The organism is Helicobacter sp. 11S02629-2 (genome assembly GCF_002272875.1).
Classification (GTDB): domain Bacteria; phylum Campylobacterota; class Campylobacteria; order Campylobacterales; family Helicobacteraceae; genus Helicobacter_I.
Window position 1 is genome coordinate 57,672 of the sequence record NZ_MLAN01000005.1, and the last position, 57,671, is coordinate 115,342.

Below are 57,671 nucleotides of genomic sequence, written 5' to 3' on the forward strand. Positions count from 1 at the left end.
TTTCCATAGCGTTTATGCAAGATTGTATACAAAGCCTTTGCATAAAGTCATCACTGTCAAAGTAGTGGATAAACTGCTTAGGTGGTAAGTCCTGACGTAAAAGCTGCGTTATGTCATTTAGACTAAATCTAAAAAAGCCTCTTTTATCATACTCAAAGTGTGAAAGCAAGCTATCATCTACTACTTTAGGAGTAAGGTTTAAAAGTCTATGTAAGTTTTGTTTTTTGAAAGCATCAAAAAGCCTAGCTCTCTTTTTTAGTTCATTTTTTGAAAAGCTTCCTATAAAGATAGGTTTCTCTCCAAAGACTTGGCTTTTAAAAGGAAAGATGGCATTTACAAAGTAGTTTTTGGCACTTGGATATAAGTAGCCTTGAAGCTTAGCGTACTTTAGGCTGTAAGGATAAGCACACATAGCTATTTGTTTTGGCTTAATGTAGTTAGATGTTAATAGGGCATTTTTTGTGCCTTTATTAGAATCTTCTTTTATAGATTCTAAAGCCTTTCTTAGAGGAGAGTTTTTAACTAGCTCAGTGCCAAGATTCCTAGCTGTGCTAAGGCCGCCATTAAGCTTTTCTACTATGAAGATTCGCCTATCTTTTTTAGCATACTCTAAGGCTATATCTAAACTTTTATCAGTAGAGCCATCAACAACTAAGATAATATCTAGCTTTTCATAGCTTTGATTAAGTACAGAATCTAGCGCAGTTTTAAGATACTTTTCTACATTATAAACTGGGATGATAATACTTACTAGCCCCTCTTCTCCTTCTAAATCCTTAGTATTATCTATCATATAGTTTATAAGTCTCCTTTGCTAAATGTCTTTAAAGCTAGCTCTAAGTCTTCTTTTGTATCTATACCTAGGCTTTTAGTTTCTACTATGGCAAGGACTATCTTTTTGCCATGATAAAGCACGCGTAACTGCTCTAGTTTTTCTATGTTTTCTAGGCTGCATTCTTTCATGCTTGCATACTCTTTTAAAACTTCTATATTTAAAAAGCCATATAGTCCTAGATGCCCTAGATAGCTAGCATCCAAAGTGTCATCTCTATTAAAAGGGATTATAGACCTTGAAAAATAAAGGGCACAGTTTTTATCATCTAGTACTACTTTTACAAGGTTAGGATTTTTAGCTTCAGTGCTTGTGATAGGCTTAGCAAGGCTTGCCATAAAGCTTGAAGTTTTAGTTATATCTATAAGTTTTTGTATATTTCTTACTTCTAAAAAAGGCTCATCAGCTTGCACATTTATAATGACTTCATCCTTTTGTAGACCTAACATAGTGCAAGCCTCAAGCACTCTTAAAGTCCCATTAGGATGTTTTGGGTCAGTCATAACCGCCCTTATATTATGTTTTAGTGCTAGCTCATACACTCCAAAGTCATCAACTGCTAAGACTACATCATCAACCTTACTTGCGTTTTTTGCCACCCTTATGCACATAGGAAGACCATATATATCACTTAAGATCTTATTAGGAAAGCGAGTTGATCTAAGTCTAGCTGGTATAACTATCATGGAATCTAGCCTTTAAGATTAGATTCTAAGTAAGCTTTAGCCTTGCTTAAGATCTCATCTACTAACTTAGAATCTAAACTCTTGCCTTCTTCTAGTTTTAGTCCAGCTTGCAAGAAGTCTTTGCGTCCACCCCCTTTAAGTCCTAGCGTGCTCATAGACTTAAGCCACATATTGCAGTCTAACTCTACTCCTTTGCTTCCTAGCACAAGACTTGCTTTATCATCACTTGCTTGAAGTAAGAATATGGCACATTTTACATTTGCATTTTTAAAGTTATCAATATGGGCTTTAAGATTCCCACTTGCTAGGCTTATAACACAAGGCACATTATTAATTAGCTCAGCCTTAAAGCTTGCTTCTTGGATACTACTATCAGCTTTAAGTGTTGATTTAAGCTTAGCGACAAGCCCTAATATATCTTTAGTTTTAAGTGTGTTTTCTAAGTTTTTAAGCCCTCTTATATGAGTGCTAGCATACTCATAAGCACTAAGCCCACAAACTGCTTCTATACGCCTAACGCCGCTACTAACACTACCTTCTTTGGTGATATAAAAGCTATTAATTTCAGCCGTGTTATTAACGTGTAGCCCCCCACAAAGCTCAATGCTTTCACTCCCAAAGCTTACAACCCTAACAGTATCTCCATATTTTTCATTAAAAAGTGCTTTTGCACCTTTAGCTATGGCATCTTCTTTTGAAAGGTGTTCAACCTTAGTGCTTAACGCACTTGCTATTAGGGCGTTAACTTTAGATTCTATTAGGTCTAGCGAGGTGCTATCTAGTGCTTTATGATAAGTAAAGTCAAACCTTAGCCTATCTTTTAGCACTAGTGAGCCAGCTTGGGCTATGCTACTTCCTAAGACTTCATGAAGCACTGCGTGAAGTAAGTGAGTGGCTGAGTGGTGCTTTTTTATCTCAAAGCGATCATTTGAGACTTCTATCTTTATAGTCTCATTTACATTTAAAGTATCCTTAGACAAGATGCTAGATATGATTAAGTCGTGATACTTTTTAGTATCAAGCACTTCTGCTACTAACTTTGTATCTTTATAAAGCTTGCCAGCTTCTCCAAGAGGTCCACCACCTTGAGGATACAGTGGGGTTTTAGCAAAAAGTACATAGCCTTTTTGGCCTTCTTTTAAAGTGCTAACTTCATTAAACTCACTATCTAGTAAAGATAGAATCTTAGATTCTAAGCTAGCATACTCATAGCCTACAAACTCATTTTTGCCAAACTTAGAAAGCAGGCTTTGTACAAGGTGCTTAAAGTTTTCATTTACCCCTTCATCGCCACTTCCTTTCCAAGACGCAGAACTCCTTGCCTTTTGTGTCTCCATGCAAGCTTCAAAGCTAGCTATATCAAGGCTTAAGATCGTATCTTTTAACATATCAAGTGTTAAATCTAGTGGGAATCCAAAAGTATCATAAAGCTTAAAAGCCACTTCCCCACTAAAGATCTTTTCTCCTTTAGCCTCACAAGCACTAAGCTCTTCTTTAAAAAGCTTCATGCCAGATTCTAAAGTATCTAAGAAGCGTAACTCTTCAAGCTTGCAAAGCTCTAAGATATTTTCTCTTTTTTCTTTTAAGTAAGAGTAGTGATAGCTTAACTCATCTATAACCTTATCAACCACTTTATAAAGAAAAGCCCCTTTTATGCCTAAAAGATAGCCATGTCTTAAAGCCCTTCTTAGAATCCTCCTTAAAACATAGCCCCTACCTTCTTTATCAAAAGTAACACCTTGTGCTAGAAGAAAGCAAACCGCACGTGCGTGATCAGCTATAACCCTATAGCTTGCCCCTGTTTCATACTTATAAGGCTTGTTGCATAGTTTTTCAACTTCTTTTATAAGAGGCGTAAAGATGCTTGAATCAAAGTTAGAAGTTTTACCTTCCATAACCGCTTGAACCCTTTCTAACCCCATCCCTGTATCTATACTTGGTTTTGGAAGTGGTGTAAGCTTGCCATCTTTACTTTTTTCAAACTGCATAAAGACTAGATTCCATATCTCTAAGAATCTATCTCCATCTCCACCAAAGTAGTCTTCACTGCCAGAAAAGTGCTCTTCTCCTTGATCGATAAATATCTCGCTACAAGGCCCACAAGGTCCAGTATCGCCCATCTGCCAGAAGTTATCTTTATCACCAAGGCGTTTTATATGACTAATGGGAACTATTTCTTTCCATAAGTTATAGGCTTCATCATCACTTTCATGCACTGTTATATAAAGCTTTTCTTTTGGTAGTTTTAACACTTCAGTTACAAACTCCCAAGCATACTTAATGGCATCTTTTTTAAAGTAGTCCCCAAAAGAAAAGTTCCCAAGCATCTCAAACATAGTGTGGTGTCTTGCTGTGTAGCCGACATTTTCTAAGTCATTATGCTTGCCACCTGCCCTAAGACATACTTGTGAAGAAGTAGCCCTTAGACCTTTTGGTGGAGGAAGTGTGCCAGTAAAGATGTCTTTAAACTGCACCATGCCCGCGTTTGTAAAAAGCAAAGTTGGGTCATTAGGCACTAAAGGCATACTGTCATAGATTTGATGTCCCTTGCTTTTAAAAAACTCTAAAAACGATCCTCTTATATCAAGTTTTTGTTCCATATCATTTTCCCTTACATTTGGCTTTTAAAATTCTTTTTTATTGTAAAACTTATTTGCTTTATTTTACTCATTTATTTTTTTTGAATTTAGAGATGATGCTATAAACTATGCCTATGATGATGACTACGGCTACTATGATAAGCATGATATTTTTTGCTTGAGACTTTATATCAAGCTGGGTTGCGTCTTTATTAGAGCCCATAAAAGCTCCTGCTATCTCATTTAAACTTTGTGCATCCCCTAGAGTGTTGCCTAGATAGTAGCCAAAGTAGCTAAGCACTGCTACCCATACTAAAGCACCTAGTAAGGTATAAAGGCAAAACTTCCAAAGCTTCATCTTTGCAAGTCCTGCAGGAAGTGAGATATAGTGTCTTATAAGTGGCAAAAGACGCCCTATAAAAGTGCTTATAGGTCCATGACGCATAAAAAAGCCTTCAGTTTTTAAAAGTGTGCTTTCTTTCATTAAAAAGTACTTGCCATATTTTAAGACTATAAGTCGCCCAAACTTTAAGGCTATATAGTAGTTTATAAGTGCACCTGCTAAAGACCCTAGCGTACCAGAAAGTATAACTAAGCTCATATCCATCTTGCCTTGATAGACTAGATAACCAGCAGGGATCATAACTACTTCGCTAGGAAGGGGGATGATGCTAGATTCTATAGCCATTAGGATAAAGATGCCAACGTAGCCTAAGGTGTCGATGGCGTCTATTATAAACTGAAGTATGCTAGCTATCATATGTGATTAGATCCTTTAAAAAGCTTTTTAACTTTAAGTATAACAAAAGCTAAAAGGTTGTGGTTGTTTTCGTTGCAAAGTGTTATGTTTGTAGACTATGTTAGTTTTTGTAGATTTTATAAAAAATAATTACTACTTTTTAGATTCCATATCTTTAGACTTTTTAAGTCTTATAAGTAAAGCAGCAACTATGCCAATGACTACAACAACTGCTAAGACTATATAGATAATCAGTCTTGCTTTGTGTTTGATGTCTGCTTGCATACTATCTTTAGTGTCCCCTACAAAAGCTCCTGCTATCTCATTTACATTATGTACGTTAGATAGGCTATGTCCAAGATAGTAGCCAAAGTAGCTAAGCACACACACCCATAAAAATGCCCCTATAAAAGTAAAAAAGCAAAACTTCCAAAGACTCATCTTTGCAAGTCCTGCAGGCAAAGATATATAGTGTCTTAGGACTGGAAAGAAGCGTGATACAAAGATACTAACTGAACCATACTTTGTAAAAAAGCCTTCAGTTTTTAAAAGTGTGCTTTCTTTTATAAGCACATATTTTCCATACTTTAAAACTATCAAGCGCCCAAATTTATAAGCTATAAAGTAGTTTATAAGTGCACCAAAAAGAGAGCCTAGTGCACCTACTATCAAAAGTATAGGCATAGACATTTCACCTTGATAGGCTAGATAACCAGCAGGGATCATAACTACTTCGCTAGGAAGAGGGATAAAACTAGATTCTATAGCCATTAATATAAAGATGCCAACGTAGCCTAAGTGGTCAATGATTTGAATGATGAAGTGCAGCACAGTGGCCATCATGGCTTTTAAACCTTAACTAAAATTTTAGGCGTTTTATAACGTAGTATAACTAAGCTATAATAAAAACTAATAACTTTGCTTTTTATATAAGATTACAAGCTTAAAAACTTAGTACTTAACTCACGCATTTTTCTTGCTTTTTTAGGCTGCTTTTTGTAGTCGCTATGACAAGAACTAAAAAGAATTAAATGGAGGTGATTATTATGGAATCTGTATTTGATGGTGTGATGAAATTTTATGAAGAAGACTACAACAAACACAAGAGTTTCTATGAAGGATTAAGAGAAAACAAGCCTCATATACTTTTTATCTCCTGCGTTGATGCAAGAGTAGATCCAAATCGCCTTGTGCAAGCAAAGCCCGGTGAGCTTTACGCAATAAGAAATCTTGGCAATATCATCCCGCCTTATGATGATCCAAATAACAGCGGTAGCATAGGAACTACTTCAGCCATAGAGTACGCAGTCTGCGTGCTAAATATAAAGACTATAATAATCTGCGGGCATAATAACTGTGGGGCGTGTCGATCTATATATAAAAGTGATGAAGAACTTGATAGCCTTCCTCATGTAAAAAAGTGGCTTGAGTTTATGCATCCAGTGCGTGATAAAGTCTTAGCGTTAAATCCAGATTCTACAACTAAAAGACAGTGGATAACTGAGCTTTTAAACGTGCAGTATCAAATGCAAAATCTTCTTACTTATCCTTTTATAAGTGAGCGTTTTGATAGAGGGGCGTTGCAACTTTTTGGATGGTATTACACAATTGATAGTGGAGAGATACTAAACTATAATCCTATAACTCGTGAGTTTAAACCTATAACTCCAACTAGTTTAGATATGTAATTTTTAAATAAGGATAGGCAAATGATACTAATGAGTGGACCTTGCGTCATAGAAAGCCTAGAGCAGTTAAAAAAGATAGCAGAAGGCCTAAGAAGCGTTGCAGAAAATGAAAATATAGACTTTTACTTTAAGGCAAGCTTTGATAAGGCTAATAGAACTAGCCTAGAGGCATATCGTGGCTTAGGTATGGATGAAGGCTTAAAAATGCTTGAAACCATCAAAAAAGACTTTGGCTATAAGCTAATAACTGACATCCATGAAAGAGAGCAAGCAAAGGCTTTGAGTGAGGTAGTAGACATCATACAAATACCTGCTTTTTTATGCCGTCAAACTGACTTAATAGTTGAAGTAGCAAAGACAGATTGCATCATTAATATCAAAAAGGGACAGTTTATGAACCCAACTGATATGAAATATAGCGTCTTAAAAGCTTTAAAAACACGTGATCCTAATATAAAAGAAGCTAGTTTTGAAGATAGTAAAAAACATAGAATCTGGCTTACTGAAAGAGGTAACTCTTTTGGCTATGGCGCACTAGTTGTTGATATGAGATCACTAGTTATAATGCGTGATTTTGCACCTGTTGTATTTGATGCTACTCATAGTGTGCAAGCCCCTGGTGCTTTAGGTGGCAAAAGTGGAGGAGATAGCAAGTTTGCACCAATCTTAGCGCGTGGAGCAGCAGCTGTTGGAGTAGATGGCTTTTTTATGGAAACTCACTATGACCCAGAGCATGCACTAAGTGATGGGCCAAATATGATAAAAACTAAGGATATGGAATCTATAATGCTAACTTTGATTAGAATCCAAAATCAGATTCCTCACGAGTTTAGAAGCAGACTATAAAACTAATAATAAAAAAGGAAATACATGTTAATAGAAGGAAAACTACGCCTTAAAGAAAGTGATAAGATAGCAGTTATAGCTTCAAGATTTAACTCACTAGTTACAGATAAGCTAATAGAAGGTGCAAAAGATAGCTTTATACGCCATGGTGGTAATGAGGCTAATCTTGATGTGATACTAGTTCCGGGGGCTTTTGAGCTGCCTTTTTTACTAGATAGAATCTTAAGCAGTGCTAACTATGATGGTGTTTGTGTTTTAGGGGCTATCATAAGAGGGGGCACTCCTCACTTTGACTATGTAAGCGCTGAAGCTACTAAAGGCGTGGCTAATGTCACTTTGAAGTATGGCGCAGCTGTAAGCTTTGGAATCTTAACTACTGATAACATAGACCAAGCCCTTGATCGAGCAGGCCTAAAAGCTGGTAATAAGGGCTTTGAAGCTATGAGTGCTTTAATTGAGCTACTAGATTTATATAGCAAACTGGATGTGTAGTAATGGCCACGCGCTTTGATGCAAGGATATGCGTAGTTCAACTGCTTTATGCACAGGATTTAGAAAGTCTAGACTTTGTAGACAGGGCTGATGACTACTTTACTACTCAAAAGATTAAAAACAAACAAAAAGACTTTGCCAGTGCTTTGCTAAAAGGCATACTTTCTTTTAAAGATGAGATAGATTTGCTTATTAGGCATTTTTTGAAAGACTGGGACTTAGATAGGCTTGGAGTTTTGGAAAAGGCTATCTTAAGACTTGGGATTTATGAAGTGCTTTTTACAGAGACTGATAACGCAGTAGCGATTAATGAATCCTTACAGCTTGTACGTGAGTTTTATAACGAAGAAAAAAAGACTATAAATTTAATAAATGGCATGTTAGATGCCATCTCTAAAACTAGCAAAGAAGACTTAGAAGACTTTAAGCTAAGTCAAAAAGAGCTACTTTTGCAAAAAGAAGAAGAGCAAAGATTAAAACTTGCTGCCTTAGAAAAAGAAGTAAATGCAAGAGAGAATATTAAAAAAGATAGGCTTAGACGCCGCCAAGATAGTAAGGGCACTAGAAGGGAAAGACCAAAAGAAGGTAGCTTTAAGGCTGGGGAGTTTAAAGATTTTAAAGACAAAAGACCTAGAAAAGAATCTTTTGGGGGCACTAAAGACTTTAAAAGAAAAGAGACAAGAGAAGAGTTTCAAAAAGAAGATTCTAAAAGAGGAAGCTTTAAAGATAAAGACTACAAAAAAAGAGACCTTAAAGATACTGGCTTTAAGAAGAACTTTAAAGACAAAAAAAGTTTTGGAGATAAAAACTATAAAGATAGAGATATAAAAGATAAAGATTCTAAAAATTTTAGAGATAAAAAAGATTTTAAGTTTGGCGATACAAGGGATAGTAGAGGTACAAGGGACTTTAAAAAAACATATAGAAGAGAGACCGATAAAAGAAAAGTAGAAGGAGAGAGGACAAGGGACTTTAAAGATAGTGCTTCTACAAGCTCTTCTAGAACTTTTAGGGCTAAAGGCTTTTCTAACCTTTCATCAACAACTACCATGTCTAATAAAGAATCTAAAAATACTCAAGAAAAACCAGTAAGTAAAAAGTCAAGGAGAGATAATGAAAACAAAACTGTGTATAGCCCTAGATCTACCGAGCAAAGAAGAAAACCTATCCCTAGCAAAAAGCCTTAAAACCCTTGGTAATATCACACTAAAAGTTGGCCTAAGAAGCTTTATAAGAGATGGCAAAGACTTTGTCTGTGAGCTTAAAAGCTTAGGCTTTAGTATATTTTTAGATCTAAAGCTTTATGATATACCTAATACTATGAATGATGCTTTGAAAGAGTGCATAAAGCTAGATGTTGACTTTTTAAGTGTGCACGCAAGTAGTGGGAGGGCAGCTTTAAGCTTGCTTACTAACACAGTTAAAGAACAAAAAAGTAATCTAAACTTAGTAGCCATAAGTGTCCTTACTAGCTTTGATGAAAAGACTTTTTTAGAAGTTTATAACACTGATATAAAGCAAGGCACAAGCAAGCTTGCAACCCTTGCAAAAGACTGTAACTTGCCAGCTATTGTATGCTCTCCTCATGAGATAGAGTTAGTTAAAGCAAAGACACCGGGACTTTTTATCATCACTCCGGGTATCAGACTAGAAGAGGCAAAAGATGATCAAAAAAGAGTGCTAACTCCCCTTGCTGCAAGAAGACTAGGCAGTGATATGATAGTAGTAGGCCGCCCAATCTATAAAGCTAGTAATCCACTAGAGGTAGCTTCTAAGATTCTAAAAGAGTTAAGTTTATAGGGGTTTAAAAGATATCACTTCTTAGATATCTGCTAGGTAGTTTTAAACACTTAAAGTAAGCAAGATATAAAAAGCTTTGGAATCTAAAAAAATATTTTCAAAGTTTTTAAAAGTAAAGTTTTATTTAACGTTATAATAGATCCATATACACCTCTATAAGGATCTAACATGGCACAGACTTTCAGTATAAAAGATACACACAAAAATCCATTAACTGTCGATGACCTACTTTTAGCCATGGATGACTTGCTAGTTTATAACATGGATGCTGAAGATGTTAATGACATCTTATTAGCCCCACTTGATGAAGTGGACTTTTTATCTCTTGGAGTTGAAGGGCTAAGTGGTAGAGGCTTTCATCTTTGCTATGAAGATGAAGCTTATAAGATCTCTTTTGCGACACCTTCTACTTTAGCAGACTGGAAGCTAGGCTTAGACTTTATGAAGCTTCTTGCTAAAAGACTAGATTCCAAGATAGAAAATGAAGAGGGTAATATCTATAATAGTGATAATATAAACTATAACTACTTAGAAGATATAAGTGCTGGCTTAAAGTCCTTAATGGAGCAGACAAGTAATGGCGATAACTGCATCATCCTTGGTATAAATCACCCCATGTCCTTTAATAAAGAGATGATGGATAGCATCTTTGCTGCAGATGATCCCTTAAAAGCATTTAGCCTTATGCTTACAGAAAATCAAAACATAGATGCCTATTTTGTTAATCAGCAGTTTTATAAAGCACAAGAAGACGGTAAAGAATCTAGTGATATGCTTGCCCTTTATACCTTAACGCAAGACTTGCCAACGATACTTCCTTTGAAGCCAGAAGTAGAGTTTGAGTATGAAGACACTATAGATAAAGACAAGATAGTTGGCTGGGAAGTGTGCTTAATAGCGATAAATGGGGATGAAGATGATATCGATAGCTTTGAAACACTTGGCTATGTAGACTATGATGACTTTATAGCAAGACTTCCAAAGTCAAAGTATAAGCTTATAGATGCAAGCTATATACTAGTTGATAGGTTAGATAGAGCAGACCTAGATGCCTTGTTAGATTAAGCCTAGTCTTTAAGCAAAAAAAGTAAGCAGTGTAAGATTTTATAAAAGCTTAGCTTTTTAGAACTATCACTGCTACTAGTATGATAACTATGCCTATATAGCCTATAAGCTTTAACCTTTGCTTTAAAAAAAATCCAGTAACCACACTTCCTATTATCCCTATAGAGCCCCATAAGACATAGGCAACTGATAGTTTTATACCCATGCTTAAAGCCGCACTTAAAAGTAAAAAGGAGATGATGACTAAGATAAGGGCTAAGATTCCAAGTTTGTAGCGCTTAAAGCCATTAGACTTAACTAAGATAGCATTTGCTAAAACCTCTATAAGACCTGATATGCAAAGGATGATAAAAGACATACTTACTCCTTAGTGCTTTTCGCCAACTATAACTAAGACTATGCCTATGAAGCCAAGTCCTACGCCTATGATTTCTTTTACACTCATATGTTCATGAAAGACAAAGATTGAGATTAAAAAGATAAGTATTAGCCCTGCTATCTCCCAGATACTATAAGCCACACTTAAGGCAATGTATTTTAAGCATAAGGCCAAAAAGACATAAGATATAAGTATCAAAACTATCATAGTAAGGTTTGCTAGGTAAGTATTTCCTATAGCTTTAAGTGAGTAAAGCGCTATAGCTTCAAAAACTATAGCTGGAAGTAAAAGCAAAAAGCCCTTTAGTTTAGTAAGCATTAAATCTTTCCTTGGGGTTGTATCAGGCAAAGATTCTAACTATTTGAAACTTACCGCTTGCTTACCTCTTATATTGCTATATTAAAACTCTACTTTGCGTCTTGCTTTTATAAAAAGTGGCATAGCAAGCAAGGCTATAACTATAACTACTAAAAAATATATAGCAAGACCACTATGCATACTTTTGTGAAAAGTGCTAGCTATGATTGGTGTTAGACCTCCAAAGATGGCATAGGCTATGTTATAAGATGACGAAAGCCCGCTAAATCTAACACTTGCAGGAAAGCACTGTGTGCCAATGATGGGTGTTAAGACTGTTATACCACTAAAAAGCGTAAGTATGATATATAAAGTCCAGATATTTGCTAGGGTATAGGTTGGTGCATAGATGGCATTTATAAAAAGATAAGAGCTTATAGCAAGACCGATACTAGCTATTATCATGCAAGTTATAGGTCCTATCTTATCGCTAAAATAGCCTATAACCACGCATCCTATACACATGCAAACAATCGCACTCATCTGCATATAAATAGTTATCTCTTTTTCTATCTTAAGGCTATCTTGCATGAAGTTAGGCACAAGTAAAAGCAAGATAATGACGCAAGCTGTTAGTAGCCAAGTCATTGCCATATTAACTACAAAGCCAAGTTTGTGGTTTTTAAAAACTGTTTTTAGAGGAAGGGCACTAAGTGACTTTTCTTTTTGCATCTCTTTAAAGATGGGAGTTTCATGTAAAAAGCGTCTTAGATATATAGATATAACTCCAAAAACTCCCCCTAGTATAAAAGGTATACGCCAAGCATAACTATGTATAGCCTCAGTGCTAAAAGCAGCATAGATGATAACTGTGACTATGCTTCCAAGTAAGATTCCACCTACTACTGAAGCAGTCACTAGCCCTAGGTTTGTGCCAGCATTATGCTTGCTGCTATGTTCTACTACAAAGACCCACGCCCCGGGTAGCTCACCACCTATAGCTATGCCTTGGAGGATTCTAATAAGGAGTAAGACTATAGGTGCAGCGTAGCCTATAAGATTAAAAGTAGGCATAAGACCTAGCACTAAAGTAGGTATGACCATAAGAAGGATTGAAAGCATAAAGACGTTTTTGCGTCCTTTTTTATCTCCAAAGTGTGCCATTATGATACCGCCTAGTGGCCTTGCAAAATAGCCTGCAGCAAAGGCACCATAGACATTTAAACTAGACCAGAAAGGACTTAAGTTAGCTGGAAAGAAAAGCTCTTGAAAGACTTTAGCAAAGAAGACAAAGATGATAAAGTCATAAAACTCTAGCATGCCACCTAGGGAAGAAAGGCTTAAGGTTTTTATATCTTGTCTTGTCATCTTTTTAGGCGATGTTAATTTTTGCATGATGTCAAAGAAACTCCGTTTTTGTTAGTAAAACGCCATCTTATCGTGATGGACTTGGAATCTATTCTACCTAAAAACTAGAGTTTGTTAATAAAAATTAGTATCTGCTTACGCATAAAGCTTTATCCATAAAGCTTACATCTAGAAAACATATCTTTATAAAAGTAGCTAGCAGTTTTAACAGAGGCTGCATTATCTGTAAAAAGTAGGGTTTCATAGCTTAGTTCAAAAGCGTTTTTACTCCAGTTAGCAGAGCCTAGGGCTAAAAGCTTATCATCTATAACTATAAGTTTTTGGTGCATGATCCCATAGTAGTTATGTCTTTTGTCTTTTAAGCCTTTAAGTGTACAGACATCTATGTGTCTATACTTTGCTAGGTCTCCTAGTGCAGAGTGCTCTCTTGGCTTACCATCTTCACTAAGATTCCCATTATCAAAGATTATATGCACTTTTACACCGCGTGATGCCGCGTCTTTTAAGGCATTAATAAGAGGTCTATAAGTAAAGCTATAAATTGCTATCTTTATATCTTTTCTTGCGTATCTTATACTTTGGACTAACTCTTTTAAAGCTTCTTTGTTTTGATAAGGAAGCATGTATAAGTTTTCATAGCTGTAAGTTTTGGATAGAGAAAAAAGTACAAAAACTATAAAAAAAGAAAGCAGTGTAAAAGATTTTTTAACTCTTGCTGTTTTGTGCACTTTCATAATCAAACTAACCTCAAAAAAGATAAATTTCTTGTATTATACATTTTAACATTCTAAAAGCTTGCCTTGAAATTCAAACAATCTAAAAACCATAAAAGAAGAGAGATGAAAGTATTACTTATTAACCAAAATCCTATAGTCGAAAAACTCATAAAACTAGCCTGTGATAAGTTAGGTGTAGAGTTAGAATCTATGCAGGAAGTGCCTAACTCTATACAAAGAGAATCTTACTTTTGTGCATTTATAGATGGTGAGAGCGTAGGGAGTGATACAACTAAGTTTTTAGCTTTGAAAGGGAACTTAAAGTCATGTCTGCTTTACTCAAAAGGGCATGGAGGAAAGTATGATAAAGATAGGTTTGAAAAAGACATACAAAAACCTTTTTTGCCAACAGAAGTTTTAAATATCATAGAGGCTTGGAAGCCTTTAGATGCAGAACAAATCAAAGAATTAGATAAAGATAAAAAAGATAGTGAGCCTAAAGTAGACTTGGTAAAAGAGGCTAGCACTTTGGCAAGTGAGCCTAGTTTAGATGACTTAAGTAGTGATGATTTATCTAGTGTCAGCTTGCCTGAAGATGGGGACTTAAGCAGTCTTGCAGAAGATGATAAAAAGCTTAGTAGCCTAGGTGATTTCGACTTAGATCTTGATAGCTTAGATAAAGATGATGCAAGTCATAAAGACTTAAAGGAACCTGCTTTAAAAGAAGGTGGCTTAAAAGATGAAAAAGACTTAGATTCTATAAGTGATGAAGTTAAAGATAAACCTCTAATAAAAGATGAAGCTAGCTTAGAGAAGCTAGATGATTTAAAAGATATGAGTGCTAGAAATGAAGACTTAAGTGAAGATATGAGCTTAGATTTACAAACTAGTCTTAGCTCTGCTTTAGGTCTAGATGAACCTAAAGATAATAAAGACTTAGAGCATAGTGACTTATCTTTTGATGACCTAAACTTTGATGATATATATAGTGCCAATCTTGATACTGCAAGTCCTAAAAGCGAGGCAAACTTACAAGATAGTATGTCTATAGCGCCAGCAAGTTTAGAGTTAGAAAATATAGAGCTAGAAAGCATAAAACCAGCACCTATAAACTTAGATACAAAGATAGCAGATATAGCTTCTACTAAAGAAGAAAAGCAATCAAGCAAAGACTATAAAGAAGAATCTAAAGCAGAGGCTAAAAAAGTAGAGGTCAAAGAAGAAGAAAACTTACAAAAAGATATACAAACTTTTAAAGATGAAGAAGCCATAAAAGAAGATGATAGGAGTAAGCAAGATGAGGTTTTAGAAGACCTAGAAGAAGATATAAGCGAAGCACTAGATACATTATCAAATCCAAAGAAAGAAGAGTTAATGAATAATATTTTAGATGATAAAAAAGCACCTTCCCAAAAACCAAAGATTTTAGACGCAGATACTTTAAATGAACTAAACGATATGTTAAAAAATGACAATCTACTAAGTGATGCAAGTAGGGATGTAGAGCCTAAAGCAACCCTAAGCAATAGTACTCAAAGCACTACTAGCCAAGATAAAAGTAAAGCTTTAAATACAAAAGAGGAAGAAGAAGACTTAGAATCTTTAGATGAGCTAGATCTAGCAGAAGCCCTTGGTGAAGCTTATGAAAGACATGAAGTTCCTAGTCAACCAGAGATAGTAACTAGTAGTGAAGCTAAAAAAGATATTAAAGATAAAGATTCCATAAAAGTGGAATCTAATAAAGAAGCCCTTGAAGTTCAAAGCCCTATTTTAGATGAAAATAAAGCAGATGAAGGCAAGGTAGATGAGATTAGGGGCGAAGCTAGTAAGACAGATAAGAAAGAAAATAAAGAGGACTTAGTGCCATCTTTTGAAGATGCTAAAGAGGCTGCAAATGATACTAAGGATGAAAAAAGTAGCAGTGAGCCTAGCTTTGAAGATGAAGACTTTGATACTAGTCTTGCAAGGCCAAGTGTGGAAGAGGGTATAGATAGTGAAGATAGTGATAAAAAAGATACTAGTGAGGTAGCTATGGATATAGAACATAAAGCAGCAAATCATGAAGAAGATATCAAGCAAGCACTTAAAGAAAGCAACAGTATAAAACTAGAAGAGCTTACAAGTGCAAACACAGATGTTTTAAGCAGCATACTAAGGACATTAAGATCTAGTGAGTTTAGATCAAGTCTTGGTCAAAGTGTGCAGTCTATAGAGTTAAAAGAAGACTTTAGTAATAATGAAGTAAATATTAATATTAAATTTCTTCCAAAGCCTTAAGATGCAAACTGATTATAAAATGCTTATCCTTTCTGGTCCTAGTGGGGCTGGAAAGTCTACACTTTGTAAGTATCTAGTAGAAAAGTTTCCTGATATCTATTTATCCATATCTAGTACTACTAGAGCTAAAAGAGAGGGTGAAACTGAGGGCAAAGAGTACTTTTTTATAAGTGAAGAAGAGTTTAAAAAAGGCGTAGAAAATAATGAATTTTTAGAATGGGCTAATGTTCATGGAAACTACTATGGCACTAGTCTTGTGAATATACAAAAGGCTATAGATAAAGGTAAGGTTATACTTTTTGAGATAGATGTACAAGGTTTTAATAATATAAAAAAGATTTATCCAAATGCATTTTCTGCCTTTATCACTACTAAAAATATACAAACTCTAAAATCTAGACTTGAGTTTAGACATAGTGAAAGTGATGCTATTATAGATATGAGGTTAAAAAATGCTATAAAAGAAATGCAAGAGGTTTCTAAGTTTAGCTATCTGATAGTGAATGAAGATATAGAGGAGTCTAAAAAGGCTTTATCTTGCATTATAACTAGCCTGTATTATGTTAATAGTGCTAATATTTCACTTAGCTTAACGCAAAACTGGCAAATCAACATAAAGGATGATTAATGGGCTTTTCAAGTATATGGCATTGGGTTATTGTTTTAGTAATAGTTGTTTTACTCTTTGGAGCAAAAAAGATTCCAGACTTAGCAAAAGGTATAGGTAGTGGTATAAAAAGCTTTAAAAAAGAGCTAGAAGATGATGATGAGAAAAAAGAAGAAAAGGCTGCTACAAAAGCACAGGTTATAGAGGCTAAAGAAGAGCCAGTAGAAGTTGTAGCAAGCACTACTAAAACAACAAAGACTAAAGCTTCAAAAGAGGCAAAAGATAGTTAATGTACTTTGAAGTCAAAAAGCATATCATTAAGCTTTTAGAAGATATCTTCAAGCAAGATGATATAGATATAAGTAGCTTACTTGTTTTAGAACAGCCTAAAGATTCTTCTCTTGGACATTTTGCAACTCCTATATGTTTTAGCTTAGCCAAGCTAAAAAGGGTTAATCCAAAAGCCCTAGCTTCTGAGCTAGCGGGTGCTTTGCAAGATTCTGATAAGGTAGTTTTCGCAAAAGTAGAAGCACTTAATGGCTACTTAAACTTCACTTTAAAGACTAAATATTTAGAATCTTTTTTAAACTCACCTCCAAAGATACCTTTAATGGAATCTAAAAAGATTTTATTAGAGTTTGTAAGTGCTAATCCAACAGGACCTCTTCATATAGGTCACGCAAGGGGAGCTATAGTAGGAAATGCAATAGCAAATATAGCTAAGCAGTTAAATCAAGACTTTTTTAAAGAGTACTATGTTAATGATGCAGGCACTCAGATAGAAAATCTAGCCAAGTCTATTTATGCTGGCATGTGCGAGCTTGAAGGAGTATCTTGTGATCTAAAAGAAGATAATCTTTATAAGGGTGAGTATATAACTGAGCTAGCTACTTTGGCATTAAAACACTTTAGTTTAGAATCTAAGGACTTGCTTTTTGAGCTAGGAAAGTTTGGAAAAGAGCTTATGCTTAAAGAGATAAAGGCTAACCTTAAGTCTTTAAACATAGAGTTTGATTCTTATATGAGTGAAAAAGAGCTTTTTAATAAGTGGGATGAAACTTTTAGCGCCTTACAAAAAGCAAAGGCTTTAAAAGAAGAAGAAGGCAGTATCTGGCTTTGTTCGTCTTTAAAAGGTGATGAAAAAGATAGGGTTTTAATAAGGTCTAATAAAGAGCCAACTTACATGGTAGGGGACATCATCTATCATAAAAATAAGTTTGATAGAGGCTTTGATGAGTGCATAAATATCTGGGGGGCAGACCATCATGGCTACCTTGCTAGGATAAAGGCAGCTTTAGAGTTTTTAGGCTTTGATAGCACCAAATTAAAGGTACTTTTTGTGCAGATGGTAAGTGTGCTAAAAGAAGGCAAACCTTATAAGATGAGTAAACGGGCAGGGAACTTTATCTTACTTCAAGATGTAGTAGATGAGATAGGGGCTGATAACTTAAAATTCATCTTTTTAAGTAAAAGTCTTGATACCCACTTGGAGTTTGATATAGCCGAGATCATAAGGACTAAAGAAGAAAGCCCGCTTTACTATATAAACTATGCCAACTCTAGGATACATACCTTGCTAGCAAGAAGCACTTTAAGCAAAGAGACAATTTGTGCTAGTGTTTTAGAGACGCAAAATGAAGCCTTAAAAAAAGACTATGACTTACTTTGTCTTACCTCACTTAACTTAAATCACATCTTGCTTCAGTGTTTTAATGATAACGCTCCTCATAAACTCTGCGACTATCTAAAAACGCTATCTAAGCAGTTTCATGCCTTTTATAACGCCTATAAGATCCTAGGCTCAAGTGAAGAAGCTAGCATCTTAAAGCTATTTTTAAATGTGTCTAACACACTTACAACTGGATTTAATCTATTAGGACTTGATATAAAAACTTCAATGTAGGAACTTAACCTATGATAAGTAGCACTACTAAAGGCATCTCCTTTATGCTTCTTTCATCGTTTTCTTTCGCACTCATGAGTGCGGCAGTTAAACTTTTAAGCGATGAAGTCTCTCCTATGGAGACTGTTTTTTGGCGCTCTTTTATCATGGTGCTTTTTACTATAGCTGTTATGTCTATACCAACTAAGAAAGATAAACCTAAGCAAGAGTTTAAAAAAGGTGGAAAGCTTATGCTAGCTTTTCGTGCCATCATAGGCGGGCTTGCCATGCTTGCAGGTTTTTATAATATTTATACCATCCCACTAGGCACAGCTATAGCTTTTCAGCAAAGCGTGCCTATTTATGTTGTATTTTTTAGTCTTGTATTTTTAAGGGAGTGTCTTGGTATAGGAGTGATTATTGCTACTATTATTGGCTTTATTGGCATAGTTTTAATTTCAGATCCAAAGTTTGGAGGTATACATCCACTAAACATCTTTGCAGGTGTGATAAGTGGGATGTTTTCAGCCCTTGGCTTTATGACTTTAGGCAAGCTTAAAGCCTACTTTAGAAGTCAGACTGTAGTTTTGGCATTTGGGGCTACTGCTACTTTGATAGGGCTTATAGGTATGTTTTTGCCATTAGGTAACTTTTCAGACTTTTTAAGACCAAGCTTAAAAGGTGCTGTTTTGATAATTTTCATGGGACTAACTGGTACCATAGCGCAGTTTTTATTAAACATGGCCTATAGAAGTGCGCCAGCTGGGATAGTAGGGCCAATTGACTACACTAGGATACTTTGGAGTTTGCTTTTTGGAATCTTACTAGGTGATGCTTTGCCAAACTCTTATACAAGCATAGGCATAGCTTTAATCATAATCTCAGGTCTCATGATAGCCATGCCATCTTTACTAAGAGACCTAAGGGCTATGAAGTTTAAAAAGGATATGAAATGAACATAAAAGACATAGTTGCAAACGTAAAAGATATAGCCATAGTTGGACTTAGTCCAGATGTAAGTAAGGATTCTAATATGGTGGGGCGTTTTTTGCAAAATAGAGGCTTTAATATCATCCCTATCTATCCTAAAAAGCAAGAGATCCTTGGAAAGATGTCTTATCCTAGCTTAAGTGAAGCACTTAATAGCGGAGAAAGCTTTCAAATAGTAGTAGTTTTTAGAAAAAGTGCGGCAGTGCTAGATATAGCTAAAGAAGTCTTAGACTTGCAAGATAAAAATAAGATAAAGTGCTTTTGGATGCAGCTAGGTATAAGTAATAAAGAGGCAAAGGCCTTGCTAGAAAAAGCAGGCATAGTGGTAGTAGAAGATAAGTGCATAAAGTTAGAGATGGAAGCTTTTGGCTTATAAAAACTTTCTTTCAAATAATCTTTGCATAGCAGTCTTAGCCACAAAGAAAGCCTTTAGTCTCTAAAAAAGCAAGTATGCGTTTTTATATTTATCCACCCAGTCTATCAAAACTAGATTCTACAAATTTATAGAATCTAAAAACTCCTCTAAGCTATAAATTAATATAAGGCTAGCTATCTTTTTGCGCCTTCTCTTCTAAGACCTTTAGCCTATCTTCTAATCTTTGGACTTTTTTCTCTAGTTTGTTGCTACTTAGAGAGCTAAGGATAGAAGTTATGAGGTTTAGTATTAAGCAGATGATTATTATTATAGCTAGTGCTAAGTTCAAGATGATCCTTTTAGTTGTGATAAGTAAGGTTCTAATTATAATCAAGTTTAAGATTTTAGGAAATTTTTAAGCTTTTAGTAATAAAACTTCTCTTTTGATTTTGCAAAAAAAAAAAAAAACGGTTAAGATAAGTTTAAAATTTTCTAAAAGGTGTTACTTGAAGGACGTTGGTTTTAAAGATTCTAGTTTTAGCCCGCTTATATCTGTAATAGTTCCAGTTTTTAGAGTAGAGCACTATTTAAGCGAGTGCTTGCTTAGCCTTTTAACTCAAAGCTATAAGAATCTTGAAGTTATAGTAGTTGATGATGGAAGCAATGATAACTGCATAGATATAGCTTTAAAGTTTGCTGAGATTGACAAAAGGGTCTTTGTCGTACAAAAGATAAATGGCGGTCAAAGCACAGCTAGAAATATGGGTATAGAGTTAGTCAAAAACTCTTTATTAAGAAACTATATAGATTCTATGAGTAAAGATTCTAGTAATCTAAAGCCAGATTTTGACTATAAAGGCTTTCACACTAGGGCTAATGCTACTCTTACAGTAGAAAACTACACTAAGCCTTATCCAAGGAAGCCAAAGTTCTCTCAAAGCACTTTAGAGCTTTTTTCTAAGCCACTGCTTTCCACTCTAGCTAGCAAGCTAAACTTAGATAAGGGTTTTGCTAGTTTATATGAAGACTATCCTAGTCTTTTAGTGCTTGATAGCGAAAACTATGATGCATCTTTAAGTGAAGAGCTAAAAAGTAAGATAACTATCATATCATCACAGCACGTAGTAATAGAAGAAGAAAGGATAGGAAGAAGACTTATATCAAAACTCCCTCCTAATCAGTTCGTACAGTTTGTAGACCCAGATGACTATATACACTTAGATATGTTAGAACATAGTGCAAGATTACTTCAAAGAGACACAAGGACTGAGTTTGTATGGAACTCTTGTAGGTATGAGTTTTATGGCGGTATAAAGCCTTCTAGTGGTATATATGACTATGAAGACTTTTACTTACATAAGTTTTTTAAGGATAATCAGCACTTTAACGTTGATGGTCGTGAAGTCTTATCAGTCTTTTTAGGTATAAATGACTTTGTAAGCATGCTAGTACTTGGACCCATTAGAACAGATCTTTTAAATAAGAGTAATCTCCGCTTTAGTGATGGACTAGAGTATGAAGACCAGCTTTTTAGCATGTGTATGATGATGGATGCAAGGAGTGTGGCTTTAAGTGAGTACTGCTGCTATGTGTATAGACTTAGACCTAACTCTACTGTGACTTACTCGGCTACTTCTTCAGAGCTTATGACCAAGATACCCCATCTTAGCTTTTTGAGCGCCCTTTATAAAAACTACTCTGATGTAAGATATTATAGGTATTACTACTCTATGGGACTTATAGCTATAGCAAGCATGCTTATACAAGCTAAGATTAAAGATTCTTTAGAGCCTTTAAGTAATGAGAACAAAGACTATAAAGATAGGCTTTTAGATACTAAGATTTTTAAGAGTGTTTACTACTATGCTAACATCATTATGCATCAAAGATATATAAAGATAACAAAAGATAAAGACCCTTTAGGGGTTTTAAGACTAGCTAAAATCTCACATGTTTATATCGGCTTAGATGCGGTAAAAGAAGGGCTTAAAAAAGTAAAGCCTAAAAGATCTATAGTGTTTAATAAAGTAGTCTTTTATACAAACTACCACTATCCTCATCTTTACTTTAAAATGCGCGTTGCAGCTAGAATTGCAAGGGATGCTTTAATGCTAAAAAGGATAGATGGCGGTATAAAAGACTATATACTTCATTATCTTCCTCCACTTGCACGCTTTCTTGTTAGGGTTAAAAGGCTAATCCGCCCTAAACCTAAGCTTACTACCAATAACGCACATGTATTTAACCCAACAGAGATAGATAAATCAGTACTAGAGATAGAACAAAGCCACTTACTAGACTTAGATACAGTCTTAGAGCATCTAAAAGATTCTAAGCCTCTAAAAAAACATGAAGATATTAAGAGGGTATGGAAAGTAAGGACTAATCAGCCAAGAACTACTTAAACATCTAGCCTTAATACTACTTCAGACACTCTTTATAAAGGGTGCTAATCCTTTCTATATAAACCAATCTAACACATAAAAGCTAAATCATAATCTTAACAAAGTGCTTACTTTTGAGCTAGTGGAATATATTTTTCACTGCTATAATTGACAAACACAATATGTAAATGTTAAAATGTGCAATCTAAAATTAAGGACACCATAGAATGACAATAGTAGGTTTTCCAAGAATCGGCGAAAATAGAGAGCTTAAAAAAGCCTTAGAATCTTACTGGGCTAGCAAAAGTACAAAAGAAGATTTATTAAGTGTTGCAAAAGAGTTAAGGGCTAAGCACTGGAGCTATCAAAACAACTTAGATTTTGTTAGTGTTAATGACTTTAGTTTATATGACAACATGTTAGACCTTGCTTATATGCTTGGAGCAGTTCCAGCACGCTTTAAGGGACTAGAAGGGCTAGAGCTTTACTTTGGTATGGCTAGAGGCACAAAGGATGCTACAGCTTGTGAGATGACTAAGTGGTTTAATACTAACTATCACTACGTGGTACCAGAGCTTAGCAGCAAAGATACTTATAAGGTAGATATCAGCAAGATAGCAGCTGAGTACAAAGAGGCCTTAAGCCTAGGCTATAAACCAAAGATAAGCTTAATAGGACTTTTTACTTTTATAGGACTTTCTAAGATTGAAGGTTGTGCTTGCGTTTATGAAAATGTCAAAAAAGCTTATATAGAGCTTGTAGGTGAGCTAGCAAAACTAGATTCTAAAGTAGTTATAGAGTTTAATGAGCCTATATTTGTAAAAGGTAAAAATGACCTTTATGTACATATCAAAGAAGTGTATGATGAGATAGCAGACCTTGGTGTAAAAGCTATAGTAACTACTTACTTTGAACATAGCACTGAAGCAACTTCTATATTGCTAGATACTAAGATAGAAGGGCTAGGCTTAGACTTCCTTTATGGTTCTAAAAACTTAGAATCTTTAGAAGCAATAGCAAAAAGTGGTAAAAAACTTTATGCAGGCGTGATAGATGGAAGAAATATCTGGGCAGCAGATATAGAAACTAAGCTAAAACTACTAAAACATATATCTTCCATAGTCCCTAAAGGTAATATAACTTTAAGCACAAGCTGTAGCTTGCTTCATGTGCCTTTTAGCAAAGAGCAAGAAGTTAAGATGGATAAAGAGATTCTAAGCTGGCTAAGTTTTGCTAGAGAAAAGATTGGCGAGCTAGAGCTACTAGAAGCAGCCTTTAGAGATGAGGGTAATAAAAAAGTACTTAAAGCACTAGAGCAAAACAAAAAGTTAAACCTTGATAGAAGAAACTCAAGCAAGATTCATGATAAGGGCGTTCAAGAAAGACTAGCGTCTTTAACAGTTAAAGAAAGAGAAGGCACTTTTAAAGAAAGGATTAAAGTTCAAAGAAAAGAGCTTGGTTATCCAGACTTAGCAACTACTACCATAGGAAGCTTCCCTCAAACACCTGAGCTTAGAAAGCTTAGACTTGATTATAAAAAAGGGCTAATTGATAATATCACTTATGAAACTGGCATAAAAGACTATATAACTGAGTGTGTGAAGTTTCAAGAAGATATAGGGCTAGATGTACTAGTTCATGGTGAGCCTGAAAGAAATGACATGGTAGAGTATTTTGGTGAGCAGATGAAAGGCTTTGTGTTCTCACAAAATGGATGGGTTCAAAGCTATGGAAGTCGTTGTGTTAAGCCACCTATCATCTATGGAGATGTAAGTCGTCCTAAGGCTATGACTGTTGAGTGGGCAAAGTTTGCACAAAGCCTAAGTAAAAAGATAGTAAAAGGCATGCTAACTGGTCCAGTTACTATACTAAACTGGAGCTTTGTGAGAGATGATTTAGCAAGAAAAAGCGTGTGCAAGCAGCTATCTTTATGTATAGCAGATGAGATAGATGACCTTCAAAAAGCAGGTATAAAAATTATACAAGTTGATGAAGCAGCATTTAAAGAGGGCTATCCTTTAAGGGCTGAAAATATAAAAGAGTATGAGACTTGGGCACTAGAGTGCTTTAAGATATCAACCTCTGTAGCAAGAAAAGAAACTCAGATACACACTCATATGTGCTATAGCGAGTTTAATGACATCATAAAAACTATAGAGGCGATGGACGCTGATGTTATAAGTATAGAGACTGCTAGAAGTGGTAATGAACTTTTAAAAATCTTTAAGTCAACTGGCTATGCTAACGAAGTAGGGCCGGGAGTATATGATATACATAGTCCTAGGATTCCAAGTGTGGATGAGATGTATAAGCAAATCCTAGCACTTTTAGAAGTTTTACCAAAAGAGCAACTTTGGATAAATCCAGATTGTGGTCTAAAAACTAGAAAGTGGGAAGAGGTAAAACCAAGCCTTGTAAATATGATAGAAGCGGTTAAAAAAGCTAGAGGATAGAATCTATAATTACACCTAAGATAACTTTAGTCTTACTAGCTAAAGTTATCTTAGGGTTTTAAAGTGTGTTTAATTAGCACACTTAGCTACTACACTTAATATTTTTACAAGCTTTTTATAATAGGCTATAAGCTTTCTTTGTGTCCCCTTGCAACATGAATGGATTTGTGACCTTATCTTATCTTTTAATATTTTTTGTCTTAGTGAGATTTGTATAGCAAGTCGTGGCACTTAGATATCTAAAAATTTTTTTAAATTTATAGAATCTAAATGCTTAAGCACATTTTTTTTTGACTAGCTTTAAGACTTTTAAGTCACAGGCTAGTTGTTTCCTTGAGCATCTTCATACTGCAGTCTAAGATTTTGATAGCCAAGCTGGGAGATGAACTTATCTATGCTTTGTTTGGCTGCCTCTGTAATGGCATTTGATCTATTATTATCTGTAACTATAGGGTTGTTTAGTGAAGCAGCGTAGTCATAGTAGCCTCCATTAGTAAAAGTCACATCTTTGCCTCTGCTTTTTAAAGAAAAAGTTATATTGACATATACCCTATAGAAGGTAGCAAAGCCTTGTGTGTCACTGCTTACTATGCTATTACTTATAGAGCCAACATCTACTCTTAAGATGGTGTCGGCATTTTCTTTGCTGCTTAGGTTTAGATGCAGTCTTGAAGCTATGGCTTCATTAACAGCGTCTTTTATCTTTACGGAATCTTCTGGATTTTCCATATTAGGTCTTAACTCTACAAAGACATTATTGCCAAGTACATTTTTAGCATAGTAGGCTATAGGTTGATAGCCACAAGCTATAAAAAATAGCACTACTACTAGTGGTGATAGAATCTTTAATGGCTGGCTTATCATACTATTTCGCTAAATTTATATCCGTTTTCAAGCATTATATTTCTTATCTTTTCTTTGTGCTCTAAGCCTTTAGTTTCTAGTGTGATTGAGATATAAGCATCGCCATATTCAAGCTTAGTGCTTATCCTGTCATAGCTTACATGGACTATATTTGCATCCATCTTAGTTAGTAAATCAGTTAGCTTCATAAGAGAGCCCGGCTTATCAATAAGGGTTATTCTAAACTTAGTTTTTCTATTAGTTTTGATAAGACCTTTTTCTATTATTAGATTAAGCATGGTTACATCTATATTACCACCACTTAGTATTACTCCTACTTTTTGATGAGGGTGTAAGTCAAGCTTGTTATGTAAAAGAGCAGCTATGCCAACAGCCCCTGCACCTTCTACTACTAGCTTTTGAGATTCTATAAGATAAAGGATAGCACTAGCTATTTCTTCATCATCAACTTCTACCATGTCATCAACGCCTTGTTTTATACACTCAAAGATTCCTTCATTGACATCTCTAACTGCTATGCCATCAGCTATGGTTTTTACGGAATCTGTTTTAATGATACGCTTTGCATGGAAGCTTTCAAACATAGCCCTTGCACCTTTAGCACTTACGCCTATGACTTTTACATTTGGATTTATAAGCCTATAAGCACTAGCTACCCCACTTATAAGACCACCTCCTCCAACTGGCACTAAGACTATGTCTAAGTCTTGCTCATCTAACATCTCTAAGGCTATAGTACCTTGACCTGCGGCTACTTCAGAATCTGCAAAAGGATGTATAAAAGTATAGTTTTTCTCCTTTGCCATCTTTAAAGCATAAGCGTAGGCTTCATCATAGTTTGTGCCTTTTAGTAGGACTTCAGCTCCTAGGTTTCTAGTAGATTCTACTTTTAAAAGTGGGGTAGCTTCTGGCATGACTACAACTGACTTTACTTTAAAGTGACTGGCACTATAAGCAACTCCTTGGGCGTGGTTGCCCGCACTTGCTGCTATGACGCCATGAGTAAGCTTTCCTTCTTCATGCAAGGCAGAGAGTTTATTAAACGCACCTCTTATCTTAAAAGATCCTGTTAGCTGTAAGTTTTCTTTTTTTAAAAAAACTTGTGCTTTAGAAAGTTGAGACAGTTTAGGTGCATATGATAGAGGATTGTGATATATAATGCTTGTAAGGCGTTTTTTGGCTAGCTCTATAGCTTGTAATGGGATTAGATTCATATAATTCCTTTTTCTTGAGTGAAACCTTCGCTCGTATTATTGCGTAAAATACTCTTAAAAATAAAAGGTAATTATATGGATTCTGTATTTAGTGGCTATGAAAACTTAGGCTATGCCTTGTTATTTTTATACTCCATGGGGGGTGGTTATATAGGCATCCTAGCAGCTGGAGCACTAAGTGCAGTTGGTAAGCTTGACTTAAGCCTTAGTATAGCGGTTGCCATATGTGGGAATGTGATAGCTTCTAGCTTTTATGCCATCTTTTTTAGATATCAAAAAAAGGAGTTTACAAAGTACCTTAGGAAGTATAGAAGGAAGGTGGCTTTAGTAAATATCTGGATAAAAAAGTTTGGAATCTGGATGGTTTTTATAAGCAAATATCTTCATGGAGTAAGGACTATAGTTCCTATAGCCATAGGTATAAGTAAGTATAGTCTTTACCGTTTTATAGTTGTAAACTTTATAGCTACTATCATCTGGGGAGTAGTGCTTGGAGTGCTAGGCTTTTTTGCAAGCGGGAAACTTTTAGAGCTTATAAGATTCATGGTTAATAAGCCTTATGCCATACCCATAGTAGTTGTAATCATAGTTTTATTAATCATCCTTTTCTACTATGTAAAATCTAAAATATTTAAAAGAACTAAACATAAAAAATAATATAATCCATACTTAAGGATATTAAAAAAGGAGAACTTAAATGAATAAATTCAAACTAATCCTAGGTATAGGCCTAAGTTTAAGCGTATTGCTAGCTGCAGATCATAGTTGGAGTTATAGTGGCAAGCATGGTCCAGAGCACTGGGGGGATGACTTTATAACTTGCAAAGTTGGCAATACTCAATCGCCAATAAACATCATAAAAAGTCAAGTTAGTGAAGGTGGAAAAAAAGTAGAGATAGATTATAAAAATGCTAATGCCACTATAGAAAATAACGGCCATACAGTGCAGATTAACTACCCTAAGGGTAATTATGCAACTATTGGCGATGATAAGTATGAGCTTATACAGTTTCACTTTCATACACCGGGCGAAAATGCTATAGATGGTAAAGTAGCACCACTTGAAGCCCACTTCGTAGGGAAAGATTCTAAAGGAAAGTATGCAGTTATAGCAGTGCTTTTTGAAGAAGGAAAGATTAATGGCACCTTGCAGCAAGTAATACATACTATGCCAACTAAGGTTAATGTAACCCATCATGTGCATAATGTAAAGATAAATGGACTTTTACCAAAAGATGATGATGCTTATCAGTTTAGTGGTTCTCTTACTACTCCACCTTGTACTCAAGACATCGAGTGGGTAGTTCTAAAAGAGCCAGTTAGTGCTGCTAGATCTCAGATTAAGGCACTAAGTAAAGTTATGGGTCATAACGCAAGACCTTTGCAAAAACTTAATAACAGAGAGATAAAGGCTAATTAATGTTGATACCTTTCATAGGATCTTTTAGTGCTTCAGATGAAAAGATATCACCAAAGCTTGGTAAGGATGTCTTAGTATCTGAAGGGGCTAAAGTCATAGGTGAAGTAACTTTAGGTGATGATGTTAGCATATGGTATAACTGCGTTTTAAGAGCAGATGTTAACTCTATACAAGTGGGCGCTAGGACTAATATACAAGACCTAACTTGCGTACACGTTCATAGGCGTTGCAGTGGTGGACCAAACTTCCCAACTATTATAGGTGAAGAAGTAACTATAGGGCATAACTGCACTATACACGCTTGCACTATAGGCAATAGATGTCTTATAGGCATGGGTGCTATAGTGATGGATGGTGCAGTTATAGGTGATGATAGTATAGTTGGGGCTGGATCAGTTGTAACTAAGAATCAACACTTTAAGCCAAGATCTTTAATACTTGGCTCACCTGCTAGGTTTGTAAGAGAGTTAAATGATGAAGAAGTAGCCTCTTTAAAACAAAGTGCACTAGATTACGTAAACTTTAAAAATGACTTTTTATAAAAAGTCGTTTAAGATTTAACTACACTAGAAAGAAGTAAGCACTTCTTTCTATTTATACTTGTACTAACTATACAGTACACACTTCCTAACTATCTTTTTTACCTTACATCTTTTATCTTTTGAAGCAAAAAATGCTATTATGAATACGTTTTTAAGTGCTAAAAGGGGAGATAATATGAAGAAAAAATTTGTAGCTAGCGTTCTTGGCGCGGGAGTTATAGCAGTTGTTTTAAGTAGTGCTTTTGCCTTTGCTAAAGGTGAAAAGACTATGAATCAAAATAGTGTTAGTGAAGACACCATGCAGTGGAGACTACCGCCTAATATGGACAAAGATGGAAAGATAGACTTTTCTAAAATTCCTGAAGGGGCTTATAAAGAGGGATTAAAATATGGTCAAAAGATATTTAATGAAACTTATGGGACTATAGGAGATGGTGCTAAAGGTGAAGGCAAAGGCATGGTTCAAAGTAAGCTTTCTTGTGCAAGCTGCCATGGGGCAGGGGGCGCTTCTAAGAATCAATTTAGCTTAGTAGGAGTTTTTGCCCACTATCCAGAAAGTAACTATAGAGGTCCTGGAATCTTAACTATGGGCGATAGGATAAATGCTTGTATGGTAAGAAGTGAAAACGGAAAACCTCTTGATAAAAATAGCAAAGAGATGAAAGCCCTTGTAGCTTACATGTACTTTTTAAGTAAGGGTGTGCCAGTAGGAACTAAGGTTTTAACTGACTATAACTCAAAGCCTGTGTTAGATACTAGTAAGGGGGGTGATCCAAAGGCTGGTAAGTTAGTGTTTGAAAACAAGTGTGCAGCCTGCCATGGTAAAAATGGAGAAGGCACTATAAACCCAGATAAGAAAAGTGGAAACTACTTTGCCTTCCCAGCCCTTTGGGGTAAAGACGCTTATAATACAGGCGCTGGCATGCAGCACTATGATAAGCTAGCCAAATACATCAAGCTTAATATGCCTAAAGGTAATGCCACCTTGAGTGATAAAGAAGCCTTAGATGTAGCAGCCTTTATACATATACAAGATAAGCCAAAGTTTATGGGACACTAGGGATTTTTTAGTATTTAAGTTAGGTTTTATCATCACATGCTAGGAAGGACTAAGCGTCCTTGCATGGTGATTAGACATTTAAAAATATTAAAGACTGTGATGGATTTTGAGATTATCAAAGTTACATTACAGTTTTGCAATGACTTTAATTTATAACTTAGATTCTATAATCTTTTATAACCTAAAAAATAGAATTAAGTTGCTTTTCAAAGAGACTTCTTAAATGCAATGCCTAAGCTATCTTATATTTTTGAAACTTTTTTGAATCTATTTTGCATACAGATTCTAAGACTGCTATCAAGTCTATACTTTTCTTTTTATTTTACAGGCTAAAAAGTATCGTTTTTACACTTTATGTTAATTTTTATCTATATAAATTCTAAATGCAATGTTTAATGTTTGATTTAAAAAAGCTTTTTTTGTAGTATCTATACCATAGCTCAAAACATATAAGCTTATTAAATCTACTAAGGAGTTTTTGTGGGGAATCAAAGTGTGACTTTAGATAGAAAAACTAACATCATCCGTTGGGTTGGGTTTTTCGGTGGCATAATAATCGCTTTTATAATTTACTTCATCATGCCTAGCAACGCAGGTGATATAGCAAATGCTGCGGCAAATGGCAAAAAGCTTTACACTGAAGGCTTACCTATAGTTGCAGCAGTGGCAGTTTTGATGGGTATATGGTGGATGACTGAGGCTATATCTTTGCCAGTAACTGCACTTTTACCTATGGTGCTTTTTCCACTTCTTGGTGTTGATAGCTTTAAGTCAGCAGCTACACCTTATGCATCTGATATCATCTATCTTTTTATGGGCGGTTTTATACTAGCTTTAGCCATGCAAAAGTGGAATCTTCACACGCGGATTGCCCTTTTTATAGTTTTACTAGTTGGCACTTCTCCAAGACGTCTAGTTGCTGGCTTTATGATAGCAACTGGTTTTATCTCTTTGTGGGTTAGTAATACAGCTACGGCAGTTATGATGCTTCCAGTTGGACTTTCAGTCTTACATATAGTTACTAAACTTACCACAGGTAAAGAAGATGGAACTTTAGAAGGGGATATAAAGCATCTTGATGAAGTAGCCCAAAAAGGTGTGCAAGGTGGCATAGTTAATGAGATAGTCCATAAGGGTAAAGATGTAGTTGATGAGGTTAAAAAAAGAACAGGGGCTATAAGATCAAACTTTGGCATAGCTTTAATGCTAGGTATAGCCTACTCAGCTTCTATTGGTTCACTTGGAACAATCATTGGAACTCCTCCTAATGCCCTCTTAGTAGCCTATATGAAAAATGAACTTGGAATCGATATAGGCTTTGGAGAGTGGATGCTAGTTGGGCTTCCTATAGCTATAGTTATGCTTATAGTTTGTTGGCTTTTACTAGTTTATGTCTTTTTTAAACCTGAGATTAAAGAAATCCCCGGCGGTAAAGAAGTTATACAAACAGAGTATAAAAAGCTAGGCAAGATGAGTAGTGCTGAGTGGTCAGTTGGGATAATCTTCGTGCTTGCTGCTTTAAGTTGGATTTTCCTAGGTTTTATACTAAAAGCAGCTGGTGTAAAGATAAGCAGTCTTGATAGCATTATAGCTATGAGTGTGTCTGTGCTCTTATTTATCATCCCGGCTAATAAAAGTGGAGAAAGGCTTATAGACTGGGCAACTGCTAAAAAGCTCCCTTGGGATATACTCATACTTTTTGGTGGAGGTCTAGCCTTATCAGCTGAGTTTAGTAGAACTGGACTATCTTTATGGATAGGACATCAAGTCTCAGCCTTAGACTTTATGCCAGTTGTGCTTATCATCTTAATAGTTACAGCCCTAGTTATCTTCTTAACTGAGATAACTTCTAACACTGCTACAGCAGCGGCATTTTTACCAGTTATAGCAGGTGTGGCTATGGGGCTAGGATATAATGGAAGCGATGTGCTTCTTTTCACTATACCAGTAGCAGTTGCAGCAACTTGTGCCTTTATGCTTCCAGTGGCAACCCCACCTAATGCTATAGCTTATGGCTCAGGCTATGTAAAGATAATAGATATGATAAAAACAGGATTCTGGCTTAACATCATAGGAGTTTTTGTTATAACTCTAGCTACGATATTTATCGCAACTTACGTTTTTGGACTTCATATCTAAAAGATAGTATGTGTAGATAAAAGAAAGAAAGAGTGCATAGTGCTCTTTCTTTGGCTTTTTCACCCTTCTTATATGTTCCCCTTCTAATGGATATTTTTTTCTAATATTTTTTGCATCTTTTTTAGTTCTTGCTTTAAGTTTAAGTTTATATTTTATTGCTGTAGCTATAAGCTAACTTGTTTCTAAAAGCTAAAAAAAGTAAATGTTTATTAAGTAAACACATTTTTAAATTTTGACAGTTTAGCTTATAAGTGCTCTTATTAAAAATTATAATTAATCTCATCTAGTCATTTTAAGCCCTATCTTAGGCTTTAAAAGCTTTTTTAGCCTTAGGATATTTTTTAACTTACGCTTTAAGTGTATTAGATTCTATGAGTCTAGTTAGCTTATAATCATTTACGAATTTACCCTATTAAATAAAGCAAGGCAAATATAAGTTAAATATATTTTAAATTACTCCTTTAAACTAAGCAATCTTAGCCATGCTTTGATGTAGAATATCCACCTGTATATATTTAAAACAAGTGAGGCAGCATGGAATTTATAGGAATGCTTATAGCACTTATCTCTGTAATACTGATTTGTGCAAAACCTAAGTTAGAAAAGATAGCTTTTACACTATTTGTCATCGCATGGCTTATTGCCATAGTCCTTTACGTGATACACGTTTCAAGTATCTTGCCAAATATGAACTTGTAAGGAGGAAAAAATGAAAAAAACTACTACATTTTATGTACTCTTTTCACTAGCAGTCATAGGCATCTTAGCTTTACCTGTGGGTATAGCAAACTTTGTGTTTGGCTATATCTTTGGAGACTCGCCTTGTGTGCTTTGCTGGGGACAGCGTCAAAGCATGATTTATATAAGTATTGCTGCTTTATTTATCCTGCGTTATGGGTTTAAGCCAAAGTATCTAGCCATGCTTTTACTTATCACAGCCTTTGGTTTGTGGGAGAGTTTTTATCACCTTGGAAGCCATGGCATGCAAGATATAGGGCAGGGCTTTGGCTTAGCTATATTTAGCCTTCATACTCAGTTTTGGGCTGAAGTAGTCTTTTGGGCAGTAGTGCTACTACTTGGTATCATCTTTTTCTTTGCACCAAGTCTTAAAACTTTTGTAAGTGAGATGGGAGAGGCTAAGTTTAGAAAGCTAACAGTTATGAACATCATAGCTTTTTGGGTCTTTTTCATAGTCATCATCTCTAATATCATCCAAGCCTTTGTAGCCTCTGGTCCTCCTCCTTTCATAGGGCAAGGTGACCCAGTACGCTATAGCTGGAATCCAAAATATACTATTTGGTCTATGGAATCTTGGAGTGATATGAGATGGCCTGTGCACTTCCTTGGTAAAAGGAGTGTCAACTTACCAGAGCTTGCTTTAAAAGCTAGCAAAGAGGCTAGTTCTAGCTATGAAGATTCACCTTTTGTTATAAAGGATGTTTTGAAAGTAGATTCTAAACGCGTTAGCACTTTAAAGCTTAACTCACCAATAAGTGATCTAAACTATAAAGATGGCAAGATGTTAGTAGCTACTGAGAAGTATGGTCTTTATATAACAGATAAGAATCTTACTTCTATCTCTACTTACTTTGTGCTTGATAACTACTTCTCATCTACTATAGAAAAGTTTGTAGGTGCTAACTTTGTAGATGGCAACTTACGCATAACTGGTATGAATAAGACTAGTGTTGATGTTAAAGAAAACCCTAAGGCTGATAAAGTGGCAAACTTTCGCTACTTTACAAAAGGTGCAGATAAGTTTGAAGAACTAAGTAGGTATAACCTTAAAACTAGCCGTGGCACAGCCTACTACGTGCTAAGTGCAAGGAGTGATGGCACTCATACTTACATGATGACAGTTCCTAATAACTTGTATAAAAACCTTATAGTCATATCTACCTTAGATAGTGATAAGGGCTTAGCGGCTGAGTACACACCAAGGCTAGGAGATAAAGTAAAGCTAAAAGATAACAGGAGTTTAGATGAGCTTTATGTAACTGCTATGGCGTATAAAGATGGCAAGCTTTATGCAGCAAGTAAGGCTTATAACACTCTTTTGGTGCTAGATATAAAAACTCAAGAGATAAGCAAAGTTTATGGTATCCCTAAAGAAGTAGCAAATATCCGCGCTATGACTTTTGTGGACGGCAAGCTTTTAGTCTCAAGCTATGAAGATGGCAAAGATGTGTTTTATACTTTAGAGTTTTAAGGGGCTTAAGGCAAAGGCTAGGAGGGGTTTTATCTTAAAGTTTACTTTATAAGGCTTTAAGATTTATTTAAGAAAAAGCATTAATCATATTGCTACTAAGGTAGCAATATGTATTATTTTGAAGTTAAGTATGTAAGCTAAAGCTTATACCTTATAAAAGACTAAAAATCTAAGCAAGCATATTTTTATAGATATCACCATCTTTTATGATGATTATAAACTTATCTTCATACTCACTTAAGACATTAGGGTCTTTAAAAGGATCTCCATCTACTAGTATCATATCTGCCCATGCGCCCTCTCTTAAAACACCAAGTTTAGCTTCTTTGTAAGGGTTTCTTGGACCACTTAATTCAAAAAGCTTAGCGTTATTAGAAGTGGCAAGTCTCATAAACTCTAATGGACTTAGCACATCAGCAAAGACTGTTAACATCTTGTTTTGATAAGGCGTGAACTGTGGACTAAAAAGTATATCTGTGCCGTAAGCAAACTTAGCCTTATCTCTTATAGCCCACTTAACGACGTGCTCCCACTGTTCAAAAAGTGGCTTAGACTTTTCAGGTATGACTGTGCCTTTAGGAAGTGTTTTAGATGAAAAAGCTTGTATAGAAAGCCAAGCGTCATTTTTAGCTATAAGCTTGACTGCTTCTTCATCGGCAAGTTGACCGTGCTCTATTGACTTAACGCCATTTTTAAGTGCTCTTTTTATACCTCTTGGATGATAGACGTGAGAACAGACATAAGTGCCCCAGTCAGCGGCTGCACCAACTGCTGCCCTTATCTCATCGTCATTAAACTGCGTAGAATCTAGTGGATCAAAATCTGATATAGCCCCACCACTTACGCCTATTTTTATCTGACTAGCACCTTTTTTAAGATTATCCCTAACTGCAGCTAGGACTTCTGGGACGCCATTAGCCACAGTAAACTCACCTAGCTTTTCAAGATGGCCTCTATCACCACCTAAAGTAGGGGACTTTTCATAGGCTGGAGAAAAGTCACCATGCCCTGAAGTTTGAGATATAAAAGCTCCACTAGGAAAGATTCTAGGTCCTGGGATGGCTTTAGAATCTATGGCTACTTTTAAACCAAAAACAGATCCCGCCATATCCCTAACAGTAGTAAAGCCACGTAAAACTGTGCGTCTTGCTTCCGCTACGGCATCAGCGTAAAAAAGGCCTGGGTCTGGAAGATTAGCCGCACTAATTGGTGCTGCGGCAAACATCACATGCCAGTGGGCATCACTAAGGCCGGGCATTAAAAACTTACCACCTGCATCTATGACCTTAGCACCTTTTGGTGCATCTATCTTAGAAGTTGATATCTTAGCTATTTTGCCACCTTTTATTAAAAGATTCCCAACTATAAGTTTTTCGTTTATGCCATCAAAGATTTTGGCATTATTGATAAGCACATAGCTTTCTTCTTTTTTGGTATTTAGTGCTATGTCTCCTAGCCCCATTGTATTGTGTCCAAAAGCTACACTGCTAAGCCCAAGGCCAAGCCCTAAGCCACCTAGTTTTAGCACACTTCGTCTATCCATATGTAATCCTTTGTGATTTTGATTTAAAACTATTGTAACTTATGGTAGTTAGTCTATGACTAAGATAGTTTTTTTAAAGCGACTTTTACCATCTCTGAAGAGTTTAAGGTTTCATCTATGCCACTTAGTGCAGGAGATACTTGACTTTCTTTAAAGCCAAGTGATAAAAGTGCTTCTCTAGCTAAATTTATCTCATTACTCCCTGATACTTTGACCTCACCACTTAGTTCTAATAAGATCTTATTAGCCACTTTTAGCCCTATGCCTTTTATGGCTTTTAGGGCATTTAAATCATTAGTAGATAAAATCTTAGCAAGGTTAGTGCTAGAATAAGTTGACATTATATTTAGTGCCATCTTAGCGCCCACGCCTTGCACTTTCAAAAGGTTTATAAACTGGGCTCTTTCATCTTTACTCAAAAAGCCATATAAGGAGTTTGAATCTTCTTTTATGATTTGTAATATCTCTAGTCTTACTACACTTTCTTTTTTAGATTCTATACTTTCTTTTAGTGCCATGCTAGTAAGGAGAGTGATATTAACAAGATAAGTAACATCTCTTACATCAAGTTCTACTTCTAGGGGACTAAGTCTATGTATACTTCCTTTTAGTGCGACTATCATTTTATGCCTTTAATCTTTTGCTTTTTACTTCGTTTTGCTATCAAGCTATGAAGCTAGGTTTATAAGACTTATTTATATAGCTAGCTAGCAAGTGCTCTTTGCTTAAATGTTGTTTAAGCACTCTATTTAAGCAAGCACTATTTGGCTGGCTCTAAAAGTTTTATATTATCTGAAGTTGCTAGTTTGTCTTCTTCTGCATTTTGGTTTTGACTAGTTTGATTCTGGCTAGCTTGGTTTTTTAAAGCTATATCTAGTGCCTTGTAAGATTCTTCAAGCAAGATGACATTTTTGCCGTCATTTTCTATATAAGACTTATTGAAGTTTTTAGCATTTAAAATATTATGATTTATAGAATCTAGTTTTACATCATAGGCGTCATCAAGCTCTTTTTTTGTGTAGTTTGAACTTAGGCCTAAAAAGCTTAAAGCCTCTTGCAAACTAGGTTTTTTAGTATCTTTATAGCTTGCTTCAAAGTCATCATAGATCTTATTAAAGTCACTATTTTCTATCTCAAAGTAAGCTGCTATGTCTATAATCATATCTTTTTCTTTTGCATCTAAGATTCCATCAGCATAGCCCATAGCAAAGAGTAGCTCTACTACTTTTATCCTTTTTCTATACTCGCCTTTAGTTAGGGTTAGATACTGCTCGCTTAAGTCTTCTATACTTAGTGTACCTGGGCTGTGATAGATCTCAAGGTAGGAGTTTTCAAGCTCATCTAACTCATACTGTGTTAGGTCAAGCTTTTCTTCTAAGATGTATTTTATGACTTTTTTAACTAAGGCATATTCAAGTTTTGATGCACTTCCATCAACCATACTAAGCTTACCAAGCAAGGCTATAAGCACTCCATACTCACTAGCTCTAAGCTTAGCCATAGGATCTTCTTCTACATAGGGATCAGTATATTCTTCATAGTCATCTTTTTTAGCATTAGCAGTTTGAGGATTTTGGTTTAGCGGGTTTTTCAGATAGTTCTGAAAGGTCGTGTAAAGATAGTATATGACGGCTGCAGCTATTATTACTAATACTATTTCCATGTATGTCCTTATAGTTTTAATTTCGATTTAAGTTGTTGCTTTCTGAAGTCTTCTTCTTCTTTTTGCTGTTTTTTCAAGAGTATCTTTTCTTCTTTCTGCTTTTTTTCTATAGCGATTCTTCTTTCTCTTGCTTCTTGAATCTTTTGTCTATAGGCATCTCTTGTGGCTGGGTCTTGATACTTAGGCATCCTTATGAATGACACTGCGAGTATTAGTATCAGTAAGATTATGGCTACTGGTGCTTCTTCTTTTCCATTTAGATGATACCATGCTCCAGCTACTATACAAGCAAACAGTATCTTTAAAACAGCCTTCATAGCACTTAACTTCAGGCTGATATGAATTTTGGTCTTTTCATATGATAAGAGATAGCACTTTGCTTGCTCATATCAAAAGAGAGTAGTAAGACTTGGTAGAGGTTTAGCGTGCTTATATTTATAGGGTCTCTTCTATAAGCCTTCATGCATCTTGTATGATACTTATCAAACATATGAAAAGTAGATTCTGAAAAAGTAAGTAAGAAGTCTACTCCTCTATCACAGCCTGCAAAGATTAATCTACCGCTTTCTTGTAGTGCCATATTTTGATCTATATCCATTAAGTGGGCATAGTACTCAACACTTTCTATACCTTCATAGACTTTTAGATCCACTAAGTCATATAAGTCATCAACACACTTATACTCATCTTCTAAGTTAGCATCAAAGTGGCGTCCACCGTAGTATACAAAAGCAGAGAAGTTACTAAACTTATGCTCTATCTTTTCTTCTATGCTAGCTTTGTGCATGCTTAAGACCTTAGGAAGGTAGCATATATAGTCTTTTAGAGTAGAAAGATCAAGACTAAGTTTCATCCTATCTAGCTCTTTTTCTATAAAGCTTTTTACTTCTTCATCATACTCTATAGTCTTAACAGTATGCACTAAGTTAGCATAAGCGTCTTCATCTATGGCTAAAAGCTTAGTGTTTTGCTTAGCACATATAGCTATATTGTATGCATTTGCTAAAAAGTAAGCCTCTAAGTTTCCAACCCTTCCTAAATAGCCTCCATTAAACTCAAACTTATAAGCACCAGTTAGCTCTAAGGTTGGAAGATCTAGCCTTTGTATAAGTGCGGTGGCTGCGTCTAAGAAGGGATTTTTTTGATTATAAATGTTATATATTGTATATCCTGCTTGCATGTTTTTCCTTTTATAGTTGCCTGCTATCTTTTTACATCTTGCCTGACATGATAGGGCAGCGTGACTTTTCTGTTATATTTGGTAGTTTGTGTATAGGTTTTAGTTTATATCTACCTTCTATTTTGTTGCCTAGTCCTACCCACTCACCTTTTTTAACTGGGCACTTTGAAGCGTTTAGAAAAAGCGTTTGGAGGTTTTCTATCTCTACATCTATAGAGTTATTAGGCGGATACATCAAAGAAGCAGTTGGTGTGTAGTCCATGATGCCTCCCCTTTTAGACGCCATGGTTTTTAGGATATGTCTTTTTTGCATAGGGTGGCGGTTCATAAGCCACTTTAGATATAAAAAGAATCCATCCCCAAAGTAGTCTTCACTGTGATGCTCTGAGATGAAGTTCATGCTTATAAAGTTTTTAAGCTCTTCTTTTTCACCCGGATAGATAAAGCTAGCACTTGCAAAAAAGCCTTCATAAAAGTTTAAAGCCATATCATAGTTTAAAAGCAAGTCTTTTTTGCAGTACTTTTTGCTTAGTGGGTCTAGCGTCCACTCACTGCCAAAGTGCTTTACTAGTTCACTTACTTTTAAGTTATCAAACACACATTTATCATTAATCCTTACGTGCAAGAACTCTTTGTCATAGCCAAACTCTTTATTGCCAAAGTCTCCTGTTGGTATGTTTCCTAAAAAATCTAATAATGTGTCTTCTTCTTTGTAGTCTACATCATATCTTAAATAGCCACTTTGATAATCAAACCTAGAATCAAAAGCAAATACACTTAAAAAAATTCTTCTTTTAGCGTTTATAATCATCTTCTATCCTTACTATATCATCTTCGCCTAGATACTCTCCAACTTGAACCTCAATTATAACTAAATCTATCTTTCCCATATTTGATAATCTATGTACTTTTCCCATAGGTATGTAGGTTGATTGATTAGGAGCTAGGAACATCTCTTCGTGTTCTATTTGGACTAGGGCACTTCCACTTACTACTATCCAGTGTTCATTTCTGTGATTATGCCTTTGAAGGCTTAGTCTTTGCCCCGGTTTTACAATTATGCTTTTTAACTTAAACTTAGAATCTTCTAGCAACACAGAGTAACTTCCCCAAGGTCTATGCACTATTGAGTGAGAAAAAGTAAGCTCTTTGTTAGTTTTTTTAAGTCTAGATACTATGTCTTTAACATCTTGACTTTCTCCTTTTTTGGCTATCAAAAGGGCGTCATTTGTATCTATGACTATGTAGTCTTTTAGACCTATAGTGGCTACAAGTTTATTTGATAATATAAAGTTAGAGCTTGAGTTTATGGCTTCAAGAGTAGTGTTAGTTGCAGTTTTATTGCCATCACTCTTCCACTCATTGCTTAAAGAATCAAAGCTTCCTACATCACTCCAAGTAAAGCTAGATTCTACAAGATATAGATTTTTACTTTTTTCCATGATGGCATAGTCTATACTTAAGTCTTTTAGTGTCTTGCTAGCTTTTTCATCTAGCCTTATGAAGTTTGCCTCTTTAAGACTAGCTTTTAGAGTGCTAAAACAAGCCTCTAGCATATCGTTACAGTAAAGCTTGGCTTCTTTTATAAGAGTGCTTGCTTTAAAACAAAACATGCCACTATTCCAGTAGTAATTAGATTCTACGATGTAGCTTTTAGCTACTTCAAGGCTTGGCTTTTCATGAAAGCTTTTTACCTTAAAGCCTAAGTCTTTTTCTTTAGAATCTTTTAGCACTTCTATATAGCCATAGCCAGTATTTGGTGAACTTGGAGTTATACCAAAAGTAGCTATATAGCCTTTGCTAGCTAGCGTGTAAGCTTTTTTAACGCAGTCTATATACTTGCTTTCATCTTTTATTAAATGATCGCTTGGGAGGGCTAAGATTATCTCATCATTAGCTTCTATATACTCTAAGTCATCTAAAGATTCTAAGTTTTTATAGATGCTTAAAGCTTGGAAAAGTAAGGCAGGGGCTGTGTTTTTAGGGAGGCTTTCAAGCAAGAAAAAATCTATTTTAATGCTAACTTTAGAGCTTTCATTAAGTGCTAAAAAGTAGTGCTTATCATTGGTCACTACGCTTAGGGAAGATTGACTTTTGCCTTCAAAGAAGGGGTCTTTTAAAAGGGGGGCGTTTCTTTTTAAGGTTAACTCAAAAAGCGAGCCTTCTTTTAAAAGATTGGCAAACTGTTTTGGCATAAGTGTGCGAGATATCGGCCAAAGTCTAGTGCCAGAGCCTCCACAGAGTATGGAAACTATCATAAGTTAGTCCTTGTAGTTAAGATTAGCAAAATTATACAAAGATAGACTGATAATAAATAGCCTGCTATGCTATCTTTTTTGTTGCATATTTTAATACACTTATTTAATTATGGAGGGCAGTATGAGTTTTGTCTTACTTTTAGCACCTAGTGAAGAAAAGATTCCAAACATCTCTATACAAAGCTTAGAAGGTAAAGACCCAGAAGTTATATTTAACTTTTTGCAAGATCTTTATTTGCCAAAAGATATGGATTCTAGTACAAGTGAGATGTTATTTAAGCATAGAGTTAATGTGTATAAGGAGTTTTTAGATGAGGTAAGGGTTTGTATCTTTAATCAAGACTTAAAGCTACTAAAAAAGCTAACTAGCAAAACTAGCTTTAATGATAACGCTATGGATGAGTTAGTAGGCTCTTTAAACCTAAGCTTGCAAAAGGCTATCTTGCTATATAAAGGAGTAGCTTTTAAAGCCATAGATTATGAAAGCTTGCCTAAGCCTTCACAAGAGTATATAGATAGTCATGTTTTAATCTTTAGCAATCTTTTTGGGATAGTGCGTGCAAGCGATAAGCTTCCTTACTATAAGCTTACACAAAATGCAAGCCTTCTTAAAAAAGTCTACAAGCCTTACTTAAGCTTAGAGTTAGACTATGACTTCATAGTAGATTTAAGGGCTGGTGTGTATAAAAATCTTATAAAAACTAAAGGCGTTTTAATAGACTTTAACTTCTATAAAGATTCTAAGCCTGTAAGCCACTACTCAAAACACTTTAGAGGTTTGCTTTTAAGACTTTTAAGCTTAGAAGATATCACTTCACTTTCTAGCTTAGATGCATTTTTAACAAGCTTAGATTCCAACCTTTGCTTTTTGGATAAAAAAGAAGAGGAAAAAAAGATAGTTTATAACTTTAAAGTTTGACTTTAAGCCCTTTTAAAAAGGGCAAAAAGGCTAGTAAAATCCACTTAAGGCTGATAGCTTTTTGATATCTCATCTGCTATATGTAAGAGATTAGCCTCATAGTCACTACTTAGTGGGTCTATAGTCACTACTTTAGCACCTATATTTTTTGCTAGTACTTTTATATCAGTATTAGCATCTTCAAGCTCAGCTAGTACGCGTTTTATACCAAGGGCTTTGGCTTCTTTGCTTATCTTTATAATCTTAGACATGCCATAGCTTTTGCCGTGAGTTTGAAGACTTATCTCATCTAAACCATAGTCATCTGCTATGTTGTTAAAGCTTGAGTGGTAAGTCACAAAGCTTTTTTTAGGCATAGTTTTTAGCATAGCTTCCATCTTTTTATCAACTATATCTAGTCTTGCTAGCGTTAGGGCAAGGTTGTATTTAAAGTAAGGCTCATTACTTGGCTCTAGCTTGCTTAGCTCTTGATAGATAACATAGGCTATACGTTTTGCATTTTTAGCACTTAGCCAGATGTGAGGCATGTTTTGAAGGCCTATAGGAGTATCTAAGATTAGAGTTTTTATATCGTTGTTGTGTATGACTCTTGGTAGCCATACTTTTTCAAAAGGCATGTCTACGCCTATAAAAAGATCAGCATTTTGCAAAGATTCCATAGTGCTAAAGTTTGGTTCAAAAGTCTCTGCATTTTTATTTTTAGGGACTAGCACATCATAGCTTGCACTCTCTCCTGCTATCCCTTTTACAAAGTAGGCTAGGGGTTGTATGCTTACAGTTATGTTAAGTTTTTTTGCTTTAAAATCTGGCATAGCCACTGCTGGCTTATGATTTAGTATAAAGTTTATTTTAGAATCTAGATTTTTTTGTAAGCTTTTATCTATCATCCCTCCGCTGTCTTCGCTGTTAGTGCTAACTTGACTGCCATTTGTTTGAGTGCTTTTTGCTTGGACACTGTTTACAAAAAGCATACCAAAAAAGCTAAAAAATATTATGTTAAGTAATATAGCCTTCATCTTTGTCTCCTTATTAATGTATGTCGTAATTGTAAACAGTTTTAATTCTCAATTTCAAGTTTTTCTAGTCTTATTTCTCTCCCATCAACTATTTGTGTGTGAGAACTATTACAGTTTGGACAAAGTGGAGAAGTGCTAGAGTAAAAGCTATGCCCGCAGGTTTCGCACTTAAAACTTAAAGGCACCCTAATTATCTCTAAGATGGAATCTTTAGTACAAGGGCTTTCAACCTGCAAGATACTAAAAGCAGATTCTAAAAGTTTTGGCTCTATGTTTGACCTTTCACCTATGCTAACTACTATCTTTGATATATAAGCTTTAGTATCTAGTGGGTTAAGGTCGTTATCTTTTAGGGCTTTTTCAAAGTTTTCTTCACAGAGGCTTAAAAGGTGGCTTGCTATAGAGTACTCGTGCATTAAAACTCCTCTTTTAACTTTAAGACTTTTGCATCAAGCCTTAGATACTCCTCTTTTAGCTCTTCGATTTGCTGCATCTTAGAAGCGTAGTCATGAAAGTTTTTAGGTAAGACTAGGTTTAATAAACTTTCAGCATTTACTATATTTTCAGCACTGTTTTCATAGATATAAGAGAGGGCAGAGTAGCCTTTTTTACTAAAAAGATAGCAGTAAAGGGCTAGGGCGTCTTCTTTGTTTTGGAATCTTAAGATGATGATGCCTGCATTTGCTATAGCTAGGGTGTCTTCTAAGTTAGGACTAAGGATAGAAACTTTAGGCATAACACCTCTTAAAGATAAAAGTAAGTCATAGGGTCTAAGGCTGTATTTTAGAATCTTTGCTATCTCGCTACTTTCTTTTTCATTAGAGAACTTTTCGCTAAAGCCAAACTGTGCAAAGTCGGCTATCCCTAGATCAAAGTACTTAATCTTATGAGTGCTATCTACTATATCATGCACTCTCTGCCCGCGAAATATCTCTAAATCAAGATCTTTTAAAAGTAAGGTTTTTTTAGTAAGCTTAGTTGTGTGGACATGATGGCTTGCACGAAGATCATCAACATAGAGTTTTTTAAGCTCAGTTACTTTACTAAACTCTGAACTTTTTGGGGACTTAAACATAGAGACTATTTTATCTATGTCTACTAGCTTATTATACTTACCATCTTTTTCATAAAAGCTACTTGCATCAATATGCTTTACAAGGCTGTTATCATAGCTTATAACAAGTATAGAAAAGTCATAGCCTTGATGTGGGAAGATATTTTTAGGAAGCTCGATAACTGCTTCTATCATCTTTTCTTTTAAAAGTTTTTCTCTAAGCTTAGATTCTAAGCCTTGCTTTAAAAGGGTTTGGTTTCTAACTATAAATACACCTCTATCTTTTAAGTGAGAAAGGGCGTGGGTTAAAAAGACAAGCTCAGGATAGTTTTTAACTAAGATGCCAATCTTACTAAACCTCTCATCTTCTTTAAGCTGTTCTATGCCCATGTGTGCGTAAAGGGGAGGATTACAGATAACTTTATCAAACTTTATAATTTCTCCATTTCTTTTAAAAGCCGTTCTTTTTAAGATGTCATTAACGATTAGGTTGCTTCCATCTATATCACTAAGCCTTGCTATAAGCTTAGCTATAGTGCTAAATCTTTCATCAAGCTCTTCTCCAAAAAGCTCTATATCATGCTCTTTCATAATGCTAGCTATACTTAAAAAGATACTTCCTATACCATAGCAAGGGTTATAAAGGCTTTCTTTTGGCTTAAGGTCTAAAAGTAGGCAAAGTAGGTGGTTAACTTCTTTTGGCGTTGAGTAGTAATAAAGCTTATTGGTAGTCTTTTTTTGAGAGATGATATTAAGAAAAGATTCTATAGTCTCTGGGGTGATGTCACTTGTGTTTATGACTTTTAGAATCTTTAGTATGTTTACATTTAAGTTTATCTGGATGTTGGTTTTTTGGCTTAGTAGCTCTTTAAAATCTTGCTTGATAGGCTGTCTTTTATGAGCTTTTTCTATAAGGCTAGCTATGATGTTAGGCTCTTCTTTTTTAAGTAAAAAAAGCTCTAGCATGATGCTTAGTGCATCTAGGATATCTGAGTGATATCTTTTCATATAATCAAAACAATCTATTAGCTTTTTCAAGTAAATCCTTAAGCACAAAGTAGTTGTAAAATTATACCTAGTTTTAAATTTACATAATGTGTTTGATATAATTTGAAGAAAAAACTAGTGTTTTTAACGCTAATACTTAAGGAAGCTTATGAATATAGAATCTTTTTTAAAAGACTTAAAAAATCAAGCAAAGCAAACTATTACTTATGAGTTAAGCCCTGATAAAAGTGCCTCTTTAGATTCCTTAGCTACTAAGGTTTTAGAATCTAAGCTTTTAAACCATATAGATGGCTTTGTGTGTACTGACTCTCCTCTTGCTAAGATGAGACAAAGCAGCCTTCTTTCAAGTATAAAGTTTCAAGCACTTTTTAATAAGCCTGTAGTTTGTACAACTTCTTTGCGTGATAGAAACTCTCTTGCCCTATCTTCTATGATGCTTGGGGCACATAGCTTTGATATAAGACTTTTTTTAGCTTTAAGTGGGGATGCTTTAAAGCTAGGAGATCAGCCTCAAGCAAAAAGCGTTTTTGAAGGAAGCAGCCTTAAAATCTTAGAGTTGATTAATGCACTAAATAAGGGCTTTGATCTAGGAGGGAATCCTTTAAAGCACCCTCTAGTAACACCAATATATGCTTTTAGCACTATAAGTTCTTATGCTAAAAATAAGACCTTACTTAAAAAGAGTTTGGAATCTAAAATCGCCCTTGGCACAAAAGCTATCATAACTCAGCCAGTTTATGACATAGAGACCTTAAAAGAGCTTTTAGAATGGGTGGATGAGATAAATGCAAAATATAGCACTGATGCTATCTTAATCTTTGGCTTTTTCCCAGTACTAAGTCTTAAGTCAGCCATCTATTTAAATACTAAACTTCCGGGTGTTTTTGTACCAGAAAGTTTGATAGTAAAGATGGAAGAAGCCTCACTTAGTGGGAGTGAAAAAGAAGTAGGTTTTGAGTTAAGCTTAAAGCTTTTAGAATCTCTTTTAGGCTTACATAAAAAGTGCCATTTTATGAATGGTAATAATGCAAATCTTGCAAGTAGCATGCTTGCTTCTATAAAGTAGCGATTTTGCAAGTAAAAAGTAGTTGCTAGCTAGCTTAGAGCTTACTTATAACTTGCAGCCTGTAAGATTAGTTATAATAATCCCTTAAAGTCAAATAGATAAGGTTTAATCTAAAAATGATACTAGAACACGAAGTACCACATAATAGCCTGCTTGCCTTTGCAAAAAGTGCAAGACTAAAAAGGAGACTAGAAGCCTTATGCGTAGAAGAGTTTTATAAAGAGGGTTTTGAAGAGATAATAACTCCTACTTTTGTTTATGAACAACATCAAAAAAGCTTTTTAGATAGAGATGTCATAAGGATAAGTAGCGAGAGTAATAATCAAATCTCTTTACGCAATGACAGCACACTTGAAGTCGCACGCATCATAACTAGAAGGCTTGGACGCACTACTAATGAAAAAAAGTGGTTTTATATACAGCCAGTTTTTAGCTACCCAACTACTGAGTTAAGCCAGATAGGAGTTGAGTACTTAGAGCAAGATAGACTTGAGTATATGCTAGAGCTAAGTATAAAGATTTTTAAAAAGTTTCACATAAGCCCAATATTACAAGTTACTAATGCTAGGATAGCACTTCTGTGCTGTAGGCATGAAAATATAGACTTAGGCCTTTTTGAAAGACAAGATGTCGCAGCTTTGATGAAGTATCCGCTTATGAAAAAGCTAATAGAGATAAATGACAAAGAAAGCCTAAAAGCCTACTTGCCACACGCACCGAGTTTTTTAAAAGAAGAGCTAGCTTCACTTTTAGAGCTAACTAAGGATATAGAGTATGAAAAAGTAGTTTTTTCATTTTTACTTTTAGCACCAGTTGACTACTATAAGGGTGCGTTTTTTAGGATGTTTTTGGGGAACTCATTTTTTTGTAGCGGTGGGGTTTGTAGTATAGATGACTTAGTAACTTGTGGTTTTGGAATCTATACTGATGGCGTGGTTTCTTACCTCTTAAAACATAAAGTAACTTTATAAAAGGATAAGTTGATGGCAGATGTAATTTTAGGCATACAGTGGGGTGATGAGGGCAAGGGCAAGATAGTAGATATGCTTGCAAAAAACTATGACTTAGTAGTTAGATATCAAGGTGGTCATAACGCAGGTCACACTATAGTAGTAGATGGCGTAAAGTACGCACTTCACCTTGTCCCTTCAGGCATACTCTATCCTCATGTTACTAATATAATAGGAAATGGCGTTGTTATAGACTTACTAGCTTTGAGTAATGAGCTTTCTCAGTTCCCAGATATAGAAGGTAGGGTTTTTATATCAAACAAAGCCCACATCATACTTCCTTATCACATATTACGCGATGTGCTTGATGAAGAAAACAGAGAAGAAGCCATAGGCACTACTAAAAAAGGCATAGGGCCAAGCTATGCTGATAAAGTCGCAAGAAATGGAATCTTAATGCAAGATCTTTTTGACTTGCAAACTTTAAAAAGCAAGATTAGATACAACCTAAGCTTGCTTAAAGTCTCTCATGATCTAAGTGCAGATTCTATAATCGAAGACATAAAAGAAGTACTTCCTAACATCTTACCACTTATCACAGATACTACTAAGATGATATGGAAGGCTGTAGATTCTGAAAAAAAGATTCTATTAGAAGGTGCACAAGGCACTATGTTAGATATCGATCATGGGACTTATCCTTTTGTCACTAGCTCTCACACAAGCATAGCAGGTGCCCTTAGTGGGACTGGGCTAAATACTAGAGATATAAACGAGGTTATAGGTATCACTAAGGCTTACTGCACACGCGTGGGTAATGGCGACTTTCCAACCGAGCTTCATGATAAGACAGGGGAGTATCTAAGAGACAAAGGCTATGAGTTTGGTACAACTACAGGTCGTGCTAGAAGATGTGGCTGGCTTGATGCTGCCCAAGTAAGATACGCAGTAAGGCTTAATGGCGTAAGTAAACTAGCCCTTATGAAGCTTGATGTATTAGATGGACTAGAAGAAGTTAAGATGTGTGTTAAGTATGATTCTAAAGGCTTGCCAGTTTATGAAAGCTTTAAGGGCTGGGATAAGACTTATGGACTTAAAAACTATGAAGACTTACCAAAAGAAGCAGTTAGCTATATAAGGGCTATAGAAGATGTAGTCGGTGTACGCGTAGGGATAATCTCTACTAGTCCAAACAGGGAAGATGTGATACTTAGATGATAAAGCAGCTTATCTCATTAGTCAAAATAGCCAAGCAAAAAGTTGACTTAAAAGAAAAAAGTCTCCAAGCTTGTGCTTTTGAGATAAGAGCTAAGTTTGACTATATAGATAGTTTAAATGCTGAACTGCAAAATGCAACCGTGCCACAAAGTGGTAGCTTTAAAGACTTCCAGTCTCAAAAAGTCTATATGCAAGGCTTCATATATGAGATAGATTTAACCTATGAAGCTATATCGCTTCTCAAGCTTAAGAAAAAAGAGATACAAGAGGAACTAAGGGTTTTAAATATAGAGTATGAAAAGCTAAAGTACATCTATGATAAAGAAAGCCTAAGGCTAAGAAAAGAAAAAGTTAGTCTTGAGGCAAAGAGCTTAGATTCTATATCTAATCTACTTTATGCAAATAAGGGTTTTAAACATGAAAAAGATTCTACTGATAGTGGCATTTAGCACATTTGGTGCTTTGCTTAGTGCAAAAAGCACTACTCCCCCTTCAAATAATGAACTAATAGATATAAATGCACAGTGTAACGCCATCTTTGAAGATAGAAAGCAAGAGATAAGTGCTTCTCTTATGAAGCTAAGACAAGAACAAACTACCTTGCAGATACTTTCTTCTGAAAACTCCAAGCTTTTAGCAGAAAGAAAAGCCAAGCTTGATATGAAAGAAAAAGCCTTAGAGCAGATGTATAAAGAGATGAAGCAAGAAGAGGCAAAAAAAGAAAGTGAAAGTAAAGCAAGGCTACAAGAGGCTAAAACACTTTTAGCACAAAATGAAAAAGTACTAGCTGATATAAAAAGTATAAAAGATAGCAAGCTAGCAGAAAGCTATGCAAAGATGAGAGATTCTAATGCTGCACCCATCCTTGCTTCCATGCCTGCTGAAGATGCTATAAGCATACTTTTAAGCTTAAAGCCAGCTGAGATTGGAAAGATACTAGCTAAGATGGATCCAAAAACTGCTTCAGAGCTAACCCAAAAGATGCAAGGCTATCCACTAAAAACAAGTACTTCATCTAAGCCTATAAATAATCAAGAAAAAAACCAAGGAAGTGGATCTAGTTTAAGCCCTCAAGAAGAGGGCAGCCCTTCTATGCAGCTGCCAAAAGCACCAACTCCACCTAGTGTGCCTACTAGTCCAAGTATGCCAAGCCCTAATCAGTCAGGATTTAAGACTTATTAGGATTTTATAGAATCTATTTTTATTAAGGCTTTTATGCCTTTTTAGTGCATGCCTTTTGTGCCCTTACACCTTATGCCTCATGCTTTTTTTGCTAAGTGTATAAATACTTTTAGTTTATATGAACTATCTCGGCATCTTCTGGGATCTTAAAGTCAAAGTCAGCCTTATCTAGCTTTTCATTTAGCTTGACGTTACTAAAAGTTATTATGGCGTTATTACCCAAGTCATCTGTATAGCTTAAAGTAAAAGGCTTAGAATCTTTTAACTTTAAAGTATAAACATGCTTATTGATAGTTGCTTCATAAGTGTTTTCATCTATCTTTTTAGCATTTTTTAGCACGCCTAAAAAGTCAGCTTGACTATCAAAACTACCAATTGTGACTTGATTAAGCATAGGCTCATAGATATAAGCCTTGCCATGTTCTATATAGACTTGTTTTTTAAAAGGCAAAGTGTAGTTCCATAAGGCTAGATTAGTGCTTGTAGCTTCTAAAGTGCCTTTATAAAAGATACTTTTTGCACCAATTTCACCTTGTATCTCTTGGGTAAAGTTAGCCTTAAAGCTTTTTATGTGAGTTAAAGTCTCTCCAAAAGCAGCACTTATAAAAAGTGTAAAAAGTAAGGCTAGGGTGCTTAGATATTTGTTCATAGTTTAAGCCTTTATATGAAGTAAGGCATCTAAGTCATCTTTACTCATCTCGCCTTGTTTGTATTTGATAGTTACTACGCCTTGGGTTTCATTCTTATAGTACTCAACTATACTTGTTATGGAATCTAGTCTTTTTAAGTCGTTATCACTTACCTTAGTGCTATCTATATAAAGCGTGGCACTTTTTTGAGGATTCTTAAATATAAAAGCTACTAGGATAAACCAGATGATGGCAACTATCATGGCTATGATAAAGATTAGATTATAAGAGCTAGAGGTTATAGCCCCAGCGTGGGCAAAGCCTCCTATAAAAGCACCTAAGAAAGACCCAGCAAAGCCAAAGGCGTTAAAGTCTCCTAAAACCTTTCCTCTTTGACTTGCAAGACTAAGCTTGCTTACTAGACCTTGTAAAAGTGCTTCTTGTACGACAAAGCCCATAAAGAAAAAGATTAGCCCTATACCAAAAACTACAAAGCTTATAGAGTAATACATCACTACATAAGCTAGCACAAACATAAACACACTTACTACTAAGACTAGATAGTTTTTATTTTTCTTTTCACTTAGCATAGAGCCTACGCCCATGGCTAAGATTCCAAGTATAAGGCCGGGTATATAGACCATATATAAGTTAGTTTTGCTGATGCCAAAAGTCTCACTTAATAAAAGTGGGGCTATCATAAAAGTTGCAGTCATAAAAAACTTCTCTAGTAAAACGCTACCTGAAAGAAGATAGATGCTTTTAGAAGTGGCTTTGTCTTTTGCGTGGTAGTCATATCTTATCTTTTCAACTTTTTTAGCTTTTAGTATAAAAAGGATAGATATAAGATTTAAGATAGCACTTATCCAAAAAAGCGATCTTAGTCCAAAGTGAGTACCTACTACAAGACCTACGATTATAGCTATGACAAAGCTTACAAAGATCCCTATGCCCATTATCGCCATAGCACGGATTCTAAACTCTTCTTTTACACTATCTGCGACCATAGCACTAAGCACCCCGCCAATAGCCCCTATGCCTTCTATAACTCGACCTACTATTAGCATTTCTATATTAGAACTTAAAGCACAGATAACATTACCTATAACAAAGATGATGATACCTACTATGACTACATGGCGTCTATCAAACTTATCACTTATACGCCCAAAAAGAGGTTGGGTAAAGATCTGGATTAAGTAGGGCACGCCAAGGGCTATACCTACACTCATATAAGTTGCATTAGCTATAGAATCTATGGTGATAGAGATAACTGGGAGGATGATAAAAAGGCCAAAAAAGCGAAACATTAAAGTGAGCAGCATGGGCAGTATTTTGACAAACATAAGTAAGATTCCTTTTATGAAAGCGAAATGGGGTTTTAAGTTATTAAGATAGGTATAATTTTAACTAATCAAACTTAAAAATATTAACGATACAACTTATAAGGGAACTAAAGATGCAAAAAGATGAACTATCTAAGTATAGCTTGCCTGTAGTTTTAGCCACTGGTAATAATGACAAGCTTAGAGAAGTTAGAGAGATACTAAACTCTGAAGTATTAAGCCTAAAAGACGCAGGTATAGAATGCTTTGATGTAGATGAAAACAAAGACAGTTTTGAAGGTAACGCCATGCTTAAAGTTGAAGCCTTGCTAAATGACATAAAGCTAGAAGAGTTTATAGTCATAGCTGATGATAGTGGGCTAAGTGTAGAAGCACTAGATGGAGCACCGGGGGTTTATAGTGCTAGGTATGCAGCACTTGATGATAAGGTGCTTGGAGGCACTAAGACAGATTCTAAGGCAAACTGCGAGAAGTTAAAAAAGGAGTTAGAAAAAAAGGGTCTTTGGGGGAGCTTTGCAAGTTTTGAGTGTGCTATAGCCTATGCTATAAAAACTAAAGATAAGATGTATGAAGATAGGCTTGAAAAAGGTAAGCAAGAAAGTGGCGTGCTAAGAAAAAGTCTTTCTGGAGTGGCTTGTGTGGAAGAAAGAGGGAGTAATGGCTTTGGCTATGATGGTATGTTTTATCCTTGTGAAGAAGAGCTAAAGCTTGATTTTAAAAGCTTAGATTCTAAAAAGAAGTTTTTGGAATCTCACAAGTCTTTAGGCGAGCTAGACCCAAATGAGAAAAATAAGATATCACATCGCCTAAAAGCACTTAAAGCCTTAGAAGCAGTTTTTGCAAACTATGAAGTAAAGAAGGATTAACATGGAGTATAGTGTAGTTTTTGGTGGGGCAAGTTATGAACATGAGATAAGTATAGTTAGTTGTATATCTTTACTTAAAAAGGGCGTGTCTATAAAGCACTGTATATTTTTAGATGGTAGCCATAGATTCTATCTTATAGATAAAAAAGATATGAAGTCTACTTACTTTTCAAGCGGTAAGTACAAAGAGGCAAAAGAACTTTTTTTAGGGAGTGAAGGCTTTTTTAGTAGGGGGCTTTTAGGTAAGAGTGTAGCTTTAGAATCTGGAGTAATCATAAATCTTATACATGGCAAAGATGGAGAAGATGGGACTTTAAGTGCCCTTTTTGACTTTTATAGACTAAAGTATATAGGACCTCGTCTTGAAGCTTCCATGCTTAGTTTTGATAAAAGCCTAACTAAGCTTTATGCAAAGTCTTGCGATGTAAAAACTTTGCGTTATGAGATAGTAAGCAGGGATGATAGGACTATAACTTTAAAGCCTCCTTTTATCATTAAGCCCTTAAGGCTAGGAAGTAGTTTGGGGGTAAGCATTGTGCATGATGTAAAAGAGCTTGACTACGCACTTGATGTAGCCTTTGAGTTTGATAGTAAGGCAATAGTTGAGCCTTTTGTTGAAAACGTAAAAGAGTTTAACCTAGCAGGCTTTTTAGGAAAAGAAGGTATGGTGCACTCAGTCATAGAAGAGCCAGTTAAAAAGGAGTTTTTAGACTTTGAAAATAAGTACCTTGACTTTTCAAGAACTACAGAAGTTAGTAAAGCAAGCCTTAGTCTTAGCCTAGAATCTAGACTAAGGCTAAACTTTGATAAGCTTTATGGTGATATCTTTGCTGGGGCTTTGATAAGGTGTGACTTTTTTGTAATAGATGATGAGGTTTATATCAATGAGATAAATCCAGTGCCCGGAAGCCTTGCAAACTACCTCTTTAGCGATATAAACTTAGCACTAGATGAGCTAGCTAGTAGCTTGCCTAAAAACAATCTTATAAAAGTAAGCTATAAGTATATAGATAAGATTCATAAAGCTAAGGGTAAGGCGTAAAGTAAGTGCTTGCTTAAGGCATAAGCTTTGCCTAAGAGGGTGCTTAGGGGGCTTTAAATAATCTAGCTAAGTTTATAGAATCTAATATAGGGCTAGTCTAGATACTCTTTGTTAAAAAAGCTATTTAGATGGATGTTTTCAAAGGAACTTTTTAAAGACTTGAAAAGATTTGGATTTTTAGATTCTAAGTCTTTTAAAAGCTGTTTATTTTCAGCCCTAGCGCGCGGGCGTTTATCTTCAGGTAGCCAGTTTATAGGACAGTTGCAATCAGGAGCTATATAAATCTTATTAGATTCTATAAAGTCTATGATTTGCCTTTCTCGTACAAAGATTAGCGGGCGGATAACTTCTAGGGCGTTTTCAGCCCTGTAGCGTGGAGGCATGGCACGGAGTGCACCATTATAAGTAAGATTCATAAAAAAGCTTTCACTTGCATCATCCATATGATGACCCAAAGCTATCTTATTAAAGCCATTTTTAAGTGCGTAAGAATAAAGCTCTCCTCTTCTCATGCGAGAGCAAAAAGAGCAGTAAATTGAGTTTTCGCGTTTAGAGTTTTCTAAAGTTTTGTATATATCAGTTCTTTGTATCTTAAAAGGTATATCAAGGGTTTTGCAGTAGTTTTGTGAGTGGATGTAGTCATCTACGTGTTCCCCACCACGACCGTAGTCAACTATTAATGCTAAGAATTCAAACTTAAAAGGTGCGTGGCGTTGCATATGCTTTAAGATGGTAGCTAACAGTGTAGAATCTTTCCCGCCGCTAAGACCAAGCAAGACTTTATCACCTTCTTGTACTAGCTTATACTTTGCGTTGCATCTTCCTACTGTGTTTAAGATTTTCTTACTTACTGTTATGTTCATAACTGCATGCCTCTTATATTAAAGTCAAGATAAAAAGTCCTGATTCTAACATAAGGGCTTACTTTAGAGACTAGTTTGTCGCTGGAGTTAGTTTGCTTAAGTCTATCTCTTCTATCTTTGATGTATTTGCTTTTTCTTTAGCTATCTCATTTATTAAGTCTGTGCTGGCATCTAACATATTAGTTTTATAGTTGCGTATAGTTTCTTCTAACATACTTATAAGCTCTTTACATAAAGAATCTATAAGCAGGTTGAGTTCTTGCTTCATTAAAACTATATTTTTTAAAGTCTCAGCATCTACGCTTTGTAGATACTGTATCACTACAGTGTTTAAAGCTGTGATTAATACTTCATCATCTTGCTTGACTGCACAGCATTTTTTAAAAAACTCTTCTTTGATGGCAGCTTTTAGAGTGCTCTCATCTAACATAGCATCCTCCTTGGGACAAAAAAACTTTTATAAAACTCATTAAAGTGATCTAGTTGTAACTAGGCTTTAAGGGTTCAAATAAATAGTTAATTGTAAGGCAAAAGTCGGTAAAAATGTATGCATATTGATACATTTTGTAAAAATAGTAATAAAAATAATTCTATCGATCATATATTTAAACTTCTGATACTTTTTGAAGAAGTATCAGAACTATATCTTAAGGCTATAAAATGGAAACTAAAACATGTATGCACTTCCATTTTTTGTTGGAGTAATAACAAGGAAGCGCATTAATGAGAAGTATTAATGTTGTTAGTCTAGGACTGATTGATAACGTAAGACCCAAATCCGTGTGCTTAAAGCATATAGCTACCATTACATTTAACACTATGTCATATAAACTTTGATGTGCACAAAAGCCTTATACTAAGTGTAAAAATATAAAATGCTTATAAACACGGTGAAATTATATGTTAAGAATTCTTAAGTAGATATTAATTGTTAATTTACTTTTTAGAGTTTATAAAAAAATTTTACTTTAAACGCCCATATAGCCTATTTTATGAGACTTAATAATATTTTTTATCATTTAGATATAAATGTATCAATGATAGGTAAAAGTAATTAATTTTTTAAAAAATAATAAAAGTTAAATATTTACTTAACTTTTTTATCTAAGCTAGCATATAAGGTAGCATTTATAATCAAAGTAATTTAGCATCAAACTAAGCAAGTAAAGTAAGTGGTTATAAAGTATCCCTATGACTTTGGGGTAAGCTAAGTCATAGGGATTAGGAGTATGATTGCAAGAAAGCAGTGTTAGTAGTGTGCAAGCACTATTGCTAATGCACGTGTGGATTATATATCAAGAATAATTAACATTTATTTAATGAAAAACAAACATAAATATCGGCCTTGCTGTTATTTGATATGCTTTACATGCTAGTTTATACACATTTTTGCTTTTTTATGAATCTAGATTCTATAAAACTTCCATAATGGTAATACATAGGCTTTTAAACTAGCTTGCATTATCAAGATAACCTCAAAAAGAGAGGCATAATCGTTTCAAAATGTGAATGTTTTTATGGTTCTAATTTAACATAGTTACTATAGGTAAAAGTATGCATTTTCTTTTTGCGTAAAAGTCTTGCATTGTTAGTAAAAATATCTTTCAGTGCTAGATTATTAATAGTTTCTGGCTGTTTAGACGCAAGTAGCTTTATAAAGCGTCTTTATAAGACATCTTAAGAAACTTAAATAAATTTTATTAATGAAGGATATGTCATGGGTACTGTAAAAGGTTTTGCAATGTTGAAAATTGGCTCAGTTGGCTGGATAGAAAAAGATGAAAAGGAGTTAACTCCACTAGGACCAAGGGACGCTTACTGCCGCCCTGTAGTTGTGGCTCCTTGTACTAGTGACTTACACACTGTATATGAAGGAGGGATAGGCGAGCGTCATAATATGTTCTTAGGACATGAAAGCGTAGCTGAGATTATAGAAGTTGGAAAAGATGTAAAAGACTTTAAGGTAGGTGACATCGTTATAGTGCCAGCTATCACTCCAGACTGGGGGAGTACAAATGCACAAAGAGGCTTTGCCCAGCACAGTGGTAAGCTACTAAGTGACGCCCTTGGCGGGTGGAAGTTCTCTAACTTTAAAGATGGTGTTTTTGCTAGTAAGTTCCATGTTAATGATGTAGATTCTAACGTAGCCAAGCTTCCAGAAGGCGTAGACATGGAAGAAGCAGTCATACTAACTGATATGGTTACTACGGGATTTCACTGTGCTGAAAATGCCGAGATAAAACACGGTGAAAGCGTGGCTGTTGTAGGTCTTGGGCCTGTAGGCCTTATGGCATTAGCTGGGGCTAACTTAATGGGTGCTAGTCATATATATGCAGTTGATGCAGTTGATGATAGATATGATATAGCACATAAATACTATGGTGCAACGCACTATGTAAACTTTAAAAAAGCCCCTTTTGAAGAACAAATCATAGAGCTTACAAAAGGTGTAGGTGTTGATAAAGTATTAATAGCTGGAGGGGATCTAACAACTATAGGTTCTGCTTGTAAGTGTATGAAAAATGGCGGTATAGTCTCTAATGTCAACTATCTTGGAAAGGGTGACTTTATAACCATACCTCGCCTAGCTTGGAATGTAGGCATGGGGCATAAGACTATAAAAGGCGGTCTAACTCCAGGTGGTAGATATAGGATGGAAGCCCTAGCAAGCTTACTTCAAACTAAAAAGCTAGATGTTAAGCCTTTAATGACTAATAGGCTAAATGGCTTTAGCGAGATAGAAACAGCCCTTGCCATCATGAAAGATAAGCCAAAAGGTCTAATTAAGCCAACTGTTAAAATCACTTGGTAGTGTTACTTTAGGTTCCTAAAAATATTTGAGATAGCTAAAGGTTTTCTTACTTTAGTTATCTCTTAGTTTTTTAGATAAATTTTTAAAAAGGAGTAGTGCTTAAAAATCATTTTCTTAAAAAAAGCTTACTATGTGAATCCTAATTGTCCTAAAAAGAGTTAAAATACGTTCAAATATACCAAAGAGGCTTGATAATAGAGCAAGGAAGATATATTTGTCTTGCAACTATGCAAGAGAACTAAAAAACAAGGATTTAATATGGACATGAATGAAAGTCAGCTTTATGAATTTCTAGGTAAATATGGCATAAGAACTCCTAAGACCACCTCAGTGGGTTTAGATTCTAAGATAAGTTTTGATAAGTTTCCAGCTGTTATCAAGATACAGTCTCCAAAAGTCGTTCATAAAAGTGATGTAGGTGGGGTTGTCTTAAACTTAAGAAGTAATGAAGACCTTGAAAGAGGAAGAAAAGAGATAATAGAAAATCTTAAAAAACACAACATTACTTTAGATTCTAAAGATGGTTTTATTATTACTGAGATGGTAGATGGCGAAGAGCTTTATATCGGCTGTGTTGAAGATAATACCTTTGGCCACGTTATACTTTTTGGTAAAGGTGGAATCTACTTAGAATTATATAAAGATGTATGCTATGTAGTAAGTGATGCAACTGAAGATGAGATAATCCGTGCACTTAACACTACAAAAATCGCTAAACTTTTTGAAGGTTTCAGAGGAAGCTCTCACACTATTAAAGAAGCAGTAAGCCTTATACAAAGCGTTCAAAAGATGCTAAAAGAAAATGATGATATCTTAGAGCTTGACTTAAACCCACTTAAACTAACTGCTAGCGGCTTAGTTGCAGTTGATGCAAGGATAAAAAGAGGAGCTAAAACTTATCATGAAGATATGAAAAGAGAAAATAGACCAAATTTCTTAGATAATAAAAATGTAGCAATAATTGGCGCAAGCACTGAGCCTGATAAAGCAGGGTACGCTGTAGCCAAAAACGCACTTAACTTCACTGGGAATCTTTACTATGTAAATGCAAAAGGCGGTAAGCTTTTTGGTCACACACTTTATAAAAGCGTAGATGAAATCCCTTGTGATAATATAGATACAGCTGCTATTGCCATCCCTGCTAAGTTTGTTATACCAACAGTACAGCAGCTA

55 protein-coding genes and 1 pseudogene (1 of these 56 only partly in view) are annotated in these 57,671 nt (G+C 35.3%); 30 read left to right on the forward strand and 26 right to left on the reverse strand.

What is annotated here, in order from left to right; translation table 11 throughout:
• Positions 1-526: 526 nt before the first annotated feature.
• From BKH40_RS09010 to BKH40_RS04420, 5 genes and pseudogenes are all read right to left on the reverse strand, one after another.
• Positions 527-793: pseudogene (locus BKH40_RS09010) on the reverse strand (glycosyltransferase family A protein); the annotation flags it as partial.
• Positions 794-798: 5 nt separating this feature from the next.
• On the reverse strand, positions 799-1,518 hold the full coding sequence (gene kdsB, locus BKH40_RS04405) for a 3-deoxy-manno-octulosonate cytidylyltransferase (RefSeq protein WP_095277299.1): 720 nt from the start codon (positions 1,516-1,518) through the stop codon (positions 799-801).
• Between the two features lie 5 nt (positions 1,519-1,523).
• Positions 1,524-4,118 carry an alanine--tRNA ligase gene (alaS, locus tag BKH40_RS04410; protein WP_095277300.1) on the reverse strand — a complete coding sequence of 865 codons (2,595 nt, stop codon included), beginning with the start codon at positions 4,116-4,118 and terminating at the stop codon, positions 1,524-1,526.
• Between the two features lie 67 nt (positions 4,119-4,185).
• Positions 4,186-4,854, reverse strand: a complete 669-nt coding sequence (locus BKH40_RS04415) for a DedA family protein (protein WP_257842517.1) — start codon at positions 4,852-4,854, stop codon at positions 4,186-4,188.
• A gap of 135 nt (positions 4,855-4,989) precedes the next feature.
• The gene (locus BKH40_RS04420) at positions 4,990-5,679 is read right to left on the reverse strand and encodes a DedA family protein (RefSeq protein WP_095277303.1); all 690 of its coding nucleotides are present in this window, start codon (positions 5,677-5,679) and stop codon (positions 4,990-4,992) included.
• 188 nt (positions 5,680-5,867) lie between these two features.
• On the opposite strand from BKH40_RS04420, the gene BKH40_RS04425 reads away from it, so the two are divergent.
• From BKH40_RS04425 to BKH40_RS04450, 6 genes are all read left to right on the forward strand, one after another.
• Positions 5,868-6,524 (forward strand): carbonic anhydrase, encoded by a 657-nt coding sequence (locus BKH40_RS04425; protein WP_257842514.1) that lies wholly within the window; start codon positions 5,868-5,870, stop codon positions 6,522-6,524.
• A gap of 21 nt (positions 6,525-6,545) precedes the next feature.
• Positions 6,546-7,370, forward strand: a complete 825-nt coding sequence (gene kdsA / locus BKH40_RS04430; RefSeq protein WP_095277307.1) for a 3-deoxy-8-phosphooctulonate synthase — start codon at positions 6,546-6,548, stop codon at positions 7,368-7,370.
• A 24-nt stretch (positions 7,371-7,394) separates the two neighbouring features.
• The gene (ribH, locus tag BKH40_RS04435; RefSeq protein WP_095277309.1) at positions 7,395-7,862 is read left to right on the forward strand and encodes a 6,7-dimethyl-8-ribityllumazine synthase; all 468 of its coding nucleotides are present in this window, start codon (positions 7,395-7,397) and stop codon (positions 7,860-7,862) included.
• A 2-nt stretch (positions 7,863-7,864) separates the two neighbouring features.
• Positions 7,865-9,049 carry a transcription antitermination factor NusB gene (gene nusB, locus BKH40_RS04440; RefSeq protein WP_095277311.1) on the forward strand — a complete coding sequence of 395 codons (1,185 nt, stop codon included), beginning with the start codon at positions 7,865-7,867 and terminating at the stop codon, positions 9,047-9,049.
• Entirely contained in the window at positions 8,976-9,662 is a 687-nt protein-coding gene (gene pyrF / locus BKH40_RS04445) for an orotidine-5'-phosphate decarboxylase (RefSeq protein WP_095277312.1), read from the forward strand. The genes nusB and pyrF overlap by 74 nt, the downstream gene beginning before the upstream one ends.
• A gap of 168 nt (positions 9,663-9,830) precedes the next feature.
• Positions 9,831-10,727 carry a DUF4299 family protein gene (locus tag BKH40_RS04450; protein ID WP_095277314.1) on the forward strand — a complete coding sequence of 299 codons (897 nt, stop codon included), beginning with the start codon at positions 9,831-9,833 and terminating at the stop codon, positions 10,725-10,727.
• A gap of 49 nt (positions 10,728-10,776) precedes the next feature.
• On the opposite strand, the gene BKH40_RS04455 is transcribed toward BKH40_RS04450, so the two are convergent.
• The 4 genes from BKH40_RS04455 to BKH40_RS04470 all read right to left on the reverse strand — a co-directional run bounded on the left by BKH40_RS04455 (position 10,777) and on the right by BKH40_RS04470 (position 13,505).
• A complete protein-coding gene (locus BKH40_RS04455; RefSeq protein WP_095277315.1) occupies positions 10,777-11,085 on the reverse strand; it encodes an SMR family transporter in 309 nt (102 codons plus the stop codon).
• 9 nt (positions 11,086-11,094) lie between these two features.
• A complete protein-coding gene (locus BKH40_RS04460; protein ID WP_095277317.1) occupies positions 11,095-11,424 on the reverse strand; it encodes an SMR family transporter in 330 nt (109 codons plus the stop codon).
• 81 nt (positions 11,425-11,505) lie between these two features.
• The gene (locus BKH40_RS04465) at positions 11,506-12,798 is read right to left on the reverse strand and encodes an MFS transporter (protein WP_143428453.1); all 1,293 of its coding nucleotides are present in this window, start codon (positions 12,796-12,798) and stop codon (positions 11,506-11,508) included.
• A gap of 122 nt (positions 12,799-12,920) precedes the next feature.
• Complete coding sequence (locus BKH40_RS04470) at positions 12,921-13,505, reverse strand: phospholipase D-like domain-containing protein (RefSeq protein WP_095277318.1); 585 nt, start codon at positions 13,503-13,505, stop codon at positions 12,921-12,923.
• Between the two features lie 105 nt (positions 13,506-13,610).
• Between BKH40_RS04470 and BKH40_RS04475 the strand changes: the two genes are divergently transcribed.
• From BKH40_RS04475 to BKH40_RS04500, 6 genes are read left to right on the forward strand one after another with little or no spacing between them, the layout of a single operon-like run.
• Positions 13,611-15,764, forward strand: a complete 2,154-nt coding sequence (locus BKH40_RS04475; protein ID WP_095277320.1) for a hypothetical protein — start codon at positions 13,611-13,613, stop codon at positions 15,762-15,764.
• Position 15,765: 1 nt separating this feature from the next.
• Positions 15,766-16,392 carry a guanylate kinase gene (gene gmk / locus BKH40_RS04480; RefSeq protein ID WP_095277321.1) on the forward strand — a complete coding sequence of 209 codons (627 nt, stop codon included), beginning with the start codon at positions 15,766-15,768 and terminating at the stop codon, positions 16,390-16,392.
• A complete protein-coding gene (gene tatA, locus BKH40_RS09015; protein WP_095277322.1) occupies positions 16,392-16,661 on the forward strand; it encodes a twin-arginine translocase TatA/TatE family subunit in 270 nt (89 codons plus the stop codon). The genes gmk and tatA overlap by 1 nt, the downstream gene beginning before the upstream one ends.
• A complete protein-coding gene (gene argS, locus BKH40_RS04490; RefSeq protein WP_095277324.1) occupies positions 16,661-18,274 on the forward strand; it encodes an arginine--tRNA ligase in 1,614 nt (537 codons plus the stop codon). The genes tatA and argS overlap by 1 nt, the downstream gene beginning before the upstream one ends.
• 11 nt (positions 18,275-18,285) lie before the next feature.
• Positions 18,286-19,209, forward strand: a complete 924-nt coding sequence (locus BKH40_RS04495; RefSeq protein WP_095277325.1) for a DMT family transporter — start codon at positions 18,286-18,288, stop codon at positions 19,207-19,209.
• Positions 19,206-19,619 carry a CoA-binding protein gene (locus BKH40_RS04500; RefSeq protein ID WP_095277326.1) on the forward strand — a complete coding sequence of 138 codons (414 nt, stop codon included), beginning with the start codon at positions 19,206-19,208 and terminating at the stop codon, positions 19,617-19,619. The genes BKH40_RS04495 and BKH40_RS04500 overlap by 4 nt, the downstream gene beginning before the upstream one ends.
• 169 nt (positions 19,620-19,788) lie before the next feature.
• On the opposite strand, the gene BKH40_RS08730 is transcribed toward BKH40_RS04500, so the two are convergent.
• Positions 19,789-19,947, reverse strand: coding sequence for a hypothetical protein (locus BKH40_RS08730; protein ID WP_180675117.1), 159 nt, complete (start codon positions 19,945-19,947; stop codon positions 19,789-19,791).
• Positions 19,948-20,104: 157 nt separating this feature from the next.
• On the opposite strand from BKH40_RS08730, the gene BKH40_RS04505 reads away from it, so the two are divergent.
• Positions 20,105-22,003: a glycosyltransferase family 2 protein gene (locus BKH40_RS04505; protein WP_180675121.1), complete on the forward strand. Its 1,899-nt coding sequence runs from the start codon at positions 20,105-20,107 to the stop codon at positions 22,001-22,003.
• Positions 22,004-22,209: 206 nt separating this feature from the next.
• Positions 22,210-24,435, forward strand: a complete 2,226-nt coding sequence (gene metE, locus BKH40_RS04510; RefSeq protein WP_095277329.1) for a 5-methyltetrahydropteroyltriglutamate--homocysteine S-methyltransferase — start codon at positions 22,210-22,212, stop codon at positions 24,433-24,435.
• Between the two features lie 321 nt (positions 24,436-24,756).
• Here the strand turns inward: metE and lptE are convergent, their stop codons facing one another.
• Both lptE and ilvA read right to left on the reverse strand, forming a co-directional pair.
• Positions 24,757-25,299: an LPS assembly lipoprotein LptE gene (gene lptE / locus BKH40_RS04515; RefSeq protein WP_095277331.1), complete on the reverse strand. Its 543-nt coding sequence runs from the start codon at positions 25,297-25,299 to the stop codon at positions 24,757-24,759.
• Positions 25,296-26,513 carry a threonine ammonia-lyase gene (gene ilvA, locus BKH40_RS04520; RefSeq protein WP_095277332.1) on the reverse strand — a complete coding sequence of 406 codons (1,218 nt, stop codon included), beginning with the start codon at positions 26,511-26,513 and terminating at the stop codon, positions 25,296-25,298. Before ilvA ends, lptE begins: the two co-directional genes overlap by 4 nt.
• A gap of 75 nt (positions 26,514-26,588) precedes the next feature.
• On the opposite strand from ilvA, the gene BKH40_RS04525 reads away from it, so the two are divergent.
• From BKH40_RS04525 to BKH40_RS04550, 6 genes are all read left to right on the forward strand, one after another.
• Positions 26,589-27,170 carry a DedA family protein gene (locus BKH40_RS04525; RefSeq protein ID WP_095277334.1) on the forward strand — a complete coding sequence of 194 codons (582 nt, stop codon included), beginning with the start codon at positions 26,589-26,591 and terminating at the stop codon, positions 27,168-27,170.
• A gap of 40 nt (positions 27,171-27,210) precedes the next feature.
• A complete protein-coding gene (locus BKH40_RS04530) occupies positions 27,211-27,933 on the forward strand; it encodes a carbonic anhydrase family protein (protein ID WP_095277336.1) in 723 nt (240 codons plus the stop codon).
• Positions 27,933-28,475, forward strand: coding sequence for a gamma carbonic anhydrase family protein (locus BKH40_RS04535; protein WP_095277338.1), 543 nt, complete (start codon positions 27,933-27,935; stop codon positions 28,473-28,475). Before BKH40_RS04530 ends, BKH40_RS04535 begins: the two co-directional genes overlap by 1 nt.
• Positions 28,476-28,650: 175 nt before the next feature.
• Positions 28,651-29,535, forward strand: coding sequence for a c-type cytochrome (locus BKH40_RS04540; protein WP_180675123.1), 885 nt, complete (start codon positions 28,651-28,653; stop codon positions 29,533-29,535).
• A 480-nt stretch (positions 29,536-30,015) separates the two neighbouring features.
• Entirely contained in the window at positions 30,016-31,674 is a 1,659-nt protein-coding gene (locus tag BKH40_RS04545; protein WP_095277341.1) for a DASS family sodium-coupled anion symporter, read from the forward strand.
• 709 nt (positions 31,675-32,383) lie between these two features.
• Complete coding sequence (locus tag BKH40_RS04550) at positions 32,384-33,883, forward strand: disulfide bond formation protein B (RefSeq protein WP_095277343.1); 1,500 nt, start codon at positions 32,384-32,386, stop codon at positions 33,881-33,883.
• A 169-nt stretch (positions 33,884-34,052) separates the two neighbouring features.
• Here the strand turns inward: BKH40_RS04550 and BKH40_RS04555 are convergent, their stop codons facing one another.
• From BKH40_RS04555 to BKH40_RS04585, 7 genes are all read right to left on the reverse strand, one after another.
• On the reverse strand, positions 34,053-35,426 hold the full coding sequence (locus BKH40_RS04555; RefSeq protein WP_219350152.1) for an amidohydrolase family protein: 1,374 nt from the start codon (positions 35,424-35,426) through the stop codon (positions 34,053-34,055).
• A gap of 59 nt (positions 35,427-35,485) precedes the next feature.
• Complete coding sequence (ruvA, locus tag BKH40_RS04560) at positions 35,486-36,049, reverse strand: Holliday junction branch migration protein RuvA (RefSeq protein WP_095277344.1); 564 nt, start codon at positions 36,047-36,049, stop codon at positions 35,486-35,488.
• A gap of 137 nt (positions 36,050-36,186) precedes the next feature.
• Positions 36,187-37,089 carry a TerB family tellurite resistance protein gene (locus BKH40_RS04565; protein ID WP_095277346.1) on the reverse strand — a complete coding sequence of 301 codons (903 nt, stop codon included), beginning with the start codon at positions 37,087-37,089 and terminating at the stop codon, positions 36,187-36,189.
• An 8-nt stretch (positions 37,090-37,097) separates the two neighbouring features.
• Positions 37,098-37,406: a hypothetical protein gene (locus tag BKH40_RS04570; RefSeq protein ID WP_095277347.1), complete on the reverse strand. Its 309-nt coding sequence runs from the start codon at positions 37,404-37,406 to the stop codon at positions 37,098-37,100.
• Between the two features lie 11 nt (positions 37,407-37,417).
• Positions 37,418-38,269, reverse strand: a complete 852-nt coding sequence (locus tag BKH40_RS04575; protein WP_095277349.1) for a hypothetical protein — start codon at positions 38,267-38,269, stop codon at positions 37,418-37,420.
• Positions 38,270-38,300: 31 nt separating this feature from the next.
• Positions 38,301-39,080, reverse strand: a complete 780-nt coding sequence (locus BKH40_RS04580) for a DUF5644 domain-containing protein (RefSeq protein ID WP_095277350.1) — start codon at positions 39,078-39,080, stop codon at positions 38,301-38,303.
• On the reverse strand, positions 39,064-40,527 hold the full coding sequence (locus tag BKH40_RS04585) for a mannose-1-phosphate guanylyltransferase/mannose-6-phosphate isomerase (RefSeq protein WP_095277352.1): 1,464 nt from the start codon (positions 40,525-40,527) through the stop codon (positions 39,064-39,066). The genes BKH40_RS04580 and BKH40_RS04585 overlap by 17 nt, the downstream gene beginning before the upstream one ends.
• Before the next feature lie 121 nt (positions 40,528-40,648).
• Here BKH40_RS04585 and yaaA point away from each other — a divergent pair, with 121 nt between their 5' ends.
• Complete coding sequence (gene yaaA / locus BKH40_RS04590; RefSeq protein WP_180675125.1) at positions 40,649-41,446, forward strand: peroxide stress protein YaaA; 798 nt, start codon at positions 40,649-40,651, stop codon at positions 41,444-41,446.
• 44 nt (positions 41,447-41,490) lie between these two features.
• Here yaaA and BKH40_RS04595 read toward each other — a convergent pair whose 3' ends face one another.
• From BKH40_RS04595 to BKH40_RS04605, 3 genes are read right to left on the reverse strand one after another with little or no spacing between them, the layout of a single operon-like run.
• A complete protein-coding gene (locus BKH40_RS04595) occupies positions 41,491-42,462 on the reverse strand; it encodes a zinc ABC transporter substrate-binding protein (RefSeq protein WP_095277355.1) in 972 nt (323 codons plus the stop codon).
• Between the two features lie 41 nt (positions 42,463-42,503).
• Positions 42,504-42,878: a hydrogenase maturation nickel metallochaperone HypA gene (locus BKH40_RS04600; RefSeq protein ID WP_095277356.1), complete on the reverse strand. Its 375-nt coding sequence runs from the start codon at positions 42,876-42,878 to the stop codon at positions 42,504-42,506.
• Positions 42,878-44,554, reverse strand: a complete 1,677-nt coding sequence (locus BKH40_RS04605; protein ID WP_095277358.1) for an N-6 DNA methylase — start codon at positions 44,552-44,554, stop codon at positions 42,878-42,880. Before BKH40_RS04605 ends, BKH40_RS04600 begins: the two co-directional genes overlap by 1 nt.
• Positions 44,555-44,672: 118 nt before the next feature.
• Here BKH40_RS04605 and BKH40_RS04610 point away from each other — a divergent pair, with 118 nt between their 5' ends.
• From BKH40_RS04610 to BKH40_RS04630, 5 genes are all read left to right on the forward strand, one after another.
• Positions 44,673-45,590 (forward strand): methylenetetrahydrofolate reductase, encoded by a 918-nt coding sequence (locus tag BKH40_RS04610; protein ID WP_095277360.1) that lies wholly within the window; start codon positions 44,673-44,675, stop codon positions 45,588-45,590.
• Positions 45,591-45,706: 116 nt separating this feature from the next.
• Positions 45,707-46,561 (forward strand): ATP phosphoribosyltransferase regulatory subunit, encoded by an 855-nt coding sequence (locus BKH40_RS04615; RefSeq protein WP_095277362.1) that lies wholly within the window; start codon positions 45,707-45,709, stop codon positions 46,559-46,561.
• Between the two features lie 12 nt (positions 46,562-46,573).
• Entirely contained in the window at positions 46,574-47,758 is a 1,185-nt protein-coding gene (locus BKH40_RS04620) for an adenylosuccinate synthase (RefSeq protein WP_095277363.1), read from the forward strand.
• Positions 47,755-48,207 carry a flagellar FliJ family protein gene (locus BKH40_RS04625; RefSeq protein WP_095277365.1) on the forward strand — a complete coding sequence of 151 codons (453 nt, stop codon included), beginning with the start codon at positions 47,755-47,757 and terminating at the stop codon, positions 48,205-48,207. The genes BKH40_RS04620 and BKH40_RS04625 overlap by 4 nt, the downstream gene beginning before the upstream one ends.
• The gene (locus BKH40_RS04630; RefSeq protein ID WP_095277367.1) at positions 48,176-48,940 is read left to right on the forward strand and encodes a MotE family protein; all 765 of its coding nucleotides are present in this window, start codon (positions 48,176-48,178) and stop codon (positions 48,938-48,940) included. The genes BKH40_RS04625 and BKH40_RS04630 overlap by 32 nt, the downstream gene beginning before the upstream one ends.
• A gap of 109 nt (positions 48,941-49,049) precedes the next feature.
• Here the strand turns inward: BKH40_RS04630 and lolA are convergent, their stop codons facing one another.
• Positions 49,050-49,589, reverse strand: coding sequence for a LolA-like outer membrane lipoprotein chaperone (gene lolA / locus BKH40_RS04635; RefSeq protein ID WP_095277368.1), 540 nt, complete (start codon positions 49,587-49,589; stop codon positions 49,050-49,052).
• A gap of 3 nt (positions 49,590-49,592) precedes the next feature.
• Entirely contained in the window at positions 49,593-50,915 is a 1,323-nt protein-coding gene (locus BKH40_RS04640; protein ID WP_095277370.1) for an MFS transporter, read from the reverse strand.
• Between the two features lie 113 nt (positions 50,916-51,028).
• On the opposite strand from BKH40_RS04640, the gene BKH40_RS04645 reads away from it, so the two are divergent.
• Both BKH40_RS04645 and BKH40_RS04650 read left to right on the forward strand, forming a co-directional pair.
• Positions 51,029-51,781, forward strand: coding sequence for a non-canonical purine NTP pyrophosphatase (locus BKH40_RS04645; RefSeq protein WP_095277372.1), 753 nt, complete (start codon positions 51,029-51,031; stop codon positions 51,779-51,781).
• 1 nt (position 51,782) lies between these two features.
• Positions 51,783-52,823 carry a D-alanine--D-alanine ligase gene (locus tag BKH40_RS04650; RefSeq protein ID WP_095277374.1) on the forward strand — a complete coding sequence of 347 codons (1,041 nt, stop codon included), beginning with the start codon at positions 51,783-51,785 and terminating at the stop codon, positions 52,821-52,823.
• Between the two features lie 92 nt (positions 52,824-52,915).
• Here BKH40_RS04650 and BKH40_RS04655 read toward each other — a convergent pair whose 3' ends face one another.
• Both BKH40_RS04655 and BKH40_RS04660 read right to left on the reverse strand, forming a co-directional pair.
• Complete coding sequence (locus tag BKH40_RS04655) at positions 52,916-53,686, reverse strand: ATP-binding protein (protein ID WP_095277376.1); 771 nt, start codon at positions 53,684-53,686, stop codon at positions 52,916-52,918.
• 70 nt (positions 53,687-53,756) lie between these two features.
• Entirely contained in the window at positions 53,757-54,116 is a 360-nt protein-coding gene (locus BKH40_RS04660) for a hypothetical protein (protein ID WP_095277378.1), read from the reverse strand.
• A 1,287-nt stretch (positions 54,117-55,403) separates the two neighbouring features.
• Here BKH40_RS04660 and BKH40_RS04665 point away from each other — a divergent pair.
• Positions 55,404-56,498, forward strand: coding sequence for an NAD(P)-dependent alcohol dehydrogenase (locus BKH40_RS04665; protein WP_095277379.1), 1,095 nt, complete (start codon positions 55,404-55,406; stop codon positions 56,496-56,498).
• 258 nt (positions 56,499-56,756) lie between these two features.
• Positions 56,757-57,671: the 5' portion of an acetate--CoA ligase family protein gene (locus tag BKH40_RS04670; protein ID WP_257842515.1), read on the forward strand. Its footprint extends 1,035 nt past the window's final position; the window shows 915 of its 1,950 coding nt (coding positions 1-915); the start codon lies at positions 56,757-56,759; its stop codon lies off the right edge, out of view.

Bases quoted from the DNA above. Each gene is read 5' to 3' on its own strand.
- BKH40_RS04625 (WP_095277365.1), top strand. From the start codon at position 47,755: ATGATAAAGCAGCTTATCTCATTAGTCAAAATAGCCAAGCAAAAAGTT.
- tatA (WP_095277322.1), top strand. From the start codon at position 16,392: ATGGGCTTTTCAAGTATATGGCATTGGGTTATTGTTTTAGTAATAGTT.
- BKH40_RS04665 (WP_095277379.1), top strand. From the start codon at position 55,404: ATGGGTACTGTAAAAGGTTTTGCAATGTTGAAAATTGGCTCAGTTGGC.
- BKH40_RS04455 (WP_095277315.1), bottom strand. From the start codon at position 11,085: ATGTCTTTTATCATCCTTTGCATATCAGGTCTTATAGAGGTTTTAGCA.
- ruvA (WP_095277344.1), bottom strand. From the start codon at position 36,049: ATGATAGTCGCACTAAAAGGAAGTATACATAGACTTAGTCCCCTAGAA.
- metE (WP_095277329.1), top strand. From the start codon at position 22,210: ATGACAATAGTAGGTTTTCCAAGAATCGGCGAAAATAGAGAGCTTAAA.
- argS (WP_095277324.1), top strand. From the start codon at position 16,661: ATGTACTTTGAAGTCAAAAAGCATATCATTAAGCTTTTAGAAGATATC.
- pyrF (WP_095277312.1), top strand. From the start codon at position 8,976: ATGAAAACAAAACTGTGTATAGCCCTAGATCTACCGAGCAAAGAAGAA.
- kdsA (WP_095277307.1), top strand. From the start codon at position 6,546: ATGATACTAATGAGTGGACCTTGCGTCATAGAAAGCCTAGAGCAGTTA.
- BKH40_RS04565 (WP_095277346.1), bottom strand. From the start codon at position 37,089: ATGGAAATAGTATTAGTAATAATAGCTGCAGCCGTCATATACTATCTT.
- BKH40_RS04555 (WP_219350152.1), bottom strand. From the start codon at position 35,426: ATGGATAGACGAAGTGTGCTAAAACTAGGTGGCTTAGGGCTTGGCCTT.
- BKH40_RS04630 (WP_095277367.1), top strand. From the start codon at position 48,176: ATGAAAAAGATTCTACTGATAGTGGCATTTAGCACATTTGGTGCTTTG.
- lolA (WP_095277368.1), bottom strand. From the start codon at position 49,589: ATGAACAAATATCTAAGCACCCTAGCCTTACTTTTTACACTTTTTATA.
- BKH40_RS04645 (WP_095277372.1), top strand. From the start codon at position 51,029: ATGCAAAAAGATGAACTATCTAAGTATAGCTTGCCTGTAGTTTTAGCC.
- BKH40_RS04525 (WP_095277334.1), top strand. From the start codon at position 26,589: ATGGATTCTGTATTTAGTGGCTATGAAAACTTAGGCTATGCCTTGTTA.
- gmk (WP_095277321.1), top strand. From the start codon at position 15,766: ATGCAAACTGATTATAAAATGCTTATCCTTTCTGGTCCTAGTGGGGCT.
- BKH40_RS04500 (WP_095277326.1), top strand. From the start codon at position 19,206: ATGAACATAAAAGACATAGTTGCAAACGTAAAAGATATAGCCATAGTT.
- BKH40_RS04540 (WP_180675123.1), top strand. From the start codon at position 28,651: ATGAAGAAAAAATTTGTAGCTAGCGTTCTTGGCGCGGGAGTTATAGCA.
- BKH40_RS04600 (WP_095277356.1), bottom strand. From the start codon at position 42,878: ATGCACGAGTACTCTATAGCAAGCCACCTTTTAAGCCTCTGTGAAGAA.
- BKH40_RS04425 (WP_257842514.1), top strand. From the start codon at position 5,868: ATGGAGGTGATTATTATGGAATCTGTATTTGATGGTGTGATGAAATTT.
- ribH (WP_095277309.1), top strand. From the start codon at position 7,395: ATGTTAATAGAAGGAAAACTACGCCTTAAAGAAAGTGATAAGATAGCA.
- BKH40_RS04535 (WP_095277338.1), top strand. From the start codon at position 27,933: ATGTTGATACCTTTCATAGGATCTTTTAGTGCTTCAGATGAAAAGATA.
- BKH40_RS04585 (WP_095277352.1), bottom strand. From the start codon at position 40,527: ATGATAGTTTCCATACTCTGTGGAGGCTCTGGCACTAGACTTTGGCCG.
- BKH40_RS04450 (WP_095277314.1), top strand. From the start codon at position 9,831: ATGGCACAGACTTTCAGTATAAAAGATACACACAAAAATCCATTAACT.
- ilvA (WP_095277332.1), bottom strand. From the start codon at position 26,513: ATGAATCTAATCCCATTACAAGCTATAGAGCTAGCCAAAAAACGCCTT.
- BKH40_RS04530 (WP_095277336.1), top strand. From the start codon at position 27,211: ATGAATAAATTCAAACTAATCCTAGGTATAGGCCTAAGTTTAAGCGTA.
- nusB (WP_095277311.1), top strand. From the start codon at position 7,865: ATGGCCACGCGCTTTGATGCAAGGATATGCGTAGTTCAACTGCTTTAT.
- yaaA (WP_180675125.1), top strand. From the start codon at position 40,649: ATGAGTTTTGTCTTACTTTTAGCACCTAGTGAAGAAAAGATTCCAAAC.
- BKH40_RS04615 (WP_095277362.1), top strand. From the start codon at position 45,707: ATGATACTAGAACACGAAGTACCACATAATAGCCTGCTTGCCTTTGCA.
- lptE (WP_095277331.1), bottom strand. From the start codon at position 25,299: ATGATAAGCCAGCCATTAAAGATTCTATCACCACTAGTAGTAGTGCTA.
- BKH40_RS04475 (WP_095277320.1), top strand. From the start codon at position 13,611: ATGAAAGTATTACTTATTAACCAAAATCCTATAGTCGAAAAACTCATA.
- BKH40_RS04580 (WP_095277350.1), bottom strand. From the start codon at position 39,080: ATGATTATAAACGCTAAAAGAAGAATTTTTTTAAGTGTATTTGCTTTT.
- BKH40_RS04495 (WP_095277325.1), top strand. From the start codon at position 18,286: ATGATAAGTAGCACTACTAAAGGCATCTCCTTTATGCTTCTTTCATCG.
- kdsB (WP_095277299.1), bottom strand. From the start codon at position 1,518: ATGATAGTTATACCAGCTAGACTTAGATCAACTCGCTTTCCTAATAAG.
- BKH40_RS04570 (WP_095277347.1), bottom strand. From the start codon at position 37,406: ATGAAGGCTGTTTTAAAGATACTGTTTGCTTGTATAGTAGCTGGAGCA.
- BKH40_RS04655 (WP_095277376.1), bottom strand. From the start codon at position 53,686: ATGAACATAACAGTAAGTAAGAAAATCTTAAACACAGTAGGAAGATGC.
- BKH40_RS04620 (WP_095277363.1), top strand. From the start codon at position 46,574: ATGGCAGATGTAATTTTAGGCATACAGTGGGGTGATGAGGGCAAGGGC.
- BKH40_RS04640 (WP_095277370.1), bottom strand. From the start codon at position 50,915: ATGTTTGTCAAAATACTGCCCATGCTGCTCACTTTAATGTTTCGCTTT.
- alaS (WP_095277300.1), bottom strand. From the start codon at position 4,118: ATGGAACAAAAACTTGATATAAGAGGATCGTTTTTAGAGTTTTTTAAA.
- BKH40_RS04595 (WP_095277355.1), bottom strand. From the start codon at position 42,462: ATGAAGGCTATATTACTTAACATAATATTTTTTAGCTTTTTTGGTATG.
- BKH40_RS04470 (WP_095277318.1), bottom strand. From the start codon at position 13,505: ATGAAAGTGCACAAAACAGCAAGAGTTAAAAAATCTTTTACACTGCTT.
- BKH40_RS04550 (WP_095277343.1), top strand. From the start codon at position 32,384: ATGAAAAAAACTACTACATTTTATGTACTCTTTTCACTAGCAGTCATA.
- BKH40_RS04420 (WP_095277303.1), bottom strand. From the start codon at position 5,679: ATGATGGCCACTGTGCTGCACTTCATCATTCAAATCATTGACCACTTA.
- BKH40_RS04660 (WP_095277378.1), bottom strand. From the start codon at position 54,116: ATGTTAGATGAGAGCACTCTAAAAGCTGCCATCAAAGAAGAGTTTTTT.
- BKH40_RS04575 (WP_095277349.1), bottom strand. From the start codon at position 38,269: ATGCAAGCAGGATATACAATATATAACATTTATAATCAAAAAAATCCC.
- BKH40_RS04650 (WP_095277374.1), top strand. From the start codon at position 51,783: ATGGAGTATAGTGTAGTTTTTGGTGGGGCAAGTTATGAACATGAGATA.
- BKH40_RS04465 (WP_143428453.1), bottom strand. From the start codon at position 12,798: ATGCAAAAATTAACATCGCCTAAAAAGATGACAAGACAAGATATAAAA.
- BKH40_RS04610 (WP_095277360.1), top strand. From the start codon at position 44,673: ATGAATATAGAATCTTTTTTAAAAGACTTAAAAAATCAAGCAAAGCAA.
- BKH40_RS04460 (WP_095277317.1), bottom strand. From the start codon at position 11,424: ATGCTTACTAAACTAAAGGGCTTTTTGCTTTTACTTCCAGCTATAGTT.